General features: G+C 73.8%; 63 protein-coding genes and 2 pseudogenes (2 of these 65 running past the window's edge). 36 read left to right on the top strand and 29 right to left on the bottom strand.

Going from position 1 to position 52,634, the window contains the following annotated elements:
• On the bottom strand, nt 1-334 hold the start of the coding sequence (locus IF30_RS0109975) for a HigA family addiction module antitoxin (protein ID WP_030235004.1). 821 nt of this gene lie to the left of the window's left edge; the window shows 334 of its 1,155 coding nt (coding positions 1-334); its start codon is at nt 332-334; its stop codon lies beyond the left edge, outside the window.
• Between the two features lie 34 nt (nt 335-368).
• Nucleotides 369-698, bottom strand: coding sequence for a hypothetical protein (locus tag IF30_RS46485; RefSeq protein WP_030235001.1), 330 nt, complete (start codon nt 696-698; stop codon nt 369-371).
• A gap of 184 nt (nt 699-882) precedes the next feature.
• Here IF30_RS46485 and IF30_RS0109965 point away from each other — a divergent pair, with 184 nt between their 5' ends.
• The 4 genes and pseudogenes from IF30_RS0109965 to IF30_RS46480 all read left to right on the top strand — a co-directional run.
• Nucleotides 883-1,131: a hypothetical protein gene (locus IF30_RS0109965; RefSeq protein WP_030234998.1), complete on the top strand. Its 249-nt coding sequence runs from the start codon at nt 883-885 to the stop codon at nt 1,129-1,131.
• Nucleotides 1,128-1,514, top strand: a complete 387-nt coding sequence (locus tag IF30_RS0109960) for a hypothetical protein (RefSeq protein WP_030234994.1) — start codon at nt 1,128-1,130, stop codon at nt 1,512-1,514. Before IF30_RS0109965 ends, IF30_RS0109960 begins: the two co-directional genes overlap by 4 nt.
• On the top strand, nt 1,511-2,974 hold the full coding sequence (locus IF30_RS0109955; RefSeq protein ID WP_030234991.1) for a HesA/MoeB/ThiF family protein: 1,464 nt from the start codon (nt 1,511-1,513) through the stop codon (nt 2,972-2,974). The genes IF30_RS0109960 and IF30_RS0109955 overlap by 4 nt, the downstream gene beginning before the upstream one ends.
• A 36-nt stretch (nt 2,975-3,010) precedes the next feature.
• A pseudogene (locus tag IF30_RS46480) lies at nt 3,011-3,187 on the top strand (IS5/IS1182 family transposase); the annotation flags it as partial.
• A 77-nt stretch (nt 3,188-3,264) separates the two neighbouring features.
• Here IF30_RS46480 and IF30_RS0109950 read toward each other — a convergent pair.
• The 4 genes and pseudogenes from IF30_RS0109950 to IF30_RS0109935 form a co-directional block, all read right to left on the bottom strand.
• A pseudogene (locus IF30_RS0109950) lies at nt 3,265-4,557 on the bottom strand (NAD(P)/FAD-dependent oxidoreductase); the annotation flags it as partial.
• A 135-nt stretch (nt 4,558-4,692) separates the two neighbouring features.
• Entirely contained in the window at nt 4,693-5,124 is a 432-nt protein-coding gene (locus IF30_RS0109945) for a nuclear transport factor 2 family protein (RefSeq protein WP_420791132.1), read from the bottom strand.
• 7 nt (nt 5,125-5,131) lie between these two features.
• A complete protein-coding gene (locus tag IF30_RS0109940; RefSeq protein WP_030234983.1) occupies nt 5,132-5,935 on the bottom strand; it encodes an MBL fold metallo-hydrolase in 804 nt (267 codons plus the stop codon).
• Nucleotides 5,936-6,068: 133 nt separating this feature from the next.
• Nucleotides 6,069-6,635, bottom strand: a complete 567-nt coding sequence (locus IF30_RS0109935) for a hypothetical protein (protein WP_030234980.1) — start codon at nt 6,633-6,635, stop codon at nt 6,069-6,071.
• A gap of 242 nt (nt 6,636-6,877) precedes the next feature.
• Between IF30_RS0109935 and IF30_RS0109930 the strand changes: the two genes are divergently transcribed.
• Nucleotides 6,878-7,759, top strand: coding sequence for a PhzF family phenazine biosynthesis protein (locus IF30_RS0109930; RefSeq protein WP_030234977.1), 882 nt, complete (start codon nt 6,878-6,880; stop codon nt 7,757-7,759).
• A gap of 61 nt (nt 7,760-7,820) precedes the next feature.
• On the opposite strand, the gene IF30_RS46475 is transcribed toward IF30_RS0109930, so the two are convergent.
• The 3 genes from IF30_RS46475 to IF30_RS0109915 are packed head-to-tail and all read right to left on the bottom strand — an operon-like array spanning nt 7,821 to nt 9,459.
• The gene (locus tag IF30_RS46475) at nt 7,821-8,000 is read right to left on the bottom strand and encodes a hypothetical protein (protein ID WP_199807844.1); all 180 of its coding nucleotides are present in this window, start codon (nt 7,998-8,000) and stop codon (nt 7,821-7,823) included.
• Nucleotides 7,997-8,254 (bottom strand): ferredoxin, encoded by a 258-nt coding sequence (locus IF30_RS0109920; protein WP_234322652.1) that lies wholly within the window; start codon nt 8,252-8,254, stop codon nt 7,997-7,999. The genes IF30_RS46475 and IF30_RS0109920 overlap by 4 nt, the downstream gene beginning before the upstream one ends.
• A complete protein-coding gene (locus IF30_RS0109915) occupies nt 8,251-9,459 on the bottom strand; it encodes a cytochrome P450 (RefSeq protein ID WP_030234971.1) in 1,209 nt (402 codons plus the stop codon). The genes IF30_RS0109920 and IF30_RS0109915 overlap by 4 nt, the downstream gene beginning before the upstream one ends.
• Nucleotides 9,460-10,073: 614 nt before the next feature.
• Between IF30_RS0109915 and IF30_RS0109910 the strand changes: the two genes are divergently transcribed.
• From IF30_RS0109910 to IF30_RS0109900, 3 genes are all read left to right on the top strand, one after another.
• Complete coding sequence (locus IF30_RS0109910; protein ID WP_030234968.1) at nt 10,074-11,159, top strand: S-(hydroxymethyl)mycothiol dehydrogenase; 1,086 nt, start codon at nt 10,074-10,076, stop codon at nt 11,157-11,159.
• Between the two features lie 73 nt (nt 11,160-11,232).
• Nucleotides 11,233-11,868 carry an MBL fold metallo-hydrolase gene (locus IF30_RS0109905; RefSeq protein WP_030234966.1) on the top strand — a complete coding sequence of 212 codons (636 nt, stop codon included), beginning with the start codon at nt 11,233-11,235 and terminating at the stop codon, nt 11,866-11,868.
• 123 nt (nt 11,869-11,991) lie between these two features.
• Nucleotides 11,992-12,393, top strand: a complete 402-nt coding sequence (locus IF30_RS0109900) for a TIGR03618 family F420-dependent PPOX class oxidoreductase (RefSeq protein ID WP_030234963.1) — start codon at nt 11,992-11,994, stop codon at nt 12,391-12,393.
• 152 nt (nt 12,394-12,545) lie between these two features.
• On the opposite strand, the gene IF30_RS0109895 is transcribed toward IF30_RS0109900, so the two are convergent.
• Together IF30_RS0109895 and IF30_RS0109890 are read right to left on the bottom strand one after the other, a co-directional pair.
• Nucleotides 12,546-13,298 (bottom strand): maleylpyruvate isomerase family mycothiol-dependent enzyme, encoded by a 753-nt coding sequence (locus tag IF30_RS0109895; protein WP_030234960.1) that lies wholly within the window; start codon nt 13,296-13,298, stop codon nt 12,546-12,548.
• Between the two features lie 55 nt (nt 13,299-13,353).
• A complete protein-coding gene (locus tag IF30_RS0109890; RefSeq protein ID WP_030234957.1) occupies nt 13,354-14,661 on the bottom strand; it encodes an aldehyde dehydrogenase family protein in 1,308 nt (435 codons plus the stop codon).
• A gap of 272 nt (nt 14,662-14,933) precedes the next feature.
• Here IF30_RS0109890 and IF30_RS43390 point away from each other — a divergent pair, with 272 nt between their 5' ends.
• From IF30_RS43390 to IF30_RS0109865, 5 genes are all read left to right on the top strand, one after another.
• Complete coding sequence (locus tag IF30_RS43390) at nt 14,934-15,338, top strand: STAS domain-containing protein (RefSeq protein WP_051709649.1); 405 nt, start codon at nt 14,934-14,936, stop codon at nt 15,336-15,338.
• 97 nt (nt 15,339-15,435) lie between these two features.
• A complete protein-coding gene (locus IF30_RS0109880) occupies nt 15,436-16,902 on the top strand; it encodes an aminotransferase class I/II-fold pyridoxal phosphate-dependent enzyme (protein ID WP_030234951.1) in 1,467 nt (488 codons plus the stop codon).
• Between the two features lie 13 nt (nt 16,903-16,915).
• Nucleotides 16,916-17,530 (top strand): CinA family protein, encoded by a 615-nt coding sequence (locus tag IF30_RS0109875; protein ID WP_078891265.1) that lies wholly within the window; start codon nt 16,916-16,918, stop codon nt 17,528-17,530.
• Nucleotides 17,531-17,650: 120 nt separating this feature from the next.
• A complete protein-coding gene (locus tag IF30_RS0109870) occupies nt 17,651-18,193 on the top strand; it encodes a DUF6328 family protein (protein ID WP_051709646.1) in 543 nt (180 codons plus the stop codon).
• 165 nt (nt 18,194-18,358) lie between these two features.
• Nucleotides 18,359-19,252, top strand: coding sequence for an SDR family oxidoreductase (locus IF30_RS0109865; protein WP_030234943.1), 894 nt, complete (start codon nt 18,359-18,361; stop codon nt 19,250-19,252).
• A gap of 74 nt (nt 19,253-19,326) precedes the next feature.
• On the opposite strand, the gene IF30_RS0109860 is transcribed toward IF30_RS0109865, so the two are convergent.
• Nucleotides 19,327-20,058 (bottom strand): phosphatase PAP2 family protein, encoded by a 732-nt coding sequence (locus IF30_RS0109860; protein WP_051709643.1) that lies wholly within the window; start codon nt 20,056-20,058, stop codon nt 19,327-19,329.
• Between the two features lie 477 nt (nt 20,059-20,535).
• On the opposite strand from IF30_RS0109860, the gene IF30_RS0109850 reads away from it, so the two are divergent.
• Both IF30_RS0109850 and IF30_RS0109845 read left to right on the top strand, forming a co-directional pair.
• On the top strand, nt 20,536-22,323 hold the full coding sequence (locus IF30_RS0109850; protein WP_030234938.1) for a thiamine pyrophosphate-requiring protein: 1,788 nt from the start codon (nt 20,536-20,538) through the stop codon (nt 22,321-22,323).
• Between the two features lie 81 nt (nt 22,324-22,404).
• Nucleotides 22,405-22,923: a DUF1360 domain-containing protein gene (locus IF30_RS0109845; protein ID WP_037899446.1), complete on the top strand. Its 519-nt coding sequence runs from the start codon at nt 22,405-22,407 to the stop codon at nt 22,921-22,923.
• Nucleotides 22,924-23,019: 96 nt separating this feature from the next.
• On the opposite strand, the gene IF30_RS0109840 is transcribed toward IF30_RS0109845, so the two are convergent.
• The 4 genes from IF30_RS0109840 to IF30_RS0109825 all read right to left on the bottom strand — a co-directional run bounded on the left by IF30_RS0109840 (nt 23,020) and on the right by IF30_RS0109825 (nt 25,157).
• Entirely contained in the window at nt 23,020-23,394 is a 375-nt protein-coding gene (locus IF30_RS0109840; protein WP_158834894.1) for a hypothetical protein, read from the bottom strand.
• Nucleotides 23,395-23,589: 195 nt separating this feature from the next.
• Nucleotides 23,590-23,772 (bottom strand): 4-oxalocrotonate tautomerase DmpI, encoded by a 183-nt coding sequence (gene dmpI, locus IF30_RS0109835; RefSeq protein WP_030234927.1) that lies wholly within the window; start codon nt 23,770-23,772, stop codon nt 23,590-23,592.
• A gap of 98 nt (nt 23,773-23,870) precedes the next feature.
• Nucleotides 23,871-24,779, bottom strand: coding sequence for a LysR family transcriptional regulator (locus tag IF30_RS0109830; RefSeq protein ID WP_051709640.1), 909 nt, complete (start codon nt 24,777-24,779; stop codon nt 23,871-23,873).
• A gap of 78 nt (nt 24,780-24,857) precedes the next feature.
• Nucleotides 24,858-25,157 carry a WhiB family transcriptional regulator gene (locus IF30_RS0109825; RefSeq protein ID WP_030234922.1) on the bottom strand — a complete coding sequence of 100 codons (300 nt, stop codon included), beginning with the start codon at nt 25,155-25,157 and terminating at the stop codon, nt 24,858-24,860.
• A 227-nt stretch (nt 25,158-25,384) separates the two neighbouring features.
• Here IF30_RS0109825 and IF30_RS0109820 point away from each other — a divergent pair, with 227 nt between their 5' ends.
• Nucleotides 25,385-25,804, top strand: coding sequence for an ATP-binding protein (locus IF30_RS0109820; RefSeq protein WP_030234919.1), 420 nt, complete (start codon nt 25,385-25,387; stop codon nt 25,802-25,804).
• A gap of 82 nt (nt 25,805-25,886) precedes the next feature.
• Here IF30_RS0109820 and IF30_RS0109815 read toward each other — a convergent pair whose 3' ends face one another.
• Nucleotides 25,887-26,228 carry a hypothetical protein gene (locus IF30_RS0109815; protein ID WP_030234917.1) on the bottom strand — a complete coding sequence of 114 codons (342 nt, stop codon included), beginning with the start codon at nt 26,226-26,228 and terminating at the stop codon, nt 25,887-25,889.
• Between the two features lie 344 nt (nt 26,229-26,572).
• On the opposite strand from IF30_RS0109815, the gene IF30_RS0109810 reads away from it, so the two are divergent.
• Entirely contained in the window at nt 26,573-26,806 is a 234-nt protein-coding gene (locus IF30_RS0109810) for a DUF6296 family protein (RefSeq protein WP_030234913.1), read from the top strand.
• Nucleotides 26,807-26,864: 58 nt separating this feature from the next.
• Here the strand turns inward: IF30_RS0109810 and IF30_RS0109805 are convergent, their stop codons facing one another.
• Nucleotides 26,865-27,158, bottom strand: coding sequence for a helix-turn-helix transcriptional regulator (locus tag IF30_RS0109805; protein WP_030234910.1), 294 nt, complete (start codon nt 27,156-27,158; stop codon nt 26,865-26,867).
• Between the two features lie 169 nt (nt 27,159-27,327).
• Between IF30_RS0109805 and IF30_RS0109800 the strand changes: the two genes are divergently transcribed.
• The 3 genes from IF30_RS0109800 (at nt 27,328) to IF30_RS41225 (ending at nt 28,557) form a co-directional block, all read left to right on the top strand.
• Nucleotides 27,328-27,633, top strand: coding sequence for a hypothetical protein (locus IF30_RS0109800; protein ID WP_158834891.1), 306 nt, complete (start codon nt 27,328-27,330; stop codon nt 27,631-27,633).
• A 48-nt stretch (nt 27,634-27,681) separates the two neighbouring features.
• Complete coding sequence (locus IF30_RS43385; protein ID WP_051709637.1) at nt 27,682-28,053, top strand: STAS domain-containing protein; 372 nt, start codon at nt 27,682-27,684, stop codon at nt 28,051-28,053.
• Nucleotides 28,054-28,128: 75 nt separating this feature from the next.
• On the top strand, nt 28,129-28,557 hold the full coding sequence (locus tag IF30_RS41225) for an ATP-binding protein (protein ID WP_051709634.1): 429 nt from the start codon (nt 28,129-28,131) through the stop codon (nt 28,555-28,557).
• Nucleotides 28,558-28,594: 37 nt separating this feature from the next.
• Here the strand turns inward: IF30_RS41225 and IF30_RS0109785 are convergent, their stop codons facing one another.
• Entirely contained in the window at nt 28,595-28,954 is a 360-nt protein-coding gene (locus IF30_RS0109785) for a DoxX family protein (RefSeq protein WP_030234896.1), read from the bottom strand.
• A 99-nt stretch (nt 28,955-29,053) separates the two neighbouring features.
• Complete coding sequence (locus IF30_RS0109780) at nt 29,054-29,554, bottom strand: dimethylsulfonioproprionate lyase family protein (RefSeq protein WP_030234894.1); 501 nt, start codon at nt 29,552-29,554, stop codon at nt 29,054-29,056.
• Nucleotides 29,555-29,635: 81 nt separating this feature from the next.
• On the opposite strand from IF30_RS0109780, the gene IF30_RS0109775 reads away from it, so the two are divergent.
• From IF30_RS0109775 to IF30_RS49175, 11 genes are all read left to right on the top strand, one after another.
• Nucleotides 29,636-30,490 (top strand): LysR family transcriptional regulator, encoded by an 855-nt coding sequence (locus tag IF30_RS0109775; RefSeq protein ID WP_234322651.1) that lies wholly within the window; start codon nt 29,636-29,638, stop codon nt 30,488-30,490.
• Nucleotides 30,491-30,769: 279 nt separating this feature from the next.
• Entirely contained in the window at nt 30,770-31,780 is a 1,011-nt protein-coding gene (locus IF30_RS48590) for a hypothetical protein (protein ID WP_063752562.1), read from the top strand.
• Between the two features lie 5 nt (nt 31,781-31,785).
• Entirely contained in the window at nt 31,786-33,090 is a 1,305-nt protein-coding gene (locus IF30_RS0109765; protein ID WP_030234888.1) for an SRPBCC family protein, read from the top strand.
• Nucleotides 33,091-33,095: 5 nt separating this feature from the next.
• On the top strand, nt 33,096-33,536 hold the full coding sequence (gene gvpJ, locus IF30_RS0109760) for a gas vesicle protein GvpJ (RefSeq protein WP_030234885.1): 441 nt from the start codon (nt 33,096-33,098) through the stop codon (nt 33,534-33,536).
• Nucleotides 33,536-34,327, top strand: coding sequence for a GvpL/GvpF family gas vesicle protein (locus IF30_RS0109755; protein ID WP_030234883.1), 792 nt, complete (start codon nt 33,536-33,538; stop codon nt 34,325-34,327). The genes gvpJ and IF30_RS0109755 overlap by 1 nt, the downstream gene beginning before the upstream one ends.
• Nucleotides 34,318-34,569 carry a gas vesicle protein GvpG gene (locus IF30_RS0109750; RefSeq protein ID WP_030234880.1) on the top strand — a complete coding sequence of 84 codons (252 nt, stop codon included), beginning with the start codon at nt 34,318-34,320 and terminating at the stop codon, nt 34,567-34,569. The genes IF30_RS0109755 and IF30_RS0109750 overlap by 10 nt, the downstream gene beginning before the upstream one ends.
• Nucleotides 34,570-34,572: 3 nt before the next feature.
• Nucleotides 34,573-35,187 carry a gas vesicle protein GvpO gene (gvpO, locus tag IF30_RS45025; RefSeq protein WP_234322650.1) on the top strand — a complete coding sequence of 205 codons (615 nt, stop codon included), beginning with the start codon at nt 34,573-34,575 and terminating at the stop codon, nt 35,185-35,187.
• Nucleotides 35,184-35,681 carry a gas vesicle protein gene (locus IF30_RS0109740; protein ID WP_030234875.1) on the top strand — a complete coding sequence of 166 codons (498 nt, stop codon included), beginning with the start codon at nt 35,184-35,186 and terminating at the stop codon, nt 35,679-35,681. Before gvpO ends, IF30_RS0109740 begins: the two co-directional genes overlap by 4 nt.
• Nucleotides 35,678-36,532 carry a GvpL/GvpF family gas vesicle protein gene (locus IF30_RS0109735; protein ID WP_030234872.1) on the top strand — a complete coding sequence of 285 codons (855 nt, stop codon included), beginning with the start codon at nt 35,678-35,680 and terminating at the stop codon, nt 36,530-36,532. Before IF30_RS0109740 ends, IF30_RS0109735 begins: the two co-directional genes overlap by 4 nt.
• A gap of 9 nt (nt 36,533-36,541) precedes the next feature.
• On the top strand, nt 36,542-36,769 hold the full coding sequence (locus IF30_RS41215) for a gas vesicle protein (RefSeq protein WP_051709687.1): 228 nt from the start codon (nt 36,542-36,544) through the stop codon (nt 36,767-36,769).
• A gap of 110 nt (nt 36,770-36,879) precedes the next feature.
• The gene (locus tag IF30_RS49175) at nt 36,880-37,185 is read left to right on the top strand and encodes a gas vesicle protein K (protein ID WP_030234868.1); all 306 of its coding nucleotides are present in this window, start codon (nt 36,880-36,882) and stop codon (nt 37,183-37,185) included.
• 57 nt (nt 37,186-37,242) lie between these two features.
• On the opposite strand, the gene IF30_RS0109720 is transcribed toward IF30_RS49175, so the two are convergent.
• Entirely contained in the window at nt 37,243-37,719 is a 477-nt protein-coding gene (locus IF30_RS0109720; RefSeq protein WP_030234867.1) for a hypothetical protein, read from the bottom strand.
• Between the two features lie 206 nt (nt 37,720-37,925).
• Between IF30_RS0109720 and IF30_RS0109715 the strand changes: the two genes are divergently transcribed.
• Entirely contained in the window at nt 37,926-38,099 is a 174-nt protein-coding gene (locus IF30_RS0109715; protein WP_030234864.1) for a CsbD family protein, read from the top strand.
• A 64-nt stretch (nt 38,100-38,163) separates the two neighbouring features.
• On the opposite strand, the gene IF30_RS0109710 is transcribed toward IF30_RS0109715, so the two are convergent.
• Together IF30_RS0109710 and IF30_RS47625 are read right to left on the bottom strand one after the other, a co-directional pair.
• Entirely contained in the window at nt 38,164-38,694 is a 531-nt protein-coding gene (locus IF30_RS0109710; RefSeq protein WP_037899439.1) for a hypothetical protein, read from the bottom strand.
• Between the two features lie 120 nt (nt 38,695-38,814).
• Nucleotides 38,815-39,162: a hypothetical protein gene (locus tag IF30_RS47625; protein WP_030234859.1), complete on the bottom strand. Its 348-nt coding sequence runs from the start codon at nt 39,160-39,162 to the stop codon at nt 38,815-38,817.
• Nucleotides 39,163-39,379: 217 nt separating this feature from the next.
• Here IF30_RS47625 and IF30_RS0109700 point away from each other — a divergent pair, with 217 nt between their 5' ends.
• The 3 genes from IF30_RS0109700 (at nt 39,380) to IF30_RS0109690 (ending at nt 40,569) form a co-directional block, all read left to right on the top strand.
• A complete protein-coding gene (locus IF30_RS0109700; protein ID WP_030234855.1) occupies nt 39,380-39,931 on the top strand; it encodes a hemerythrin domain-containing protein in 552 nt (183 codons plus the stop codon).
• Nucleotides 39,932-39,996: 65 nt separating this feature from the next.
• Nucleotides 39,997-40,173 (top strand): hypothetical protein, encoded by a 177-nt coding sequence (locus IF30_RS0109695; RefSeq protein WP_158834888.1) that lies wholly within the window; start codon nt 39,997-39,999, stop codon nt 40,171-40,173.
• A gap of 225 nt (nt 40,174-40,398) precedes the next feature.
• A complete protein-coding gene (locus IF30_RS0109690) occupies nt 40,399-40,569 on the top strand; it encodes a hypothetical protein (protein WP_030234850.1) in 171 nt (56 codons plus the stop codon).
• 71 nt (nt 40,570-40,640) lie between these two features.
• Here IF30_RS0109690 and IF30_RS0109685 read toward each other — a convergent pair whose 3' ends face one another.
• The 6 genes from IF30_RS0109685 to IF30_RS0109660 form a co-directional block, all read right to left on the bottom strand.
• Nucleotides 40,641-41,126, bottom strand: coding sequence for an ATP-binding protein (locus IF30_RS0109685; protein WP_078891262.1), 486 nt, complete (start codon nt 41,124-41,126; stop codon nt 40,641-40,643).
• Nucleotides 41,127-41,253: 127 nt separating this feature from the next.
• A complete protein-coding gene (locus IF30_RS0109680; protein ID WP_051709623.1) occupies nt 41,254-41,649 on the bottom strand; it encodes an STAS domain-containing protein in 396 nt (131 codons plus the stop codon).
• Between the two features lie 252 nt (nt 41,650-41,901).
• Nucleotides 41,902-44,541 (bottom strand): SpoIIE family protein phosphatase, encoded by a 2,640-nt coding sequence (locus tag IF30_RS0109675; RefSeq protein ID WP_234322649.1) that lies wholly within the window; start codon nt 44,539-44,541, stop codon nt 41,902-41,904.
• 10 nt (nt 44,542-44,551) lie between these two features.
• Complete coding sequence (locus IF30_RS0109670; RefSeq protein WP_051709620.1) at nt 44,552-48,865, bottom strand: HAMP domain-containing protein; 4,314 nt, start codon at nt 48,863-48,865, stop codon at nt 44,552-44,554.
• A 175-nt stretch (nt 48,866-49,040) separates the two neighbouring features.
• Nucleotides 49,041-49,442 (bottom strand): SsgA family sporulation/cell division regulator, encoded by a 402-nt coding sequence (locus IF30_RS0109665; protein WP_030234835.1) that lies wholly within the window; start codon nt 49,440-49,442, stop codon nt 49,041-49,043.
• A 183-nt stretch (nt 49,443-49,625) separates the two neighbouring features.
• Nucleotides 49,626-51,293, bottom strand: coding sequence for an FAD-binding dehydrogenase (locus IF30_RS0109660; RefSeq protein ID WP_030234833.1), 1,668 nt, complete (start codon nt 51,291-51,293; stop codon nt 49,626-49,628).
• A 247-nt stretch (nt 51,294-51,540) separates the two neighbouring features.
• On the opposite strand from IF30_RS0109660, the gene IF30_RS0109655 reads away from it, so the two are divergent.
• Nucleotides 51,541-52,634: the 5' portion of a helix-turn-helix domain-containing protein gene (locus tag IF30_RS0109655; RefSeq protein WP_158834882.1), read on the top strand. The gene runs 70 nt beyond the window's last position; the window shows 1,094 of its 1,164 coding nt (coding positions 1-1,094); its start codon is at nt 51,541-51,543; its stop codon lies beyond the right edge, outside the window.

Here is a 52,634-nt window from a genome sequence, read left to right as displayed (position 1 = left end):
CGAGCTCGGCGAGGGGGAAGTGGCTGAGCCAGTCCACTCGTGAGGCGAGCGATTTGCTCTCCTCCTCGCGGGCCTGCTGGGTTCGGTAGGCGGCTTCCAGCGCGTTCCACATGGAGGCGGGCACGCCGGTGGTGCGCTCCAGCAGGAGTGCGGTGTCGGGGCTGAGCGGTGCGGTGCCCTTGATGACCTGGTTGATGTGCTTGGTGGACAGGCCGGTGCGGCGGGCGAGGTCGGCCTGCGGGATGCCGAGTGCGTCCAGGGTGTCCTGGAGGGTCTCCCCAGGGTGGGGGACGGAGTCGGGCGCGTACGCGAGCGGGTCGGCGCCGGGGGTCATCGAGGTGCCTCTCTGCTGTTGACGGATGGGTGGCTCAGGCGGCGGGGGAGAGCTGGACGGCGGTGACGAGCAGCGAGCGGACGGCCCACTCGACGAGGCGGCCGTCGGTCATGGGCGGTGGGTCGTCGTGAGGGCGCATGTGCAGGTCGGCGGTCGGGCCCAGGGCGACCAGCAGCCGGCCGTCGGCGTGCCCGCGCAGCCGCACCTGCGGCAGACATCGCAGCTCCGCGAGGTGGGCGGCCGAGGCGATCTCCGCCAGGCGCCGCCGCAGTACCGGTGCGACGACCGTGCCGAAGCAGCGCTCGCGTATTGCGTCGTCGTTGCAGGACCGGGCCAGCTCGCCGTCGACGAAGAAGATCTCCACCTACCGCCCCAGGAATCACTTGCGTTTACCCAACAGGTGCATGCTAGCATCTGGCCAAGATCAAGGAATTGTATGGACCGATCTGGTGCATGCAATTTGTTCCGCGCTGGTGGCGGGCTCGTACCGCACAGGGCCAGCACGAGACCGAGTCCGGCCGAAGCGCCGGGAGAACGGAGAGAACGCCATGACGGCGACCGCCCACCCCCACACCGTCACCATCGAGCTCGACAACGAGCCGCTCGCTGGTGTCCCGCAGCACACGACCCCGAACGAGATCATGAGCTTGGGCGGCATCGATCCGGCCCAGCACTACCTCGAACGCGTTACCGGTCATCATCACGAGTCCTTCAAGGACCGGGGCGACGAGAAGATCACCGTCCACAACGGCGAGAAGTTCGTGTCCCTCTACACCGGCCCGACCACCACCTCGTGACCGGCGACCAGCCGCTCTGGGGGACCGCCGCGCTGCACGCGGGCCTCCTCGCCGCCGGCTACACACCGCAGCTCACCACCACCTCCGACGGCGCGGAGTACGTCGTCTTCGACTACACCGTCGAGATCGGTCCCAGGGCTGGCACCGCGCTGCGGATCGGCCTGCAGGCCACGGCGGACTTCCCCGTCACCCCGCCGGGCGGCCCCCAGGTCAGCCCCCAGATCGGCCACCCCCAGGGCGCCGTCCACCCCTCGCCTCTCGGTAGCGAGTGGGAGTACTGGAGCCGTCCGGCTGCCAACTGGCCCGCCGACCGAAGCGTCCGCGGATACCTGCGCCACCTGCGGACTCTGTTCGCCCAGCTCGACTCCGGAGGAACCACGTGATCAGCCGATTCGGCGCGGCGATGCCCACCGGCATCGCCCGCCGCCTCGCCGACCACCTGACCCGCGCCGACGGACAGGAGGACTGCTGCTTCGTGCTGTGGCGGCCCTCCACCGGAGCGCACCGCACCAGCGCGCTCCTCGTAGAGGTCGTCCTGCCTGTCGACGGCGAGCGCATCGTCCGCGGCACCGCCTCCTTCACCAGCGACTATTTCAGCCGAGCCGCTCAGCTCGCCGCCGCCCGGGGATGCGGCGTCGGACTGATCCACTCCCATCCCCACCGCCGCGGCTGGCAGGGCCTCAACCCGACCGACCACACGGCCGAGGAACGTTTCGCCGCCCAAGCCCTGGCCATCACCGGCCTGCCGCTGCTCGGCATGACCTTCAGCGGGGCCGACCAGGGCCACAGTGCCCGGATCTGGCAGCGCCACGGCCGGCGCCACTATGAGCCGCTGCACGCGGAGAGCGTCCGCGTGGCCGGCGAGCAGTTCACCGCAACCTTCCACCCGCAGCTCATGCCGGCCCCGCCCGCGCAGGCCACGCAGCTGCGGACGGTCTCCGCCTGGGGGACTGCTGTTCAGGACACCCTGGCCCGCCTCAACGTCGGGGTCGTCGGTACGGGCTCCGTCGGCATGCAGATCGTCGAGGCGCTCGCCCGCACCGGGATCGGCCAGCTCACCCTGCTCGACTTCGACTCCGTCGAGCACGTCAACCTCGACCGCCTACTTCACGCCACCCACCGCGACGCCGACCTCCACCGGCCCAAGGTGGACCTGGCGGCCGAGACCGCCCGGCGCGCTGCCACCAACCCGGACTTCCGCGTCGTCCCCCTCGAGGCCAGCCTGGTCGAGCCCGAAGGCTTCGCCGCCGCGGCCGACTGCGACGTGCTCTTCTCCTGCGTCGATCGGCCCTGGCCGCGCCAGGTCCTCAACCTGCTCGCCTACGCCCACCTCATCCCCGTCGTCGACGGCGGCGTCCGCGTCGCCACCCGCAACGGACGCATGCGCGGCGCCGAGTGGCGCGCCCTGACCGCCGCGCCCGGGCGCGCCTGCCTCGAATGCCACGGCCAGTACGACCCGGCGCACGTCGCCCTCGAGCGAAGCGGACTCCTCGACGACCCCGCCTACATCGTCGGCCTCGCCACCGACCACGAACTGCGCCGCAAGGAGAACGTCTACGTGTTTTCCCACGCCGCCGCAGCAGCACAGCTGATCCAGTTCATCACCATGGTCAGCGCGCCCGCCGGCATTGCGAACACCGGCGCCCATCTTCACCACCTGGCCACCGGTACCATCGACCGCGACGTCAAGCACTGTAGTGCGAAGTGCCCCTACGGCGGCGAACTCCACCTTCTCGGCGACGCCGCGCCACGTGTCACCGGATCCCACCCGGCGGCCGAGAAAGCCTGTACGGCCCGACACTCTGCGCCAGTGCCAGTGGACTCTCCACCGCCAGAACGCTGAGCCCGGCAGCCTTCGCTGCCACACACCGACATCCCCTGGCGATACCTCCCGCACGACTACCCGCAGACCGTCTACGCCTACTTCGCGCGCTGGCGACGCGACGGCGTGTTCGAGCATCTCAACGGCCTCCTACGGCGCCTCGTCCGCACAGCTGAGGGTCGCGATCCGGCTCCGAGCGCCTGCATCCTCGACTCCCAGAGCGTCAAGACCTCCATCAACGTGCCCGCCGCGACCCGGCGATCGACGGGTCCGTCGCGAGACCCATCCGGCCACTTAACTTCCGGCCCGGCCATAGCGCGGATCGGGTCGGTGACGTCCCAGATGTTCATGTTCATGCCGGCGAGGACCCGGCCGTCCTTGAGCCAGAACGCGATGAACTCGTTGGCCTTCACGTCCCCTCGGAACACGACCCGGTCGTAGCCCTCGGGCTCGACGTAGCCGAGATATTCCATGCTCAGCTTGTCCCGTGAGGCCACCGGCTCGTTAGGATGCCGGGGTGTCCACTCGGCATCGGTGAAGAAGTACGGGATCCGGTCGTACACCGCGTCCGGCTGACCGAGCATCGCGCGGGCCGCGGTCTGCGGCTGGTTGAGGGCGTTGGCCCAGTGCTCGACCCGGATGTGCTTGCCGAACAGCGGGTGGTAGGCGTTGGCGACGTCGCCGGCCGCGTAGACGTCCGGGTCGGAGGTGCGCAGGTGGCGGTCGGTCTTGATGCCGTTGTCGACCTCCAGCCCGGCCGCCTCGGCGAGTCCGACGGCGGGGGAGATGCCGATGCCGACCACGACCGCGTCGGCGGCCACCGTCGTGCCGTCGCCGAGCTTCACGCCGGTCACCGTGCCGCCGTCGCCGACCAGTTCGGTCACCTGGACGCCGAAGCGCAGGTCCACGCCGTGGTCCCGGTGCAGGTCGGCGAAGACCTGGGCGACTTCCCGGCCGAGCACCCGCAGCAGCGGCAGTTCAAGGGCCTCCAGCACCGTCACCTCGGCTCCCGCCTCCCGGGCCGCGGCCGCCACCTCCAGGCCGATCCAGCCCGCGCCGATCACCGCGATCCGGGCGCCCGGTCGCAGTGCCGCCTTGATCCGGTCGCTGTCCTCGACCCGGCGCAGGGAGAGCACGCCCTCCTGGTCGGCGCCGGGCACCGGCAGTCGGCGCGGCACCGAGCCGGTGGTCAGCAGCAGCTTGTCGTACGCCACCCGGCCGTCGTCGGCGAGCGTCACGGTGTGCCCGGCAGGGTCGATCGAGACCACCGCCGTGCCCAGGCGCAGCGTGACGTCGTTCTGGCCGTACCACTGCGGCGGGTGGACGTGGATCTTCTCCCGGGGCGTCTTGTCCTGGAGGTAGCCCTTGGACAGCGGCGGCCGCTCGTACGGGCGCTCGTGCTCCTCGCCGATCAGGACGATGCCGCCCCGGTACCCGGCCTCCCGCAGGGCCTCGGCCGCCTTCGCGCCGCCCAGGGACGCGCCGACGATGACGATCGGGCGGTCCTGGCCGTTGCCCGTCGCGCCCGTCGCGCCCGTCGCGCCCTGGCCACCCGCTCCCGTCGTGCCGTCCGCCCCGGTCGTGCCGTTGTCCGTGCCCGCCATGCTCGACTCCTCGTTCTCCGGCCGTGGATCGGGGCCAGCCTGCCGCCGTCCGGGTGGCGTGTCGAGACCTGGGCGGGCGCGCCGCGCCACGCTCGCCCGTACGGGTGAACGGGAGGTGCGGCGGGGCTGGCCGTCCTACGCCGTCATGGCCTCCCTGACCAGCGCGGTGTCGGTGAACTGCTCGAAGCGGACGATCCGGCCGCCGCGCACGGTGAAGTGGTGGGCGACCCGGACCGCGAGCGGCTTTCCGGTGGTCTTGTGGACGGCCGTGTAGCGGGCCAGCACCACGACGTCCTCGCCGTCCACCACGTAGGTGTCGTCGTGCGCCGTCCAGTCGTCCCACTCGGCGGCCAGCCGCTCCATCACGTGGGTGGTGACGCCCTTCGGCGTGCGGTAGGTGCCGGCCAGCGGGAAGCCGGCCATCTCGGTCCACTCCACGTCCTCGGCGAGGGTGGCGCGCAGCGCGGCCAGGTCGCCCCGTGCGGAGGCCAGGTACTGGCGGCGCACCACGTCGGCGGGGGCGGTGGACTCGGCGAAGGAGGCGACGTCTCTCGGGATCTCGATCACCGCCCGCTCACCCCCACGCCATCTCGCCCATGACGACCTTGGTGCCGATGTCGACGGCGATCCGCAGCCCCAGGTCGGGGAAGCGCTGCTCCAGGGCCTCCCGGGCGGCGGCGGCGTCCGCCGCCCGGCCGATCTCGGTCTCGAAGGCCCGCAGGTAGGCGCGGGTGTGGTCGACGGCGTTCAGGTCGGTGGGCGCGCCGGCGACCCGGTGGCCGGCCGCGACCCAGGTCGGGTGGAGCGCCTCGATGCCGTCCAACAGGTCGATCCAGGCGGCCCGTTGGGCGGCGTCCGGGGTGTCGGCCGTCCACACGTGCAGGCCCTCGAACAGCAGCACCCCGCCGAGAACGGCGCGGTGGTGGTGCTGCCAGAGGTAGTGCCGGTCGGGCAGGTGGAAGTCGGCGCCGCGCAACTCGAAGCGGTGCCCCTCGAAGACGATCTCGTCGCCGGGCAGCACCTCCGGCCGGACCAGCCGGGTGGGCAGTTCGGGGCCCAGGTGGGCCCAGGCGCGCAACTTGCCCTCGAACGTCTCCTGGATGTGCTCGACGGTCGTCGCGGTGGCCAGGAACCGGGCCTGCGGGAAGGCGTCCTGGACCTCCTGCGCGCCGAAGTAGAAGTCCGGGTCGCCGTGACTGACGAAGACGGTGGTCAAGCGCTTGCCGCTCGCCCGGATCCGCTCGACGAGGCGGCGCCCGTCGGAGCGGGTGAACCCGGCGTCCACCAGCAGGGCGTCCTGCGGGCCGGTGACCAGCACGGACGTCTTGTTGAGCGAGCTGTCCGGGCTGTCGATGATCTCGAAGTCGAGTGCGCTCATGCTGCGGAGTCCTTCCTCGGGCCGGGCACGCCTCGCCGCCAGGATCGGCGCTGGGCGTCCCGTGCGCATCCGGAGGGGGCAGGGCCGCCCCGGGGTGCTGGGGGAGTGCGCCGAGGGTGCTGCGCCCCCGGTGCTACGCGCGGGTCCAGAGCGTGAGGTCGCTGCTGGTGGCCACCGCGAGGGTCCGGCCGGTGGGGGAGAAGCCGGCGGCGCGGAAGGTGGACCAGCAGACGTCGAACACCTGCCACCAGGTCTCCCCGTGCTCGCCCTGCCACGGCCCCCGGCCGGTCGCGAGCAGCACCCGGTGGTGCGGCCACTCCGGGGCGGCGACCTCGACGTGCCAGCCGCCCTCGGCGCCGGTGTGCAGGCCGCCGCCCCACAGGCCGGCCACCGGGATCCGCACGTCCGAGACCTGGCCGAGGCCGGGGCAGCGGAGGTCCGGGCCGTCCGGGTCCTCCGCCGGCTCGTAGTCGCGCGCCACCTTGAGGCCCGTCACGGCGTCGAACAGGCCGTGCCCGCCGGCCGAGACCGTGAGCACCAGGTCGTGGCCGCTCTCCGGGTGGACGGCGAAGCCGATGCCGAGCAGCCCGCCGACCGCGATCGGCCCCCGGCCGACGGGCCGCCAGGGCTCCGGTGGGGCGGTCACCGCGACGGCCAGGATCCGGTCGCGAAGCTGCTGCTGGTACGGGGTCAGGGCCATGACCCGATGATCCCACCGGGTCGACGGGCCTACCGTGCCAGGCCTTGGTCGGCGGCCGAGCACCACGGCGTTGGTCGGCGGCCGAGCACCATGGCGACCGGCGCCTGTCCCCGCACCTCGGTCCCCGCCCGGCCGCTCAGTCCCCGCCCGGCAGCTCGGCGCCTGTCCGGCAGCTCGGCGCCTCGAAGCCTCGCCGTCCGCTCGCCGGGAACAGCAGCCGAGCGGAGCACGTTCCTCCGGGCATGACCGACGACACCTCCGCCGCTGCCGTCACGCCCGGCATCCTCCGTTACACCGCGTTCGCCGACCGCCCCGAGGGCGGCAACCCGGCGGGCGTCGTGCTCGACGCCGGCGGGCTGACCGACCAGCGGATGCTTGCCCTCGCCGCCGAACTGGGCTACTCCGAGACCGCGTTCCTGACCACCGACCGGGTCGGCCGGGCCGAAGGCGCCTACCGGGTCCGGTACTTCAGCCCGCTCGCCGAGGTCCCGTTCTGCGGCCACGCGACGGTCGCCGCCGCCGTCGCCCTCGCCGAGCGCACCGGCCCCGGGCGGTACGTGTTCACGACGGCCGCGGGGGAGGTCCCGGTCGAGGTCGAGCGCGGTGCCGACGGGCTGCTGCGGGCCACCCTCACCAGCGTCGAGCCGAAGGTCGAGGAGGTCCCCGCGGCCGACGTCGAGGAAGCCCTCGCGCTGCTCGGCTGGTCCGCCGCCGACCTCGACCCGGCCCTGCCGCCGCGCGTCGCGTACGCGGGTGCCCGCCACCTCGTCCTCGTTGTCGGTACCCGGGAACGGCTGGCCCGGCTCGACTACGACTTCGACGGCCTGGCCGCCCACATGCGGGCCCGCGACCTCACCACCCTGCAACTCGCCTGGCGCGCGGGCCCCGAGGTCTTCCACGTCCGCGACCCGTTCCCCGTCGGCGGCGTGGTCGAGGACCCGGCCACCGGGGCCGCCGCGGCCGCCTTCGGCGCCTATCTGCGGGAGCTGGGTGCGGTGACGGCCCCGACGGTGCTGACGCTGCACCAGGGCGAGGACCTGGGCCGGCCGGGCGTGCTGCGGGTCGAACTGCGGCCGGAGGACGCCCGGGTGCGTGTCTCGGGCACGGCGGTGGCGATCCACTGAGGCCGGGCGCCGTCAGGGCGTGGGTTGCGGCAGCGCCCGCCCGACCTCGCTGGCGGCGCGCTCAACCGTCGGCAGAGCTGCCCTGCGCGTTGCTGTTCGCGCTGTCCGTCGCAGGGCCCTCCGCACGGCCGTCCGCGTTGCTGTTCGCGCCGCCGTCCGCGCCGCCGTCCGCGCCGCCGTCCGCGCCGCCGTCGGTGTCCGCTGCAGCAGTCGCGGCGGACACCGACGGCGCAGGGGTCACTCCGCCGGGTCGATCCGGTAGCCCCCGCGGGCCGCGTGGAGGGTGAGCGCCTCGACCGGGCAGAAGTCCACCGCCTCGGCCAGCTCCTCCGTCAACTCCGCGCCACGGTCGCCGTATTCGGCCAGCGGAGCGGCGAGGCCGTCGGCGCCGAGGGCCAGCGAGTCGGGGGCGCTGCGGGCGCACATCCCGGAGCCGATGCAGCGGTCGCGGTCGACCCGGACGATCACCGGCCCGGTGCCGGCCCCGCCCGTCACCAGGCCACCTGCAGGGAGTTCGGGCTGCGGGTGAGCAGGCCCAGCCGCCAGTCGATCCGCTCGGCCGCGCCGGCCAGGTGCAGGGCGGGCAGCCGGCGGGCGAGCCGGTGCAGGGCCAGCTCCAGCTCCATCCGGGCCAGCCAGGCACCCAGGCAGTGGTGCGGGCCGGCGCCGAAGGTCAGCATCGGTGCGGCCAGCGGGGCGAACAGTTCGGTGCCCAGGTCCCCGGTGAAGACGTCCGGGTCCTGGTTGGCGGCGGCGGTGTCGGCGGCGACCACGCTGCCGGCCGGGATGGCCACCCCGCCGATCTCGACGTCCTCGACGGTGCGGCGCATCAGCCCGGGCATGTGCTCGTGGGCGTCGCCGAGGGGGACGGCGCGCAGCAGCTGCTCGGTCGCGGCGGCGGCGCTGGTCTCGTCGGAGGCGAGCTGCTGCCAGGCTGCGCGGCCGTCGCCGAGCAGGTAGACGAGGGCGTTGCCGAGGCTGGTCATGGTGGTCTCGTGGCCGGCCACCACCAGGCCGATGACCAGCGAGACCAGCTGCGGCTCGGTGATCGAGCCGTCGTCGTCGGCGGCCGCGAGCAGGCTGCTGACCAGGTCGTCGCCGGGTCGGGCGCGGCGCTGGGCGATCACTTCGGCGCCGAAGGCGGCGAATTCGGACATGGCGGCGCCGATCGCCTCGGCGCTGAAGGCCGTGGTCGAGAGCGCGTGGTCGCTCCAGTGCGCGAGCCGCTTGGTGTCCAGGTTGTCCAGGCCCATCAGCCGGCTGATCACCGCGACCGGCAGCGGCCTGGTGTAGGCGGCGACGATGTCGGCGGGGGAGCCGTGATCCATCAGCTCGTCGATGAGGGATTCGACGACCGAGGCCACCCACGGCTTCCAGCGGGCGATCGCCCGCGGGGTGAAGGCCCGTTGCACGGTGCGGCGCAGTCGCTGGTGCTCGGTGCCGTCGATGTTCAGCATGCTCTGCGGGTCGTCCAGGATGTTGGGCGTGACGGTGACCGGCGGAGCGTCCGGCGCGTAGAGCGGGGCGCGGCCCAGACGCGGGTCCGTCAGCACCTGCCGCACGTCGGCGTGCCGGCTGACCAGCCACACCGGCGTGCCCGTGGGCAGCGCGGCGAGCCGGGGCGGGCCGGGTTCGAGGTGGCGCAGGCAGTGCAGCGGGGGGAGCGGGGCGGTGCCGGTCGCACTGTTCTCGGTGGACATCCGTACTCCAGACTCCAGGGCTGTGGGCCGCGGTGCGGTCCGACGGGGGGTGGATCCGGGATTGGCGCGGGGACGGGTGGCGCGTCCGGCCGGCGGCTCGACCCGGGCCGGGGCGGGGTCGGGTGCGGGCCGGCGGTGGCGTGAAACGTGCGGGGCCGTACGGTCGGTACGGGCCGAGCACGGGCGGTGCGCGGTGGCGCGCCGTCAGGTGGGGCGGGTGTGCTGAGCGTGGTCGCGTGGACCGTCTCTGCTACGACCGTACGTGGGCCGCGGGGCGCCCGTCAGCGGCACTTTGAGCCAACACCGGTGCTTTCCGGGCGGTTCGGGGCGTGCTGACAGGCGCTCAGCGCCGCGCCTGCGCCCCTGCTCCCGGGGCCGCTCGGGGCGTCCGGGCCCGGCCCGCCGTCAACTGCCCTGTGAGGCGCGGTGAGGTGCGGCGGCGGCCGCGGATATGCCTCCGGCACGTGCGGTGAGCCGGATCACGCCGGAAGGTCCGCCCGGTCCGGCGGAGGCCGGGGGAGCGGGCGCTACGCTTCGTGGGCAGTGCTTCTGCAGTCGTTTTGTCGCAGGTCACGCCGGTGCAGAGCCGCACCGGCCGACGGAGGTGGAATCGGATGCCCCAGCAGGTCAAGGCAGTGATCGCGCGCGCCAAGGGCGCGCCCGTGGAGGTGACCACGATCGTGGTGCCGGATCCTGGCCCGGGCGAGGCGGTGGTCCGGATCCAGGCTTGCGGGGTCTGCCACACCGACCTCCACTACCGCGAGGGCGGCATCAACGACGAGTTCCCGTTCCTGCTCGGCCACGAGGCGGCGGGGATCGTGGAGTCGGTCGGCGAGGGCGTCACCGAGGTCGTGCCCGGCGACTTCGTCGTCCTCAACTGGCGTGCGGTGTGCGGCCAGTGCCGTGCCTGTCGGCGCGGACGCCCGCAGTACTGCTTCGACACCCACAACGCCGAGCAGAAGATGACGCTGCTCGACGGCACCGAGCTGTCCCCGGCGCTGGGCATCGGCGCGTTCGCCGAGAAGACCCTCGTCGCGGCCGGCCAGTGCACCAAGGTCGACCCGGCGGCCGATCCGGCCGTCGCCGGACTTCTGGGCTGCGGCGTCATGGCGGGCCTGGGCGCCGCGATCAACACCGGCAACGTCGGCCGCGGCGACTCGGTCGCGGTCATCGGCTGCGGTGGAGTGGGCGGCGCGGCCGTGCTGGGCTCCCGGCTGGCGGGCGCGGCGAAGATCATCGCCGTCGACATCGACGACCGCAAGCTGGAGACCGCCCTTACGCTCGGCGCCACCCACACCGTCAACTCCCGCACCACCGACCCGGTCGAGGCCATCCGTGAGCTGACCGGCGGCAACGGCGCGGACGTGGTGGTGGAGGCGGTCGGCCGGCCCGAGACCTACAAGCAGGCGTTCTACGCCCGCGACCTGGCCGGCACCGTCGTCCTGGTCGGCGTCCCCACCCCCGAGATGACGCTGGAGCTGCCGCTGCTCGACGTCTTCGGCCGCGGCGGCGCGCTCAAGTCCTCCTGGTACGGCGACTGCCTGCCCTCGCGGGACTTCCCGATGCTCATCGACCTCCACCTCCAGGGCCGCCTGGACCTGGGCGCCTTCGTCACCGAGACCATCGGACTCGACGCGGTGGAGCAGGCCTTCGAGCGCATGCACCAGGGTGACGTCCTCCGCTCGGTGGTGGTCCTGTGAGCGGGTGCGGCGAGCGGGCCGTCCAGCGGAGCGGATCGTGCGGAGCGTCCGCCGGGCACAGCGGGGTGGACGCATGAGCGCCGCCGCCCGTGTCGACCGGTTGGTGACCGCCGGGACCTTCGAACTCGACGGCGGCAGCTGGGAGGTGGAGAACAACGTCTGGATCGTCGGTGACGACGAGGAGGCGGTGGTGATCGACGCCGCGCACGACGCGGAGGCCATCGAGGCGGCGCTCGGCGGGCGCCGGCTGCTGGCGATCGTCTCCACCCACGCCCACAACGACCACATCGACGCCGCCCCGGCCCTCGCCGCCCGGACCGGCGCGCCGATCCTGCTGCACCCGGACGACCTCCCGCTGTGGAAGCTCACCCACCCCGACCGCCTGCCGGACGGCGAACTCGCCGAGGGGCAGCGGATCGAGGTGGCCGGCACCGAGCTGACCGTCCTCCACACCCCCGGCCACGCGCCGGGCGCGGTCTGCCTGTACGCGCCCGGCCTGGGCACCGTCTTCACCGGCGACACCCTGTTCCAGGGCGGACCGGGCGCGACGGGCCGGTCGTTCTCGCACTTCCCGACGATCATCGACTCGATCCGCGAGCGGCTGCTGACGCTGCCGGCCGAGACGGTGGTCCGCACCGGCCACGGCGATCCGACGACCATCGGCGCCGAGGCGCCCGCGCTGCCGGAGTGGATCGCCCGCGGCCACTGACGCGACCCCTGCGGCGGCGGACGCCGTTCCCGCGCCCACCGGCGCGGTACCCGCGGCCACTGACGCCGTACCCGTACGGCCCCCGGAGCTCGGCCTTCCCCCGGGGGCCGTACGATCGCGATCATGGCCCATGACCCGCGTGACCTCGACGACGCCATGCTCGCCTTCTGGCGCGAGCGGCACATCTCCACCCTCACCACCCTCCGCCCGGACGGCACGCCGCACGTGGTGCCGGTCGGTGTGACGTTCGAGCCGGAGACCGGCATCGCCCGGGTGATCACCAGCCGCACCAGCCTCAAGGCGCGCAACGTGGCGGCGGCCGGCCCGGAGGGCCTGCGGGTCGCCGTCTGCCAGGTCGACCGGGCGCGCTGGGCGACCCTGGAGGGTGTCGCCGTCCTCCGGGACGAACCCGAACAGGTCGCGGACGCCGAGCGGCGCTATGCCGAGCGCTACCGCCAGCCGCGGGTCAACCCGGACCGGGTGGTCATCGAGATCGCCGTGGACCGCGTCCTCGGCCGCGGCTGAGGGCGGGGGCCGCCGCCTGGTTGCCGGAGCGGGCGTTCTCCTGTCGAGAACGGGTGTTCTCCTGGCAGAAACGGCCGTTCTCGCACCGAGAACGGCCGTTCTATGAGGAGCCCGCACGCGAGCGGCGCCCCTGGGAGACCTTCGAAACCTTCCTAGAAGGCCGAGTTGGCGAACCAGAGCTGCAGCAGGTCCTCGTCGCCGGCCGTGGTGACCTCGGGCGCCGTACGGTCGATGCGGCCGTAGAGGAGCAACAGGAGGTCGGCGGCGGTGGCGGAGACCGTGGCGTCGGCCGTCCCGTCACCGGACTCCAGGCCGAAGCCGTCGGGGCGCAGGCGCACCAGCCAGTCGCCGTCCCCGTCGGTGCGGGCGAAGCGGATGGTGCGGTCCTCGCCCCGCAGTCGGGCCGTCCCCGGGGCGAAGAAGGCCGCGTACGGCAGGTTCGTCAGGAATTCGTCGACGCCGTCCGCCGCGAGCGCCGGGTCGAGTTCGGCCTTGACGCCCAGGGCGAGTTCGGCGTCGACGCGGTGGACGAGGGTCTCGAAGAGCATCCGGCGCACCCAGAAGCGGGCGTGCTGGTCGGCGCCCCACGCCCACATCGGTGCGTCGAGGTCGGTGTCAGCGAACACCTCGGCGGCTTCTTCCGCCGCCTCGGCGAGCCAGGCGGGATAGTCCTCGGCCCGCTCGGGGAGCTTCAGGTCGACGTCCCGGCTGGTGGGCGGCTCCTGGATGCGCCGGCGCAGCAGGGCGGCGAACCAGCGCTGGACGCTGCCCGTGTGGCGGACGAGGTCGGCGAGGGTCCAGTCCGGACAGCCGGGGACGGGGGTGGCCGGGTCGGCGGACCGTACGGCGGCGACGAACCGGGCGGTCTCGGCGGAGACGGCGGCGACGTGCTCGTTCGGGGTCATGGACGGGGCGCTCCAAGGAGGGACGGAAGAGGGGAGGGGGATCAGGCGAGGGGGATCAGGCGAGGGGCTTGTCGACGACGGCCTTGACGTGGCTGAACGTGTCGATCGAGTACTCGCCGTGGTAGCGGCCCATGCCGCTCTCGCCGACGCCACCGAACGGCAGCTCGGGCATCGCCAGGTGGGAGACCGGCAGGCCGAAGCTGAGCGCGCCGGAGGAGGTCTCCTCGGTCAGCCGCCGCTTGGTGTCCGCGGATTCGGTGAAGGCGTACAGCGCGAGCGGCTTGTCCCGCTCGTTGATGAACGCGATCGCCGCGTCGAGGTCGGGGACGGCCAGGACGGGCAGGATCGGGCCGAAGATCTCGGCCAGCATCACCTCGGCGGTCGCGGGGACGTCGGCGAGGACGGTCGGCGCGAGGTACCGGGCGTCGCGGTCGTGCTCGCCGCCGATGACGGTGCGGCCGTCGCCGAGCAGTGCCGTGAGCCGGTCGAAGTGGCGCTCGTTGACGATCCGCCCGTAGTCGGCGCTCCGGGCCGGGTCCGGGCCGAACAGTTCCGTCACGGCGGAGGCCAGTTCCGCCTCCAGGCCGGCTGCGGTGTCGCCGATGGCGAGGACGTAGTCGGGGGCGACGCAGGTCTGGCCGGCGTTGAGGAACTTGCCGCGGGCGATCCGCTGCGCGGTGACGGCGAGGTCGGCGCCGGGCTCGACCACGACCGGGCTCTTGCCGCCGAGTTCCAGGGTGACGGGCGTCAGGTGTTTGGCGGCGGCGGTCATGACGATCCGCCCGACCGCGCCGTTGCCGGTGTAGAAGATGTGGTCGAAGCGCTGCTCCAGCAGGGCGGTGGTCTCGGGGACGGCGCCCTCGACGACCGCGACCGTCTCCTCGCCGAGGTAGCGCGGCAGCAGCTCGGCGATGGCCGCCGAGGTCGCGGGGGCGAGCTCGCTGGGCTTGACGAGCGCGGTGTTGCCGGCGGCCAGGGCGCCGACCAGCGGGGCCAGGGCGAGCTGGAGGGGGTAGTTCCAGGGCGCGATGATCAGCACCACGCCCAGCGGGTCGCGGACGACCCGGGCCTCGGCCGGGCGGAAGACCTCCGGCACCGCGGCGGGCCGCGGACGCAGCCATTCCTCCAGGTGCGCCACGGTGTGGTCGAGTTCGTGGATGGTGAAGCCGATCTCGGTGCGGTACGCCTCGGTGGCGCCCTTGCCGAGGTCGGCGTGCAGGGCCTGCTGGAACACCTCGGCCTGTTCGGCGAGGAGGGCGCGCAGGGCGGCCAGCTTGTCCAGGCGCCAGGCGAGCGGCCTGGTCCGGCCGGTGTCGAACTCCGCCCGCAGTCGGGCGACCACCGAGGGGATGCTGTCAGTCATGAGGGTCTCGCGGTCTTGAGGCGTGGTCTTGAGGCGTGGGGTGCGCGGTTGCGCTTGCGCCCATGGAAGTTTCAGTAGGTGAAGCAATAGCGACACTAGGGATGAAAGGTTGAGTTTGTCAAGCATCGGCAAGCCGCGGCGCCGGGGCGGGCCGTGACGCCCCGGAGCGGTCGCGACGCCCTGGGTGCGCTGCGACGCCCGGGGTGGGCGGGAGCCGGTCCGCGAGGCACCATGGGAGCGGACAGCTTCCCGGACCGGGAGGAGGCCTGCTGATGTCCACCTGGCACGACGATTCCCCGCGGGACCCGGGAGGCGACGCGGAGGTCCTCCGGATCACCACCCTGGCGCTCCCGGGGACGGCCGTGGTCTGCCGTCTCGAAGGGGAAGCGGACCAGGAGCAGCGACAGAAGCTGGAGAACGCCCTCACCGAGGCGGTGAAGGCCGGCCAGCCGCGGCTCGTCGTCGACCTGGCGGGCCTGTCCTTCTGCGACTCCTCCGGCCTCAACGCCCTCCTGCAGGCCCGTCAGGACGCCGGGGCGGCCGGCATCCGGCTGGTCCTCGCCGCCCCCGCGCCACTCGTGAGGCGGCTGCTGGAGATCACCGGCACGGACCAGGTGTTCACCGTCCGGGACAGCGTCCACGCCGCCCTCGCCTCCACCGGCCCGGACACCGGCTGAAGCGGCCGTGAGCCCACCCCTGGGGCGGGGCGGGCGGCGCCGCCGGCCGGCGCCGCCCGGCCGTTTCCGGCCGCGAACGCGGGGCAGACGCGCGACCATGGACCAGTCCCAGGCACCGGTACTCGAAGCCCTCGCGGCCTTCCACGCCAATCCGCTCACCGCGTTCACCCCACCCGGCCACAAGCAGGGCCGCGGCGCCGACCCCCGAGTCCTGCAGGCGCTCGGCCCGGACGTCTTCCGGGCGGACGTGCTGGCCACCGGAGGCCTGGACGACCGCCTGGACTCGCGCGGCATCCTCCAGCACGCCCAGGAACTGCTGGCCGAAGCCGTCGGCGCCGACCACACGTTCTTCTCCACCTGCGGCAGCTCCCTGTCCGTGAAGGCCGCGATGCTGTCCGTCGCGGGCCCGCACGAGGAGCTCCTGGTCGGCCGGGACGCGCACAAGTCGGTCGTCGCCGGGCTCATCCTCGCCGGGATCCGCCCCATCTGGGTCGACCCGCAGTGGGATCCCGACCTGCACCTGGCGCACCCGCCGTCCGCCGACTCGTTCCGGGCCGCCCTGGCCCGGCACCCGGACGTCCGGGGCGCGCTGGTCACCTCGCCCACCCCGTACGGGACGTGCGCCGATCTGGCGGCGATCGCCGAGGCGTGCCACGAGCACGGCAAACCGCTGATCGTGGACGAGGCCTGGGGCGCGCACCTGCCCTTCCACCCGCGGCTGCCGCGCTGGGCGATGGACGCCGGCGCCGACGTGTGCGTCACCTCCGTCCACAAGATGGGCTCGGCCCTGGAACAGAGCTCCGTCTTCCACCTGCAGGGCGACCTCATCGACCCGGCCGTCCTCTCCCAGCGCGAGGACCTGCTCGGCACCACCAGCCCCTCCACGCTGGTCTACGCCGCGCTGGACGGCTGGCGCCGCCAGATGGTGCAGCACGGCCGCACCCTCTACGACCACGCACTCGACCTCGCCGACACCGTCCGCGGCCGCATCGACGCCCTGGAGGGCATGCACGTGCACGGGCGCGAGGACTTCTGCGGGCCCGGACGCGCCGCCGAGTTCGACCCGCTCCAGGTCATCATCGACATCTCCGCCCTGGGCACCAGCGGCTACCGGGCGGGCGACTGGCTGCGCTCCCACCACCAGGTCACCCTCCACGTCTGCGACCACCGCCGGATCAGCGCCCAGCTGACCCACGCCGACGACACCACGACCACCGACGTCCTGCTGCGAGGCCTGGCCGAACTCGTCGAGGTAGCCCCCGACTTGCGGCCCGCGCCCGCCGTCCGCATCCCGGACCCCGAGCAACTGCGCCTGGAACAGGTCCTGTTGCCGCGCGACGCCTTCTTCGGCCCCACCGAGCAGGTGCCCGTCGAAAAGGCGGCAGGGCGGATCGCCGCCGAGATGCTCACCCCGTACCCGCCCGGCATCCCGGCGGCCCTGCCCGGCGAGCGCCTCAACGACGACGTCGTCGACTACCTGCGCAGCGGAGTCGAAGCGGGCATGCTCGTCCCGGACAGCGCCGACCCCCGGCTGGCCTCCGTACGCGTCGCCGTCGAGAGCTGACGGCCGAAAACCCATGCCGCCCCACCCGGACCCCGCCCGCAACCCGGACCCCGACCAGGGCCCCGCCCCGGCACGGCACCACGGGGCACGCCGCGCGGACGAGGCCGGGCCCGCCCGGGCGGGGCTCGATCGGACCGGGGTCCTGGCCCGGCAGATCACCGCCGCTCTGACGGCCGCCGACCACACCGTCGCCGTCGCCGAATCACTGACCGGAGGCCGACTGGCCACCGTCCTCGCGGACGCCCCCGGCGCGGGGCGGGCGTTCCTCGGCGGTGTCGTCGCCTACGCCACCGACCTGAAGAGCACCCTCCTGCACGTCGACGCGACGCTGCTCGCCGAAGAGGGGCCCGTCCACCCGGAGGTCGCCGCCCAGATGGCCCAAGGGATCCGCAGCATCACCGGCGCCACCTACGCCCTCGCCACGACCGGTGTCGCCGGCCCCGCCCCGCAGGACGGCCGGCCGGTGGGCACCGTCTACATCGCCCTCGCCGGCCCGCACACCACGGCGACAGCCGAACCGCGCCCGCGCACCGACCGGCGCGAAACCATCCAGGACGACACCGTCGTCGCAGCCCTGCAACTCCTCCACGACCTCCTCCGGCCCGGCAACGCGGCCCGCCCCCCGTGACGGCGTCGGTGGCGCACCCCCTCCGGCGGTGCCCACACTGGTATCCGGCCCCGCGCCCGAGCCGTCGCCACCCGAACCACCGGCGGTGCCCGGGCCTTCGACCCCAGGAGCAGCCGACGCATGCCCCCACAGCCAGACCGCCCCGCCCCCGGCCGCGACGAAACCCCGGAGGAACGCGCCGACCGGCTGTGGAACGAGATGCTGCAGGAAGTCCGCGTCTGCCAGACCGGCGCCCAGATCCTCTTCGGGTTCCTGCTCAGCGTCGTCTTCACCCCCCGGTACCGCGGCCTCCCCACCTTCGACCAGCACCTCTACGTCGCGACCGTCTTCCTCGGCGCCCTCGCCACCGGCACCCTCATCGCACCCGTCGCCTTCCACCGCCTCCTGTCCGGCCACGGCATGAAGCCCGAACTCATCCACGTGGCCGGCCGCCTCATCGCCGCCGGACTCGTCCTGCTCGCCCTCACCATCACCGCCGCCCTGCTGCTCCTGCTGCGCACCGCCACCGACCTGTCCGCCGCCGCCTGGGTCCTGACCGGGGCGGCCGCGCTGTGGTTCGCCGTCGGCTGGCTGGTCCTTCCCCGGTACGTCCTGAGGCGCGGCTCCCGTACGGGCAGCGGATCCGGCCCCCAGGGCCCGCGGGCCGGAGGCGGCACGCGCTGACGCGGCGCGGCCACGGCCCCGTGTCCGGCCCGGCGCGGGTCGACCACCCGCGTGCAGCAGCCCGCGCGGCGGACGGCGGCGACCCGCACCAGACTCGCCCCGGGAACCCGGCCGCCGCACCGGTCGCCCCGGCCCCGGAACCCGAAAGGAGCACCACCCGCCGTGATGAGTGACCAGCACACCCCGCAGGACCCGACAAACCAGCACCCCCAGCCGCCGTTCCCCGAGCAGTCCCAGCCGCACCCCGGCAGCGACGCGGCCATGCGGCCGGAACCCGACCACGGCGAGACCGGCTACCGCGGCACCGGCCGCCTGACCGGGCGCGTCGCGCTGATCACCGGCGGCGACTCCGGCATCGGACGGGCCGTCGCCCTCGCCTTCGCCCGCGAGGGCGCGGACGTCGCCTTCTGCCACCTGCCCGAGGAGCAGGCCGACGCCGACGAGACCGCCCGCCTGGTCGTCGGCGCAGGCCGGCGTGCCGTCGCCGTCGCCGGCGACCTGCGCGACGAGGACTTCTGCACCGATCTCGTCGCCCGCTGCACCGGGACGTTCGGCCGCCTCGACATCCTCGTCAACAACGCCGCCTACCAGATGTCCCGACCCGACGGCCTCGCCGCGATCAGCACCGAGCAGTTCGACCGGGTCATGAGGACCAACCTGTACGGCATGTTCTGGACCACCCGCGCCGCCCTGCCCCACCTGCGCCCCGGTGCCTCGATCATCAACACCGCCTCCGTCCAGGCCTACAAGCCCAGCCCCCACCTGCTGGACTACGCGATGACCAAGGCCGCGATCGTCGCCTTCACCCAGGGGCTCGCGCTGCAGCTCGCGCCCGACGGCATCCGCGTCAACGCCGTCGCGCCGGGGCCGGTGTGGACACCGCTGATCCCGGCCACCATGGACGACGAGAAGGTCGCGCACTTCGGTGAGCAGTCCCCGCTGGGCCGCGCCGCCCAGCCCGCCGAGATGGCGCCCGCCTACGTGTTCCTCGCCTCCCAGGAGTCCTCCTACATCACCGCCGAGATCCTCAACGCGACCGGCGGCACCCCCCTGCCCTGACCTGCCCACCTCCCGGGCGCCGCGCCTCCGCACGCGCCGGCCCGTGCGGGCGGCGGCCGCGGAGACCCCGGTGGCTACGCACCGGGCGGTTTCACGGGCGGCCGTGCGCCCCGCCGTGCGGCCGTACGGCCGGGCAGGCGAAGGACCGCCGTGCCGATGGCCAGCCACATCGCGGCGAGCAGCCAGCCCCCGAGGACGTCCAGCGGCCAGTGCACGCCGAGGTAGACCCGGCTGAGGCCGACCGAGACCGCGAACACGGCGGCGACCGTGACGGCGCCGGTGGTGACGGCGCCGCCGGTGACCCGGCCCACCGACGGGCGGGCGCGGGCGACGCAGACGGCGAGCAGGCCGGCGCAGACCGCCGAGGTGAAGGCGTGCCCGGACGGGAAGGAGAATCCGGCGGCGGTCGTCCCCCATGACGCCCGCGGCGGCCTGGGGCGCGCGAAGGCGTGCACCAGCCCCAGGCGCAGGAGCTGGCCCGCGACGAGCCAGAGCACGGGGGCCAGCAGCACCGGGACGGCCCGGCCCGGTGGGCGCGCGGCGGGCCGGGCCCGCACGGTGACGTAGCCGGCGGCCAGGGCCAGGAGGTAGGGCGCCACGCCGGAGCCCAGCGACGTGACGGCCACGGCGGCCGTCCGGGCGGCCGGCGGCCGGTGGGCCGCGCTCCAGTCGACCGCCGCCCGCTCGAAGCCGAACGGTGCCCAGCCGCGGGTGCCCAGCAGCACGGCGAGGGCGGTGAACAGCAACCCGGCCGCGACGGCGGCGGCCGGCCACCCGCGCGCCGGGCCGGCTACGCCGCGAGCCACTGGTGCCACGGGCCGGCCGCCGGGCCGGAGGCGGTGGTCGGGGTGCGGAGCGCGCCCGGTCGCGGCCGCGGGCCGGACGGATCGACGGCCCGGTTCGACGGGTGGCCCATGGCGTTCGGCGCCTTTCTCGGGGGACTGGTTCCGGCCGAGCCCCTCGACGGGTCGCGGGGGCGTGCCGCTCCCATGCTCGGACGGCGGGCCGCCCGGTGGCCCGCAGCCACGCCACGGCCGCCACGACGGCCGCCACGACGGCCGCCACGACGGCCGCCACGACGGCCGCCACCACGGCCGCGGGGACGACCGCGGGGACGACCCCTTCCACGACCGCGGGGACGACTACAGGACGTGCGCACGGTGGCACGCGGCGGACGGCGACGCGTTTGATCGGGCCCGCAGCGGTTAGCCGCGCCTGTGGCCCGGATCAGTGTCCGGGGCCGTCAGGACGCTTGTCAGTGCCGCGTGGTGGAGGAGCTGGTAATGAAGGTTTCCGACTATGTGCTCGAACGACTGCGTGACTGGGAGGTCGAGCACGTCTTCGCCTACCCCGGCGACGGCATCAACGGGCTGCTCGCGGCCTGGGGCCGGGCCGAAAACCGCCCGGTCTTCGTCCAGGCCAGGCACGAGGAGATGGCCGCGTTCGAAGCGGTCGGCTACGCCAAGTTCTCCGGCCGCACCGGGGTGTGCGCGGCGACCTCCGGACCGGGCGCGATCCACCTGCTCAACGGCCTGTACGACGCCAAGCTCGACCACGTCCCGGTGGTGGCGATCGTCGGCCAGACCGACCGCACCGCCATGGGCGGCTCCTACCAGCAGGAAGTCGACCTCCTCAGCCTCTACAAGGACGTGGCCTCGGAGTACTGCGAGATGGTCACCGTCCCCGCGCAGCTGCCCAACGTGCTGGACCGCGCCATGCGCATCGCCGCCACCCGTCGGACGGTGACGGCGGTGATCATCCCGGCGGACGTCCAGGAACTCGACTACGAGCCGCCGGCGCACGCGTTCAAGCAGGTCCCCTCCAGCCTCGGCGTCCCGCACTACGCGCCCGTGCCGGCCCAGGACGACCTGGCCCGGGCGGCGGAGGTCCTGAACGCGGGCGAGAAGGTGGCCATCCTGGTGGGCCAGGGCGCCCGGCACGCCCGGGCCGAGGTGGAGCGGGTCGCCGACCTGCTCGGGGCCGGTGTGGCGAAGGCGCTGCTGGGCAAGGACGCGCTGCCGGACACCCTGCCGTACGTCACCGGCGCGATCGGCCTGCTCGGCACCCGCGCCTCGTACGAGCTGATGCGCGACTGCGACACCCTCCTGGTGGTGGGATCCAGCTTCCCGTACACCCAGTTCCTGCCCGAGTTCGGCAAGGCCAGGGCGGTGCAGATCGACCTCGACCCCGCCATGATCGGGCTGCGCTACCCGTTCGAGGTCAACCTCGTCGGCGACGCCGGCGAGGCGCTGCGGCGGCTGATCCCGCTGCTGGAGCAGAAGACGGACGGCGCCTGGCGCAAGACGGTGGAGGACAACGCCGCCCGCTGGTGGGAGGTCATGCGGCGGCGCGCCGAGGTGAGCGCCGATCCGATCAACCCCGAGTACGTGGTCCACACCCTGGACGCGCTGCTGCCCGACAACGCGATCCTCGCCGCGGACTCCGGCTCCGCCGCCAACTGGTACGCCCGCCACCTGCGCTTCCGCGGCGCGATCCGCGGCTCGCTGTCCGGCACCCTGGCCACCATGGGCCCCGGCGTGCCGTACGCGATCGGCGCCAAGTTCGCCCACCCCGACCGGCCCGCGATCGCCATCGTCGGCGACGGCGCGATGCAGATGAACGGCCTCGCCGAGCTGATCACCGCCGCCAAGTACCACCACGAGTGGTCCGACCCCCGCCTGATCGTCGCGGTGCTGAACAACCACGACCTGAACCAGGTCACCTGGGAGATGCGCGCGATGCAGGGGGCCCCGCAGTTCGAGCCCTCGCAGAGCCTGCCCGACATCCGCTACGCCGACGTCGCGACCCTGTTCGGCCTGTACGGCGCCCGGGTCGAGCGCCCCGAGGACGTGGAACCGGTGTGGCGTCAGGCGCTGGCGGCGGACCGGCCGTTCGTCATCGACTTCCGGACCGATCCGGCAGTGCCGCCGATCCCGCCGCACGCCTCGTGGGACCAGATCAAGGCGGCCGCGCTGTCCGTGCTGAAGGGCGACAGCGACCGCGGCTCGGTGGTGCGCCAGGGCGTCAAGGCCAAGGTGCAGGAGTTCCTGCCCGGCCACGGCGGGAACTGAGCGAGGTCCGGCGACCGCCCCGCGGCCGGGCCCGGGCCCGCTCGCGGGGCGGCCGCCGGTGCCGCACCCGGAGGAGGAGACATGATCACACCCCTGCGCGAACTGCTGCGCCGCGAAGCCCGTACCTACAGCGGCGACGACGACCGTCCGCTCGCCGGCTACACCGGCCTGATGGCCGCCTACTCCGGTGCCGTCCTCGGCGCGGCCGCGCTCGCCCGGGCCGCCCGCCGGGAGTTGCCGCGCCCGGGCCCGTGGGACGTCACGCTGACGGCGCTGGCCACCCATCAGCTTTCCCGCCTGATCACCAAGGACCCCGTCACCAGCCCCCTGCGGGCCCCGTTCACCCGGTTCAAGGGCACCTCCGGCCCCGCCGAACTGGACGAGGAGGTCCGCGGCACGGGCGCGCGCAAGGCCATCGGCGAACTGGTCACCTGCCCGTTCTGCACCAGCCTGTGGATCGCCACCGCCTGCACCGTCGGCTCCGTGTTCGCGCCGCGCGCCACCAGGCTCGCCACCGCCACCCTGGCCGCCCTGAGCGTCGCCGACTTCCTGCAGTACGCCCACGCGGCCGCCCAGGACGCCGCGGAGGGGACGTCCTGACGGACGCTGTGCCCCCGGCGGCCCCGGAACGCGAGTGACGGGCTCGAACGCGGCACCTTCACCGGTTCGAGCCCGTCACCCTGGGCGGCCCCGCGATCAGCTGCGTCGCCGGCGCCACAGGACCGTCGCGAGCGTGCCTCCCGCCAGGGCCACCACCGCGACCCCGGCACCGACCCGCAGGCCCCGCTCCGCGCCGGGCCGCGTCGCCACGACCAGCGTGGTGCCGTGGCCCCCCGCCTCGTGCCGAACCGAACCGACCGCCGAGCGCGCGCTCTTCACGGCCCCGGCCAGCCCCCTCCGCGCCAAGGCCTCGGTCCGGCCGCCGGCGCGCCGTGCCTGGGTGGCGGCGGCCGTCGCGCACGCACGGACCCGGCTGCGGGCCTCGCCCGCGTGGGCGTCACCGAGCTGCGCGCCGATGGCCTGAGCGGTCCTGCGCAGCCCGGCCTTGGCGTCGAGCAAGGGGATTCCCACCGCCTCGTGGGCCTGGGACCGGCCGGCTCCGGCACGAGTGGACGTCCCGGTGGAACCGTCGGGGAGAGTCATGATGACCTGCCTTCCGTTCGTCGACGAGTGCCAACCTCGTTTTTCCGCTCCGGGCCGGACCAAACCGGTGTCCCGGTGGGGCGTCTGCCGGCGGGCGGCAGGACCGGTCGGCTCCGGGGTCGGCTACCGGTCGGCGGTGAGCTTGCCGGCGGCGCCCCAGTTCTCCGCCGGGTACTCCTGGATCCACACGAACACGCTCTCCGCGGGCACCTCCAGCGCCTCCACGAAGGCCTCGGTGACCTTCTTGACGAGTTCGCGCTTCTGCTCGACCCCGCGCGGGCCCTGCTGAATGGTGACGATCGGCATCTTCGGCTCCTGACCGGTTCTTCCGCCGGGCTTTCCGGCTGGGACCAGTCCACCCGATCCGGCCGCGCGCACCCAGACCCGATTCGCTCTCCCAGCGATCACGAATCCTGATCGTTCCAGGCCGGGGGCGTCCGGCGGCAGGCTGCCAGGAGCAGCCGGGGGAGCGGGGCGGAGCGCCGCACGGCGATCGAGGTCGGCAGGGCCAGCGCGGTGCGGCAGGGGCGGAACGCGACCCGCGGGGTGTGCGTCATCCGGGCGTTGGCGGCGTACACCACCGTCCACATGGGGGCTCCGGTGCCGATCGAGGCGAGGGTGTCCTGCAGGGTGCCGAGCGCCGGGCTGAGGATCGGCTGGAAGCCGGCCTGCGCGCAGGCTTCCGTCACCAGGTCCACCAGCGCCGGGTGGTTGCGGCGTTCGGTCAGCCGCAGCGGCAGGCCGGCGAGGTCGGCGAGGTCGACCTCGGGCTGGTCGGCGAGGGCGTGCCGGGCGGGCAGTGCGAGGACCAACTCGTCCTGCCGGACGGGCAGGAAGCGGAGTTCGGCGCCGCTGCCGACGACGGCGCCGCGCACGAACGCGGCGTCGAGGCGCCCGTCCGTCAGCCGGGCGAGCCGTTCCCGGACCGGGGCGGAGTGGAGTTCGACGCGTACGCCGGGGGCGCGCCGCTGGTACGTGTCCAGGATCAGGTCGAGCCTCTCGCCGAGCCCGGTGATGGTGCCGAGCCGGAGCACGGCGGCCGCGGCCGGCTCGGCAGCCAGGTCGGCGGCGAGGGCGCGGGCCGCGTCCTCCGCCGCCAGGACGTCCCCGGCGGCGGTGAGGAAGCGCCGGCCGGCCGGCGTCAACCGGACGTGCCGGGGCGAGCGGTCGAACAGCTGGACCTTCAACTCCCTCTCCAGCCGCCGCACTTGCTGACTCACGGCGGGCTGGCCGAGCAGCAGCTTCTCGGCGGCCCGGCCGAAGTGCAGTTCCTCGGCGACGGCCACGAAGCAGCGCAGCTGCCGAAGTTCCATCCGATCCACCCCCTGCTCGACAGGCCGACGGGTCCATGATCGCAGGCCATGGGGTGCGCCGGGCCGCCGGTGGGAGTCCTAAGCGGCCGACAGGGACCGGGCCGGCGAGGGGGTGAGCAGGGCCCGGCGGTCATCCTCGCTGAGACCGCCCCACACGCCGTACGGCTCCCGGGTGGTGAGGGCGTGGCTGCGGCACTCCCGGCGGACGGGGCAGCGGGCGCAGACGGACTTCGCCGCCTCCTCGCGTGCCTTCGCGGCGCTGCCGCGCTCGTTGGAGGGGTGGAAGAAGATGCTGCTGTCGACGGTGCGGCAGGCTCCCTCCAACTGCCAGTTCCAGTGGTGCGTCTGGGCTCCGGGGAGGCGGGATATGTCGGTCACGGCGACGCCTTCCGAACGAGGTGGTCGATTCCGTGCCTTCGTCTAACCGTGATGGGCCGGGTTCATGCCGCCCCGCCGCCGCCCCCTTCGGCCCCGGCCACCAGGGCGGATGCGGCCCGTCGGGGGCCCGGTGCGGTCCGGGGGCGAGCCCGTGCGGGCGGCGGGTGCCGCATGCGGGCTCAGGATGCGGGCAGGCGACCGCTGCTCGTACCTGAAGGGAGGGCTGCATGTCGAAGATCCGCGGAGTGGGATGGGCCCGGCGACTTCCGGTCGGCGCGGGGATCCGCGCCGGACGGAAGTGGGCCAAGGAGCACCTCGAGACCCTGGGCTGGAACCGCGACGCACCGGCGGCTGCGGACGCGGTGGTCCTGGCGGTGTCCGAACTGATCACCAACGCCCACGTCCACGCCCGCAGCGACGCCGAGTTGGTGCTCACGTGGGACGGAAGCTGTCTCCACCTGAGCGTCCACGACCACAGCCCCCGGCTCCCGCAGCCCCGCGCTGCCGGGCCCGACGCGGTCGGCGGGCGGGGCCTGGCGCTGGTCGACGCGCTGGCCGACCACTGGCACACCCGGCTGCAGGGGGACGGCAAGACCGTCACCGCTTGCTTCCACCCGCCGGTGGACGGGCCCGAGCCGACGGCCTGACCCGGCGGCCCGGACCAGCGGCCCGACCTGACGGCCCGGACCAGCGGCCCGGCCCCGTAGGGCCGCGCCGCAGGTCGGTGCGTCAGGAGGCGGAGTGCCCTGCGGGGGCGGTGTCGTCCTCGGTGCTGTCCGCGGCCGCCGGTTCGGGGGCGCGAGGCGCGGCACGCTGTTCGGCGGTGCGGCAGGTGCTGCACGTCTGCCAGGGGGGCCGCGGGTGGCCGGGGTCGGTGGACCGGTGCGGCGCGAGGGTCATGTCGGAGGTGTCCAACCCGCACAGGGTGAGGGGGCCGCAGGCGCCGGAGGGCTCCGCGGGCGCGGTGTGTGCGCGGCGCACCGGGTTCTCGGGGTCTGCCGGTGTGCGGTCGGGGCCGAGCAGCCGGACGTTGGTCGGCGTATCCGGTTCGAGCACGATGACGGTGTCCATCTCTTCAACGTGGCCCCGGGAGCGCGCCGCTGCACCCGCACGGTGCCATCCGGACCAGCGGGGCCCCCGGCCGCAGCGCCCGCGTCGGAGTGCGCGTCGGCCGCCGGTGCCGCAGGGTGGGCGGATCAGCCTGTTCGCCGGAGGCCCTAGTGGGCCCCTGGCCGTCTGCCGTGATGAGGTGACTCCGTGCCTGGTCGGTCGACACCGGCGTTCACCGCCGTCCGTCCTCGGGGGCAGGCCGCTGCCGGCGCCCCCGCGCCCGCCCGCCGCCGTCAGGGGCCCGCAGCCGTCGGGGCACGGGGCGACGGCCGGTTGTCCGGCTTCACCCGGATGGGGCACTGACCATGACCACGACCTCCCGTCCCGTCGCTTCGGGCTACCTGCTGTGGCTGCGCGGCCCGTCGGGGGCGCTCAGCGCCTCGCCGGTCGCCCCGACCGGCCGCCTCGGCCCGGCTGGGCACCCGCTCTACACCGGCTGCGACGGGCGCCTCCTGGTGGAGATCACCGAGGAGGGCCGTCACCGCGCCCTCGCCCGCCCCACGCACACCCGCATCCTGACCGTCGCGCGCGTGGGGTGAACGCTGCCGACCGCTGCCGGACCCGAGGCCCGGCAGCGGTCGGCGGCGTGTCGGCGCGTCAGCGCAGGAGGGTGGCGAGGAGTTCGGCGATGGTGGGGCCGGCGTCGGCGGGGTGGCGCAGGGGTTTGCTGGTGGCGACGCTGTAGTGGTTGGTGCGGCCCAGGCGCTCGTGGCTGAGGTACCCGGCCAGTTCGAGGTCGGCGATGATGCGTTGGACCGCCCGTTCGGTGAGGAGGCACCGGGTGGCGATGTCACGTACGCGGATGCCAGGGTCGCGGGCTATCTGGACCAGCACCCGGGCGTGGTTGGTCAGGAAGGTCCACTGCCGTTCACTCGCCGTACCGTTCTCCATCCCTCTACGATAGAACCCCTGTTTCACGACTGCTGAAACACGACATGTGATTCGTGCAATGGTTGACACGTTCGGCAACCGGGTGAAAAGTGGAGCAACCCCGGCTCACGCCGACTCCGCACCGGATCCGTGCGGCGGCCCGCTGTCTGGAGATGGTTCCGTGGACCCGATGAACAGGCAAGCCCTGGAACGGCTCACGTCCCTGCTCGCCGAACGGATCGGCGCATCCGGTGAGAGCGCCGAGGACCGCAGCCGGATCGAGCTGCTGCGCCGGCAGGTGAGCCACGCCGTCACCGGCATGGACGCCTACCTCAGCGCGGTCGAGGCGGGCAGCAGCACCGTCGTCGGGCTGCGCGAGCAGGCCCTCGACCTGTGGCAGGGCCTGGAACGCATCGCGTCCGCGTGGCCGGAGCCGGGCACCGGGGCAGCGGCCTCCGCCGCCGAGGTGCGGGTGCCCGCGCAGGCCGGCCCGTGAGGCGAGGGGAAACCCGGGAGGAGACGCCGGGGAGACGGTGAGGAGGAGATGACGGTGCTTCCCTGCCTGAAGTCGGAAACCGTCCGCTGCGGCGACGCTCTCGTGTGCTCCTTCGCCGGGGACATGATCATCGACGGCGGCCCGCTCGCCGCCGAGGCCCTGGGCGCCGCTCTGGACCAGCGGCCGGCCCTGCTCGCGGTCGACCTGGCCGGAGTGGACCTGTTCACCTCCACCGGCCTCAACCTGCTCCTCGAAGCCCGCCGCCGCGCCCTCGACGACCGCATCCGGTTCGTGCTGGTCGCCCCCTCCCCGAGGACGGTGCGCGTGCTGGAACTCACCGGGACCGCCCCGCTGTTCCCCGTGCACGCCACCGCCGAGGACGCCGTCCGGCACCGTCCGCCGGGTACGGCACCCGGCTGAGCGCATGGCCCCGGTCCGACCGGGTATCCGTCCCGGTCCAGAGACGAGATCCAACCGAAGCAGTTCGGGGCCGCCATGGACACCGACACCCATCCCGCACCGGCGCGCCGCCATCGGCAGCTGCCCTTCGCCGAGGACGCGATGCCCGTCAGCGAAGGCCTGGCGTTCATCCGCCGTGCCCTCGCCGACTGGCACCTCGTGGCCGAGCAGGCCGGGCAGGACGCCCAGCTCGTCGCGGCGGAACTGCTCACCAACGCCGTCCGGCACGGGGGCGGCGCCCTCGCCCTGGACGTCGTCCAGCGCCGCACCCGGCTGCGGATCTCCGTCACCGACCCCGGCCCGGCCACCGACCTGCCCCTCCCGGAGGGGCACCGGCCGGGTCAGATCGGCGGGTACGGCCTGGTGATCATCGACCGCCTGGCGCTGCGCTGGGGCGTGTTCCCCGAGGGCCCCGGCAAGACCGTGTGGGCCGATCTCCTCCTGGCCCCCGAAGGGCCCGTCTGACGGGGGCCGCCCGGCCGGGTCGACAGCCGTCGCCCGGTCACGTCGCGGTGGCCAGCCAGGCGGTCACGGCCGCGGCCGCGAAGAGCCCGGCGTTGAGCGTGATCCGTCGGTCCTCGCCGGTCAGGTGCACGGCGACCGCACCGAGCTGCAGGAGGACGAACCCGATGGCCGCGGCCGGCGCCGGCGCGGGGGCGACGCCGGTCAGCGGCGGCAGGAGCAGCCCGGTGGCGCCGACTGCCTCGACCGTCCCCAGCGCCCGGACCGCGGGCAGGGGCACGCGGTCGACCCAGGCCATCATCGGTCGGAGCCGGTCCCGGCTGCGGAGCACCTTCATCGCACCCGCGTAGGCGTAGAAGAGGGCGAGGGGCGCCGCGACGATCCAGTAGGCGATGTTCATGGTTCCCGTCCGTGGTGTCCCGCTCGTGGTGCCGGTCGGCGGTTCTCGTCCTCGGTTCTCGTGCGGTTCCCGTGCGTGGTTCTCGTGCGCGGTCCTCGTTCACGTGGCCGGTTCGGTCGCGTAGCGGCCCATCGCGTCGAGGTTGGCCCGGGGCGACAGCGGCCGGCCGTCGGCCAGCGCGTCCCGGAGATCCCGGAAGTACTGGACGTACAGGTCGGGGGTGAACACGCTGAGCATGACGGCGGGCTGGTCCGTCAGGTTGGCGAAGGTGTGCGGGGCGCCGGGCGGAACCACCACCAACGTGCCGGCGGGGGCGGCGTAGTGCTCCTCCCCGACGGTGAACTCCACGGCGCCGGACAGGACGTAGAACGCCTCGTCGTGCCGGGCGTGGCGGTGCTGCGGCGGCCCCTGGGTGTGCGGGGCGAGGAGGGACTCGGTGATCGCGAGGCGGTGGCCGGTGTGGCTGCCGTCCTCCAGGACGCGCATGCGCGTGGGGCCCAGGAGGATCGTCTCGCCGTCGCCGGGGCCCACCACTGATACGGCGGGGGCGGCCTGCGCTCCGTTGGTCCGCGACTCGTCGGACTTCGCTTCTTCGGTCATGCCCACGAGTGCACCGCCGTAGCCCGGCCGCTGTCCAAGACCTGTTCCGTGAGGCCGATACCCCCTGGGTATCGTTGCGGCGTGGAGCTACGCACCTTGCGCTACTTCGTGGCCGTCGCCGAGGAACTCCACTTCGGCCGGGCCGCCACCCGACTGCACATCAGCCAGCCGCCGCTGAGCCGGGCGATCAAGCAGTTGGAGGCCGACATCGGTGCCCTGCTGTTCACCCGCTCGCCCACCGGCGTCACGCTCACGCCGGTGGGCTCGGTCCTGCTCGACGAGGCGCGGGCCCTCCTCGACCACGCCGACCGCCTCCGCGCACGGGTCGGCACCGCGGCCGGCACCGCGGCCATCACCGTCGGCCTCCTGGGCGACGGCACCGACCCCGACACCACCAGGCTGGCCGCCGCCTACCGCCGGCACCACCCCGGCGTCGACATCCGCATCCGCGACACCGACCTGACCGACCCCACCTGCGGACTGCGCGCCGGGCTGGTCGACGTCGCCCTGACCCGGGCGCCCTTCGACGAGACCGCCCTGACGGTACGTGCGCTGCGGACCGACCCGGTCGGCGCGGTCCTGCGCGCCGACGATCCGCTGGCCCGCCGCGACCGGCTGCACCTGGCCGACCTGGACGGCCGCCGCTGGTTCCGGTTTCCGCCGGGCACCGACCCCGCGTGGCAGTCCTACTGGAACGGCGGCAGGCCACGCGAGGGCCCGGTGGTGCGCGCCGTCCAGGAGTGCCTGCAGGCCGTGCTGTGGAACGGCACGGTCGGCCTGGCCCCGCTCGGGCCGGACCTGCCGGGGGAGTTGACCGTGGTGCCGCTGGTCGACATGGCGCCGAGCCGCGTGGTGGCGGTGTGGAACGACGGCGACGCCAACCCGTTGATCCGGTCCTTCGTCGAGATCGCGACGGCCGCGTACCGCCGCCCTTGAATCGATGCGGCGGACGGAATTCCTTCCGACCGACGGCCGGTCTATTTGTCTACGGACGAACCGAATTCGGTACGGAACCGGACGGGGAGGAAGTTCCTCCGCGGCGCCCCCGCCATCGGTTACGTAGCGCAGCCAAGATGTGTCCCTCTGATGGTGAAATGTCCGGATTTGGGATCGCCCGTCAATGCGGTGTGTGGGTCGGGAGTGTGGGGGTAGGCGGGCATGTCGAACGGATCGGTAACGAGAATGCCGGTCGGCCGCCTTTCCAGGGAAATTGTCATGAAGAATGCGAAGCTTGCCGCTGCAGTGGCCGCGGGCTACGTTCTCGGGCGCTGGCACAAGGCTCGGTGGGCGCTGGCTCTGGCCGGTATGGCAGCGGGGAAGAAACTGAGCGCCAATCCTGGCGTGCTCCTCGGGGAGCTGATGGAGTCGTCGCCGCAACTGCGCCGCCTGGCGGACGACGTCCAGGGGGAGCTGAAGGAAGCGGGGAAGAAGGCGGCTGTCGCAGCCGCGAGCAACCGGGTGGAGGCGCTGACCGATCGCCTGCAGCAGCACGTCGAGTCCCTGCGCGCGGAATCGGCCGACGACGGCAAGGAGGGCAAGGAGGGGGACGAGCGCGAGGAGGAGTACGAGGGCGGGAACGACGGCGAGGACGAGCAGGAGGACCAGGGCGACAGCGATCACGAGGACCAGGAGGACCAGGAGGAGCCGGAGGGCCAGGAGGACGAGGAGGACCAGGAAGAGGAGCCCGAGGACGAGCAGGAGCAGGAGCAGGAGTCGGAGCCCGAGAAGCCGTCGGCGCGTCGCTCCTCACGGAGTGGGACGAGCCGTACGAGCAGCGCCCCCAAGCGGGATTCGGCGCCTTCCGGGCGCTCCACCCGCCCGGCGGCGAGGGCGGCCTCCTCCGGCTCGAAGGCGGCCACGGGCACGCGGAAGGCGGCTTCGGGCGGGACTTCCCGGACCGCGCGGGCGGCCCCGGCCGCGAAGGACACCGAGCGGAAGGCCCCGGCGCGGAAGGCCGCGGAGCGGACGGCTCCCGCGCGGAAGGCGCCGGCAGGAAAGGCCGCCCCGGCAGGAAAGGCCGCCCCGGCAGGGAAGGCTCCGGCAGGGAAGGCTCCGGCGCGAAAGGCCGCAGCGAAGAAAGCTCCGGCGAAGAAGGCGGCAGCACCGCGCAAGAGCACGGCGGCCGCGAAGAAGACGGCGTCCTCGTCGTCCACGCGGAAGGCGGCGGGTACGGCGACGGCCCGTAAGAGCGCCACCGGGCGGACGTCGGCAGCCAAGCGCGGGTGAGGCAGATGGCCAGGCAGTCTGATGATCAGGTCACCGGGCTGGGCGGTGTGCTGGACGCACTGCCCACCGACCGGTTGATGGAGCAGGCGCGCGAGTTGGCGTCCGCGCTGGGCGAACGGGCGGTCGCGATGGCGACCGACAAGATCGGCGACGTCACCGAGAAGCTCGTCGACTACGCGGCGAACGGCGGTGGAGGTGACGGCGACGGAAGCTCCGGTGACGGAGGTTCCGGCGGACCATCGCCGATGAAGGCCATGTTGAGCGTGGGCGCCGCCGGGGTGAAGCAGGCCGTGGCCGGCAAGTTCGGTGGCGGAAAGGGCGGCGGGAAGGGCGGCGGTGGCAAGAAGATCAAGCTCACCAACATCGTCGAGAGCATAGAGGTCGGGGTTCCCGTCCGGGTCGCGTACAACCAGTGGACCCAGTTCCAGGACTTCCCGAAGTACACCAAGCGCCTCGAGCAGGTCGAGCAGAACTCCGAGGAGAAGCTCACCTGGAAGGCCGGGATCTTCCTGTCGCACCGTACCTGGGAGGCGACGATCGTCGAACAGGTCCCGGACGAGCACATCGTGTGGCGCTCGAAGGGGGAGAAGGGACACGTGGACGGCTCGGTGACCTTCCACGAGATCGCCCCGAACCTCACCAAGATCCTCCTCGTGCTGGAGTACCACCCGCAGGGCCTGTTCGAGCGGACCGGCAACCTGTGGCGGGCCCAGGGGCGGCGCGTGCGGCTGGAGCTCAAGCACTTCCGCCGGCACGTGATGACGCAGACGATCCTCGACCCCGACGGCGTGGAGGGTTGGCGCGGTGAGATCCGCGACGGGGAGGTCGTGCGGTCCCACGAGGAGGCCCTGGAAGCGGAGGACGAGGAGAGCGACCAGCCGGAGGAGTCCGACGACGAGTACGGCGAGGAAGAGGGAGCGCCGGACGAGGCCGAGGACGCCGAGGACACCGAGGACTACGGGGAGGACGAGGAAGCGGACGCGGAGGAGGGCGAAGAGCCCGAGGCCGAGGACGACGGAGACGAAGCGGACGAAGGGGACGACGAGTACGAGGACGACGACGAGTACGAGGACACGGAGGAGGGCGAGGAGCCCGAGGGCGACGAGGAGTACGAGGAGGACCTCGACGAGGACGAGGAGGAGGAAGGCGACGGGCAGGACCGCCAGGAGGACGAGTACGAGCCCGAGGACGACGACGAGGCCGAGGAGGACGCCGAGCCCGAGGACGAGTACGACGACGAGTACGAGAGCGAGAGCGACGACGAACCCGCCCGGCGCGGCTCCCGGCGTGCGCTCGCCCGGAGCAGGTGAGAACAGTGACCGTTGCCCCGCGTCCCAGCCACTACCTGGACCGTCCCTCGTCCAGCGGCCTGGTGGACGTCATCGACCTCATCCTGGACAAGGGCCTGGTCATCGACATCTACCTGCGGGTCTCCCTCGTGGGGATCGAACTGCTGACCGTCGACGCGCGCATCGTCGTGGCCAGCGTGGACACCTATCTGCGGTTCGCCGAAGCCGTCAACCGGTTGGACCTCGCGAACGACAAGAGCGAGGGGCTGCCGGAGCTGATGCAGGACATGCGTGAGGGCGGGGCCCGTCACAAGACGCGCGGCGCACTGGAGGGCGTGAAGGAGACGGTCGGCGACGTGGTCGACCGGGTCCGCGGCGGCGGGGACGAGGAGGAGCCCGAGGAAGAGCCGGAGGAACGGCCCAGGAGGCGGCCGCGGCCCGCCGCGAAGCGCAGGGAGCGTGACTGATGAACGCCACCCCGCCGGCACCGGCCACGGCCTGCTACGTGTACGGCGTCGTCCCGGCCGGTACGCCCGCGCCGGGGGACGTCGAAGGCGTCGGTGACCCGCCCTCGCCCGTCACCCTGGTCGGGTACGGCCGGCTCGCCGCCGTGGTCAGCGAGATCGACCCCGACCGGCCGCTCGGCACCCCCCGGGACCTGCGCGGTCACGCCCGCGTCCTGGACGTCCTGGCGGCCGCGCGCACCGCGGTCCTCCCGTTCCGGTTCGGTTCCGTGGTGCGCGACGCGGCGGCGGTCGCCGACGAACTGCTCGCCCCGCACGAACAGCGGTTCCTGGCAGCGCTCCAGGATCTCGACGGCCTCGCCCAGTTCACCGTCCGCGGAACCTACCGGCAGGACGAGGTGCTGCGGGAGATCGTCGACGAGCGCGCGGACATCGCCCGCCTGCGGGAGCAGATCGCCGCGCTGCCCGAGGACGCCGCCCGCTACCGCCGCATCCAACTCGGCGAACTGGTCTCCCAGGAACTCACCGTCAGGGGGCAGTCCGACACCGAACACCTCGTCCGGTCGCTCGCGCCGCTGGCCGCCGAGACCTCGCACTCCGACGCCTCCCCCGACGAGGCGGTCCGGGCCGCCTTCCTCGTCCGGCACGACCGCCGGAAGGAGTTCGAACGCGTGGTCGAGGACCTGGCGGCCGCCTGGAGCGAGCGGATCGAACTCCGCCTGCTCGGCCCCCTGGCGCCCTACGACTTCGCCTCACAGATCGTCGACGCGCGGGGGCAGGAGCCATGGGACTGATCACCGGCCTCCTCACCCTGCCGCTCGCACCCGTGCGGGGCGTCGTGTGGGTGGCCGAGAAGCTGCACGAACAGGCACTGCGCGAGCTGAACGACCCGGCCCTCATCCGCCGCCGCCTCATGGACGTCCAGGCCGCCAGGGAGGCCGGCGCCATCAGCGAGGAGGACGCGGACGCCCAGGAGGCGGAACTGGTGCAGCGCCTGTGGACCGCGCCACCGACCCCGGGAGGCGGGGAGGTGTGAACCGTGCCCGAACCTGAACCCCGACCCCGCCGCCCGGCGGAGCGCCCGGCCCGCCGCCGCCCGCGCGACGCGGAACGGCCCCGGTCCGAGCCGCCCGAACCCGACCAGCCGGACCCGGAAGAGCCGGACTTGGAAGAGCCGGACCCGGAGCCGACCGACAGCGAGCCGCCCGAACCGGACCGGCCCCCACGGCGACGGACCCGAGCCCCGTCCGCCGACCGCGAGCCCGCCGGACGGACCCCACGCCGCAGGGCCGACACCGACGAGGCCGAACCCCGCCCCCGGCGGCCCACCGCCCGCAGCCGTACCGGCGAAGCCGAGACCACACCCCCGCCCGCGAGAACGGCCGCCCGGCTCGGCGCCGCCCAGGCCGCCGCCCACGCCGCCGCCCACGTCCAGGCCCTCACCGGGCGCACACCGGAGGGCGTCACCGCCCTGGAGCGGACCGACGACGGCTGGCGGGTCGGCATCGAAGTGCTGGAGAGCCGCCGCGTCCCCGACTCCACCGACATCCTCGCCCTCTACGAGGTCGTCCTCGACCCGGGCGGAGACCTGGTCTCCTACCGCAGAGAAGACCGCTACCACCGCGGTCGCGTCCAACGGGAGGCGCAGTCATGAGCGACCTGGCCCCCTGGCGCGGCGCAGGCGCCCTGCCGGCGGCACCCCGGACCGCCGCCGCACCGCAGCCGGCCAACCTCGCCGACCTCCTCGAACGCGTCCTGGACAAGGGCATCGTCATCGCCGGGGACATCCGCATCAACCTCCTGGACATCGAACTGCTCACGATCAAGATCAGGCTGCTGATCGCCTCGGTCGACCGGGCCAGGGAGATGGGCATCGACTGGTGGGAGCACGACCCGACGCTGTCCTCCGGCCGACGCGACCTGGCCGCGGAGAACCGGCGCCTGCGCGAGCGCCTGGGCGAACTCGAAGCCGGCCGCGGCGAACCGGCCGCCCGGGCCGGGCCGCCCGCCCGCGCCGAACCGGAGGACGAGAGCGACGCGGACGCCGAGGCCGACGCCGCCTCTGCGCCGCGCCCCGCCCGACGCGCGGTCTCCGCAAGGCCGTCCGGCGGATCCGGGACCCGCCGCAGAGGCGGCAACCCGCCATGACCGCGGACCGCTACACCTGGCTCTACGCGGTGGCACCCGGCGGCGCCGACCCCGCCGTCCTGCACGGCCTCAGCGGTGTGGCCGGCGAGCACCCCCGGCTGCTCCTCGCCGAAGACCTCGCCGCAGCCGTCGGCTCGGTGCCGAGCGCGGACTTCGCCGCCCCCGCCCTGCACCGCCACCTGGAGGACACCGCCTGGCTGGAGCGCGCGGTGCGCGCCCACCACCACGTCATCGACACCCTGGCCCGGGCCCACCGGACCCTGCCGCTGCGTTTCGCCACCCTCTACCGCGACGACCGCCGCGTCCTCGACCTGCTCGGCGCCCACCACCGGGAGTTCCACGCCATCCTCGAACGCATCGCCGACCGCACCGAGTGGGGCATCAAGGCCTACCTCGACGCCACCACCCTGCGCGACCGGCCGGACCCGGGCACCGGGGAGCACACCGACGGCCCGGAGAGCGGCGGCTCCGCTGAGAACGGCGACACCCAGGGGAACCCCGTGGACGACCGGCCGGGGACCGCCTACCTGCTGCGCCGCCGGGCGGCGCGCGACCGCAGCGCGCGGTCACTGGCCGAGGCGAGCGCACACGCCCGGCAGCTCCACGACGTGCTGACCGCCTTCGCCGCCGAAGCCGCCGAGCACCCCCCACAGGCCCCGGAGGCGACGGGAATTCGTGAGGCGATGCTCCTCAACGGCGCCTACCTGGTGGACCGTTCCCGCACCGACGAGTTCGCCCGCGTCGTCGACGACCTCCGGCACGCCCACGCCCGGGTCCTGCGGGTGGAGCTCACCGGGCCGTGGCCGCCCTACTCCTTCGTGGACCTGCCACAGGCCGCCGGTGGGGAGTGAGTGAGCACCGTGTCCCAGCCCCTCCGGCCTCTCCAGCCCCTCCGACCGCTCGACGCCCCGCCGGCGCGCAACGTCGCCCTGGTCGACCTGCTCGACCGGGTGCTGGCCGGCGGCGTCGTGATCGAGGGCGAGATCACGCTGTCCATCGCCGACGTCGACCTGGTGCGCATCAGCCTGCGGGCGCTGATCGCCTCCATCCGCTCCCTCGCCGCCGACGCCGACCGGGCCCTGCCATGACCTCCCGCCCGAACCCCGACGCCGTGCCCCCCGGCCCCGCCGAGCCGGACACCCGGAGCACGGACGCGTGGAGCACGGGCGGCCCGAGCGCGGGCACCCGGAGCGCGGACATACGGAGCGCGAACGAGCGCCCGCGCCCGGCGGCACACCGAGTCGCCCTGGACCCGGAGACGGTCGGCCGCGACCTCGCCTCCCTGGTGCTGGCCGTCGTGGAACTGCTCAGGCAGCTGATGGAACGCCAAGCCCTGCGCCGCGTCGACCAGGGCGACCTCAGCGACGACCAGGTGGAGCGGATCGGCCTGACCCTGATGGCCCTCGAGGACCGCATGGCGGAACTGCGGGAACGCTTCGACCTCACCCCCGAGGACCTCAACATCGACCTCGGCCCGCTCGGCCCGCTGCTCTCGTCCGATTAGGGGCCGGGCCGCACCGCCGATCCCGGCCTCGGACGGTGGCGCCCGGCTGCGCGGCGTTCACGCCGTGCCCTGCACCAGGACGGTGCCGTGCAGCACCCGGCCCGCCGTCCGTTCGCGTTCGAGTGACCTGGTGAAGGCGTCGAGACGGGCGCCGGTCGCCAGCTCGACCAGTCCGGGTGGCCAGGTCTGCGGCGGCAGGATGACCACCACGGCGATGCCCCGGGCCTCGGCCGCCGCCAGCCAGCCGGGGGTCGCCTCGACCCGTGAGCCCGGCTCCCACCGCTGGCGGCCGCCGACCAGTGTCAGCCGCGCCACCCGGTCGTCGGTGACCTCGATGGTGCCGGTGGTCTGCGGGGGCTCCCCGGCGGCGACCGTGAAGCCGCTGTCGACCGCGGCCTCCACCAGTTCGGTGTGGAGCTCCGCGCCGACCTCCACGATCAGTTCCGCGACCGGCGGGCCCTGCTCCGCCTCGCGTACGGCCAGCGCCCACACCATCGGCGCCTGGTTCCGGTCGTCGTCCGTCTCGTCTGCCATGCCCGTTCAACGAGCCACTTCCACCGGCCGTGCGGACTTCACACGACCGGGCGACTGCTGCGGGAGCGGTGGGCGGCTCAGCGGGCGGGTCAGCGGGCCGGACGAGCAGGCCGGAGCAGCCGGTCGGCGCGGCGGCCCGACGCATGAAAGTCCCAGGTCGGGGCAGACGCGACAAGGGGAATGTCGAGCTCGTGCAGGAGGACACCATGAGCGCGGGCAAGAAGATCGCACACACCGCGGAGACCGCGAAGGGCAAGGCGAAGGAGGCTGCCGGCAAGGCCGTCGGCAACGAGAGTCTCACCGTCAAGGGCAAGGCCGAACAGACCAAGGGCGATGCGCTCCAGGCCGGCCAGAAGGCCAAGGACGCCTTCAAGCACTGAGGACCTGGCCCGAAGACGGGGCCGCTCCCTGACCGGCACCGGCTGCCGATCAGGGAGCGGCCTCTCACGCGTGGGTTGCGGCGCTGTCGCGGGACCGGTCGCGGGCGAGGGCCGACTCCAGCACCTGGGCGGCTTCGGCCTGCCGGGTGTCGAGGAGGTCGGCCTGCTGTTCGGCCCGGGCCTGCAGGGCGCGCAGGCGCGGGCCGAGCGGGCCGTCGCCCGCCGCTGCCCGCAGAGCCCGCCAGAGCGCGAGTTTGCCCTGGACGCCCGCGCGCATGGCCTCCACCTCCAGGAGGTCGCTGAGCGGGGAGCGGCGCACCAGCCGCCCGTTGAGCTTCAGCCGCCCCGCCTTTTCGGCGGCGGCGCCGAGCAGCATCCGGTGCCAACGGGGCCGGACGCCCAATTCCCGCATCAGGGCGACGAGTTCGTCCCGGTCCTCGGCGATCTCCCGGGCCAGTCGGCGCAGGTCCGGCGCGTCCGAGCCGGCTCGGTGCTCGCGGGCGATCCGGCGGGCGAGCGCCGCGCCCGCGTAGGAGCCGGCGAGGTGGTCGTTGAGGTAGATCGCGAGCAGGTGCTCGCCGTCGAGGCCCGTCATGGTGTCACCCCTGTCGATCCGTCGTCACGGCTCGCGGGTGCCCGCCGGGAGGGGACGGAAACCGCGCGGCGGGGCGCGCCCGGGCGGCGGCGTCAGCGGCGGACGTCCAGAGCGGGCGGCTCAAGGCGGCGGGGCCGCCGCGGTGACGGTGCGGGCCCCGAGCCGGTCGGGGGTGAGCGGCCCGGGCGCGCCGGGTGCGGGGCTGCCGCCGGCGGTCCGGCAGGTGCCGCAGGTGCGCCAGTCGAGGCGGGGTCGGGGTCTGCCGACACCGGCGTACCCGTGCGGGGCCAGGGTCATCTCGGAGGTGTCCAGCCCGCACAGGGTGAGGGGGCCGCAGACGCCGGAGGCCTCCGCGGGGGCGGTGTGCGCGCGCCTCAGGGGGTTCTCGGGGTCCGTCGGGGCGCGGTCGGGCCCCGGGAGCCGAAGATCGGTCCGCGTATCAGCTTCCAGCACGACGACGATGTCCATTTCCCCACGGTGGCCCCGGGAGCGGCCCGGTGCACGCGCGCGGTGGCATCCGGCCCAGCCGGGCGACCGTCGCCCACCGGTCCGCCGGCGGACCGACCGGGTGGCTCCCGGGGCCGGTGGCATACCTCGTCCGAAGGCGGGGATACGAGTGGCCTGCGGGGCCGGCCTCCGGGCCGGACGCAGCAACCGACCACCGCCAGGAGAAGGAGCACAGGACATGGGACACGGCGGCAACGTGATCAACGAGCTGATGACGGACCACCGCGAGGTGGAGGAGATGTTCGCCCGGATCCAGGCGCTGCCGGTGGGCGACGAACGGCGTCGCGACGTGGCCGACGAGTTCACCATCGAGCTGGTCCGGCATTCGGTGGCCGAGGAGCAGTACCTGTACCCGGCGGTGCGCGAGCACGTACCCGGGGGTGACGCCCTCGCGGACAAGGAGGAGGCCGACCACGCGACCGTGGAGAAGCTCCTCAAGGAACTCGAAGGCGTGGACTGCGGCGACGCGCGTTTCGCCGTCCTGGTCGACCGTCTGGTCTCCGAGGTCACGTCCCACATCCAGGACGAGGAACAGCACCTCTTCCCGGCGTTGGCCGAGGTCTGCTCGTCCGAGCAGCTGGACGAACTGGGGGAGCAGATCCGCCGCGCGAAGAAGCTCGCGCCGACCCGCCCGCACCCGGACGCCCCCGACAACAAGCTGCTCGCCGCCGGCACGGGCCTGGTCGACCGCGCCCGCGACCTCGTCACCGGGCGCGGCAAGTCCTCCTGAGACCGGCATCGACACTGCGGGCCCCGGTCGGGAACCCGCCCCTTGCAGACGAGAGGATGATCACCATGAGCGTGCCCGAGGAGAGCGACCGCCCGCAGGTCGACGAGGAGACCCTGGAGCGGTCCTCGGAGCAGCGGAACATCACCGCGCCCACCCCGCCGGACGTCCGGGCCGAGGGCGAGGACGAGGACGAGGCGGACGACCGGCCCGAGCCGCCGGCGGCCGACAGCCAGGCCCCGTGACCGGGGGCCGCCGTCCCGCGGGCGACCGCGCCTCCGGGGCGGCGGCTCCTCCCGGCCGTCCGGGCCGCCGTCCTCGGCACCCTCACCGCCGTGCGGGCAGCGGATCCCTGGCCGGTGGATCTCCGGTCGGTCGATCCGCAGGCGGTGCGGCCCCGGGGGCATGGATTCCGAGAACCGGGACAGCAGTACTGACAACCCCCTGAACGCAAAGGAGATGAGAGTTCCATGGGCGCTCTTCTGCTCGTTCTACTGCTCGCCGTCGTGCTCTTCGGTCTCGGGTTCGCGGTGAAGGTGCTGTGGTGGGTGGCGCTGTTCGTCCTGGCGGTGTGGCTGCTCGGCTTCGTGGTCCGGAGCGTCGACGGGGCGGGAGGCCGCAGTCGCTGGTACCGCTGGTGACGCGTCGACGGGTCGCGCCCCTGCCGGAGCCCTCCGGCAGGGGCGCGACGGCGTCGCCCTGACGGGAGGCCCTACGGCAGGTCGGCGGACTGCCGTGGCGCCTGGTCGGCGGGCCGGCTGTCGATCTCGGCCCAGACGGACTTCCCGTGGCTGTGGGGGGCCGCGCCCCACTGGTCGGCGACCCGCCGGACGATGAACAGCCCGTGGCCGCCGGGCAGGCCGGCGCGGTGCGGCTCCCGGGGTGTCGGCAGGACGGACGAGCTGTCGCTGACTTCGATCCGCAGGCGCGCCGGCGAGGCGTCGAGGACGAGTTCGAGGGGCCCGTCGGCGTGGAGCACGGCGTTGGCGACGAGTTCGGCGACGAGCAGGACGGTGTCGTCGGCCTGTCCCGGGTCGAGCCAGGGCCAGTCGGCCAGTGCGGCGGCGGTGAACGCCCGGGCCCGGGCGACCGGGGAGGGCAGCCCCGCCATCGGCATCCGTCGTCGCTGTCCGACGGTCGGCGGAGCGGCCGGAACGGGAGCCCGGGTGTCACCGAGGACGTTCCGGCTGGGGTTCATGAGCGGGTGTCCCTTCGGTTCGACGCTCTTTCACGTCTTTCACGGCCGCTCTCGCGGTGGCCCCGGGCATGCGCGGCGCGCTCGGCGCGGGGCGGACGGCCCGGCTTCATCCGTGCGGAGGAAGTGGCTACAGGGGCGCCGCGAGCGCGGCGGCGACGGAGGGGTGGAGGGAGAAGACGGTGTCGGCGCCCGTCAGGCTCAGGAGTCTCGCCACTGCGGCCGACGGCGCCGCGAGTCGGAACGGGAGGCCGGCGGCGGACGCGTTCATGCGGGTCTTCAGCAGCATGTTCAGGCCCGAGGAGTCGCAGAACCCCACGTGTTCGAGGTCGACCACCAGGAGCGGGGGGCGCTGGGCGACGGCCTCCTCGAGTGCCGACCTGGCCGGGCCCAGGCTCTCGATGTCGAGATCGCCCGCGAGGCCGCAGACGGTGGCCCCGCCCTCCGTATGCCGGACGCGGACCGTCAGGTCCGCGGCGGTCACGGGTGCCGACAGGGAAGCTGTGGCGTTCTGCTGGGCTGGCATTCGTCGTCCCCTCCAACGAAGTTCCTCACGACCTTACGCACGGTGCGTCGGCGCGCCAAATCGCGGCTGCCGGTCGACGCGTCACCGTGTGTGCCCTCCCCTCGGAGCAGGGTGGGGCCCGTTCCCTGCTGCCCGCGATCGTCCGACTTACACGGCCGTTCCGTGTGCAGATCCGGTGAAGGACCGGGCGCGGAGGTGCGCTCCGCGCCGTGCGCCGCCCCGGGCCGTGCCGTCAGCCGCCGCCCGGAGCCGTCACACACCGTCCGGAGTCGTCCCGGCGGCCGGCCGGGGGCCGCTCACCGAGACGCCCACGAGGCAGGTGTCGTCGTCGGTGTCCGAGGCGCTGTAGCGCAGCAGGTGGTCCAGGTACGCCTCCAGGTCCGGCCGGCCGTCGCCGTGGGCGGGCTGGTGGGCCTTCTCGGTGAGGGCGAGCAGGCCAGCGAGGGAGGCGTGCACCGACTGGTCGCGCCGCTCGATGAGCCCGTCGGTGAACATCACCAGGGTGTCGTCCGCTTCCAGCTGGACTTCGTGCTCCTCGTAGTCGGCGTGGTCGAGCGCGCCGAGCAGGAGGCCGCCGATCTGGGGGAGGGGCTCGGCGCGGCCCTTGCGCAGCAGGACCGGCGGCAGGTGGCCGGCGCGGGCCCAGCGCAGTCGGCAGGTCTCCGGTTCGTAGAGCCCGCAGACCGCCGTGGCGGTGACGTTGTCGGTGAGGTGGTGGGTGACGCTGTTCAGCCAGCTCAGCAGCTGGGCCGGCCCGGCGCCGGTGGCGGCCAAGCCGCGCAGGGCGTTGCGCAGGGCGACCATGCCGGTGGCGGCCTCGATGCCGTGCCCGGCGACATCGCCCACGCACAGCAGGACCTCCCCGGAGGGCAGGGTGAGGGCGTCGTACCAGTCCCCGCCGACCAGGTGGTCCTTCTCCGCCGGGCGGTAGCGGACGGCGACGCGCAGGTCGGGCAGGTCCAGCGGGCCCCGGGCGGGCGGCATGATGGCGTGCTGCAGCTGGAGGGCGAGGCGGCTGCGTTCGGCCGCCTGCTGTTCGCTCTGGGCGAGTTGGTCGCGGGTGGCGGCGAGTGCGACCTCCGTCCAGTGCTGGGCGGAGATGTCCTGGTAGGCGCCGCGGACGATCCGCAGACTGCTGTCGGGATCGGGCACGGGTTCGGCGACGACGCGGATGTGCCGGGTGACGCCGTCCGGGCGCTGGAGGCGGAAGGCGGTCGAGGCCGGGCGCTGGTGGTGCAGGAGGGTCCGCAGGAAGCGGGCGATCGCGTCGCGGTCGTCCGGGTGGGCGTGGTCGGCGAGGTGTTCGAGGGGGATCGGACGGTCGGTCGGCGACAGTCCGTGGAGGTCGAACAGGGTGTCGTTCCAGACGATGTGGTGGCTACGGAGGTTCTCCTCGAAGCCGCCGATCCGGCCGAGGCGCTGGGCGTGCTGGAGCAGCCGGGCGACGCGCGAGGTGCCGTCCTCCAGCCTCCAGATGACCAGCACGTGGTCGCCGTGCCGGCTGATGCTGACCTGCCCCAGAGCGTGCAGGGGGACGCCGTCGACCATGGCGGCGAGCCGCATCCGCCTGGCGCGGAAGGGCTCGCCGGTGGCGAAGACGTGCTCGATCTTCTCGGCGAGGCCTCCGGTCTCGGCCGCGAGCGGATAGGCCTCCAGCAGCCGGGCGCCGAGGACCTCGCTGGTGGGCCGGCCGGCGAAGTCGACGAAGGCGGGGTTGACGTGGCGGATGACGAATTCCAGGGGCATCTCCCCGCTGTCCGGCGCCAGGTGGAGGACCAGGCAGGGGTCGAAGACGCCCGCGGTCATCTGGCGCAGGCTGTCCAGCTCGGCGTCCACCGCGCCGGTGTCCGGTGCCCGGGTGGCCGGTCCGTGGTCGGTCCAGGTCTCCAGGGTGGCGGCGGCCAGTTCCGCGAGGGCCTCGAACTGGCGCTGCAGCGGTCGGCTCTGCTGCGGCAGGGGGCCGGGCCAGCACACCTCCAGGACGCCGATCAGGCGGCCGCCGATCCCGGCCGGCACCGCGAGCCTGCCGCCGGTGAACTGGTGCTGGCCGATGCTGGGGCCCGCCGCTTCGGTCAGGTCGGTGCAGACGACCGCCGCCCGCTCGTCGAGGGCCCGGCGGGCGGGGGTGAACACCCCGGGCGGTACGTGCCGCCAGCGCTGGGCCTCCGCCTCGCCGAAGCCCGCGCTGCCCCGGAGCGACAGCGACTGGTCGGGGTGGGCCGCCCAGATCGCGACGGCGACCGCCCCCAGCGGGCGCAGCGCGTGCTCGAGCATCGACTCGGCCGCCGCCTCGGTGTCGGCCGTGGCCAGGGCGTGGGCCTGGGCGGTGCGCAGGCGCACGGCGGCCGGGTCGGCGCGCTCGACGGAGGTGTCGAGGAAGGTGCGGGCCATGGCGGAGATCCGGTCGGCGGACGCCTGGTTGACGAGGTCGGCGGCGAGGTCGAGGACGGTGACGCCGGCCTGCTCGGCCAGGGAGTTCAGCTGGAGCGAGGCCTCCGTGGGACCGCAGCGCAGCCGTTCGACCAGCACGCCGACCGCGAGCTCGACGAGGGAGCGGCCGGCGGCGTCGGAGTGCGCCTGCGCGAGTTCGCCGCGCAGGCGCTCGACGGTGGCGGCGAGCCGGCTCACCGCGCCGGGCTCCTGGTCGGTGGCGGGGCGGGTGGGGGCCTGCTCCCGGGCCGCGCCGTCGCGCTGCCGCCCGACCCGGTGGGTACCGGCCGCGGGGAGGCCCGGCGCGGTGACCTCGGCCGTGGTGCCGAGGGGGACGGCGACCTCGGCCGCGGTGTCGTGAGGTGCGGCGACCTCGGCGGCGGTGTCGTGCGGTGCGGTGTCGTGCGGTGCGGCGTCCTGCGGTACGGGGCCGTCCGCTGCGGGATCGACGGGGTGGTTCACGGCGACCTCCTCAGGGACGGCTCGGCGAGCTGGGGGCGGGGGCCGTGGACCGGGCGGTGAAGTGGCCCTTTATCCGGCCGATCAGCTCGTCGGCGTCGACCGGCTTGGTGATGTAGTCGCTGGCTCCGGAGGCCAGGCTCTTCTCCCGGTCGCCGATCATGGCCTTGGCGGTGACGGCGATGATCGGAAGGCCCTTGTGCTCCGGCATGGCGCGGATCGCGGCGGTGGCGGTGTACCCGTCCATCTCCGGCATCATCACGTCCATGAGGATCACGTCGATCCCGGGGTGCGCGGTGAGGGTTTCGAGGGCGGCGCGCCCGTTCTCGGCCTGCAGGACCCGCATGCCGTGCAGTTCCAGGATGCCGGTGATCGCGAAGAGGTTGCGGTCGTCGTCGTCGACCACCAGCGCGGTCCGGCCGCTGAGCGAGGAGTCGATGTCCGGGCTCCAGTCGGATTCCGTGCGGCGGCTGAGCTGGGGGAGGTCGCCGGGGCTGTCGGTGCTCATGTGCAGGGCGATGCGCTCGCGCAGTTCGTCCAGGCTGGAGATGACCTCCAGGGTCCGGGTGCCGGTGCCGTCCTGGTCGTCCTGGCCGGGGAGTTCGTCGTCGGTGACGATGCCGCGGCTGCGGTGGGCGAGGATCGGCACCGCCTGCAGGGCCGGGTCGCCGTGCATCTCCCGCAGGAGTTCCAGGGCGGCGCCGTCGGGCAGGTCCAGTTCCAGGACGGCGCAGTGGCAGGGGCTGGCGGCCAGGGTGGCGGCCGCTTCCTGGGCGCCGACCGCCGTGACGATCTCGACGCCGTGCTGCGGGGGCCGGGGCAGCTCCGCGAGGGCGCTCTCGGCGACCAGGCGGAGCAGACCGTGCGGGCGGCCCTCGACGATGAGCAGGCGGCGCGGCTGGGCCGGGATGGCGGCCGGGGCGGTTTCGGCCGGTCCTTCGAGCTGGTCGGGGGCGTCGGGCGACGGTGCGTCGAGCGCCGCGGCGGTGGAGCCCTCGATCGCCTCCGTCTGGTCGACGGGCAGGTAGAGGGTGAAGGTGCTGCCCAGGCCCAGGGTGCTCTTGACGGTGATCGAGCCGCCGAGCAGGTAGGAGATCTCCCGGCTGATCGACAGGCCCAGCCCGGTGCCGCCGTACTTGCGGCTGGTGGTGCCGTCGGCCTGCTGGAAGGCGCCGAAGACGCTCTCCAGGTGCTGCGGGGCGATGCCGATGCCCGTGTCGGTGACGCGGAAGGCGATCACCGGGCCGTCGGGTCGCACGCCGGCGGGCAGTTCGGTGGGGTCGGCGGGCTCGATGCGCAGTTCGACGCGGCCCTGTTCGGTGAACTTGACGGCGTTGGAGAGCAGGTTGCGCAGCACCTGGCGCAGCCGGTAGTCGTCGGTGCGGAGTTCGGCGGGGACGCCGGCGGCCGTCTGCACGGAGAAGGCGAGGTTCTTCTGGCTCGTCATCGGGCGGAAGGTGGCCTCGACGTAGTCGAGCAGCGCGCGCAGCGGGACCGACTCGACGGTGAGGTCCGTCTTCCCGGCCTCGACCTTGGAGAGGTCGAGGATGTCGTTGATGAGCTGGAGCAGGTCGGAGCCGGCGGAGTGGATGATGCCGGCGTACTCGACCTGCTTGGCGGTCAGGTTCCGGGTGGGGTTCTGGGCGAGCAGCTGGGCCAGGATGAGCAGGCTGTTGAGCGGGGTGCGCAGCTCGTGGCTCATGTTGGCCAGGAACTCCGACTTGTACTTCGAGGCGAGGGACAGCTGGTGGGCGCGGTCCTCCAGTTCCTGGCGGGCCTGCTCGATCTCCAGGTTCTTGGTCTCGATGTCGCGGTTCTGGGCGGCGAGGAGTTCCGCCTTCTCCTCCAGCTCGGCGTTGGAGGCCTGCAGTTCTTCCTGGCGGGCCTGCAACTCGGCGGACCGGACCTGGAGTTCGGCGGTGAGGCGCTGGGACTCGCCGAGCAGCTCGTCGGTGCGGGCGTTGGCGATGATGGTGTTGACGTTGACGCCGATGGTCTCCATCAGCTGGTCGAGGAAGTCCAGGTGGGTCGGGGTGAACGGCTGGACGGAGGCCAGTTCGATGACGCCGAGGACCTGGTCCTCCACCACGATGGGCAGCACCACCAGGGACAGCGCCCCGGTGCGGCCGAGACCGGAGGCGGCGGCGAGGTAGTCGGGCGGAAGGGAGTCGACGCTGATGGTGCGGCGGCTGCGGGCGGCCTGCCCGACGAACGACTCGCCCAGGCGGAACCGGGTCGGGCGCTCCCCGTCGGGGAAGGCGTAGGAGCCGATGAGCCGGAGCACCGTCCCGCCGGGGCTCTCCTCGGCGAGGTAGAAGGCGCCGCACTGCGCCGAGACCAGCGGGGCGAGTTCGTCCATGACGGACTCGGCGACGACCGCGAGGTCGCGCCGGCCCTGCATCAGTGCGGAGAAGCGGGCCAGGTTGGTCTTGAGCCAGTCCTGTTCCTCGTTGGCGCGGGTGGTCTCGCGCAGGGACTCCACCATGAAGTTGATGTTGTCCTTGAGGTCGGCGACCTCGCCGGAGGCGTCGACGCTGATCGAGCGGGTCAGGTCGCCGGCCGCGACGGCGCTGGTGACCTCGGCGATCGCCCGGACCTGCCGGGTCAGGTTGCCGGCCAGCTCGTTGACGTTCTCGGTGAGCCGCTTCCAGGTGCCGGAGACGCCCTCGACCTCGGCCTGGCCGCCGAGCCGGCCCTCGGTGCCGACCTCGCGGGCGACGCGGGTGACCTCGTCGGCGAAGGCGGAGAGCTGGTCGACCATGGTGTTGATGGTCGTCTTGAGTTCCAGGATCTCGCCGCGCGCGTCGACGTCGATCTTGCGGGTGAGGTCGCCGTTGGCGACGGCCGTGGTGACCTGGGCGATGTTGCGCACCTGGCTGGTCAGGTTGTGCGCCATGAAGTTGACGTTGTCGGTGAGGTCCTTCCACGTCCCGGCGACGTTGGGCACCCGGGCCTGGCCGCCCAGCGTCCCCTCGGTGCCGACCTCGCGGGCGACGCGGGTGACCTCGTCGGCGAACACCGACAGGGTGTCCACCATGGTGTTGATCGCGTCGGCGAGGGCGGCGACCTCGCCCTTGGCCTCCACGGTGATCTTCCGGGACAGGTCGCCGCGCGCGACGGCGGTCGCCACCTCGGACATCGAGCGGACCTGGCCGGTCAGGTTGGACGCCATCACGTTGACGTTGTCGGTGAGGTCCTTCCAGGTGCCGGAGACACCGCGGACGGTGGCCTGGCCGCCCAGGTTGCCCTCGGTGCCGACCTCGCGGGCGACGCGGGTGACCTCGTCGGCGAAGGCGGAGAGCTGGTCGACCATCGTGTTGATGGTCTCCTTCAGCTCCAGGATCTCTCCGCGGGCGTCGACCCGGATCTTCTGCGACAGGTCGCCCTCGGCCACCGCGGTGGTCACCGAGGCGATCGAGCGGACCTGGGCGGTGAGGTTGTCGGCCATGACGTTGACGGACTCGGTGAGGTCGCGCCAGGTGCCGGAGACGTCCCGGACGTCGGCCTGGCCGCCGAGCCGGCCCTCGGTGCCGACTTCGCGGGCGACGCGGGTGACCTCGCCGGCGAACGAGGACAGCTGGTCGACCATCGTGTTGATGGTCGTCTTCAGCTCCAGGATCTCGCCCCGGGCGGTCACGGTGATCTTCTGCGACAGGTCGCCGCGCGCGACCGCGGTGGCCACCTGGGCGATCGAGCGGACCTGGCCGGTGAGGTTGCCGGCCATGAAGTTCACCGAGTCGGTCAGGTCGCGCCACGTGCCCGAGACGCCCTTCACGTCGGCCTGGCCGCCGAGGATGCCCTCGGTGCCGACCTCCCGGGCGACGCGGGTGACCTCGCCGGCGAACGAGGACAGCTGGTCGACCATCGTGTTGACGGTGTTCTTCAACTCCAGGATCTCGCCGCGCGCATCGACGGTGATCTTCTGCGAGAGGTCGCCCTTGGCCACCGCGGTGGCCACCTGGGCGATGTCCCGCACCTGGGTGGTGAGGTTGCCCGCCATCGCGTTGACCGAGTCGGTGAGGTCCGCCCAGGTGCCCGAGACGCCCGGCACCCGGGCCTGGCCGCCGAGCCGGCCCTCGGTGCCGACCTCCCGGGCCACCCGGGTCACCTCCGAGGTGAAGTGCGACAGCTGGTCGACCATGCCGTTGAACACGGTGGCGATCTCGCCCAGCAGCCCGTCCGAGTCGACCGGGAGCTCGGTGCTGAAGTCGCCGTCCCGCACGGCCGTCAAGCCCGCCAGCAGCAGCCGCAGCTCCGCCTCGCCGGCGGGCGCCGGGGACGGGCCGCCCGCCGTGCGGGCACTGTCGGTCGGTGTCGAGCCAGCCATCGAACGTCGCCTCTCTGGTGCACAGTCCCAGCCCGCTCCCGTCGCGTCGCCGCCCGGACGACCGGGTGAGGACACGGCGGCCCCGGGCACGCACGTACCGGAGCGAGGCTATCGCCATCGGCGCGCGATCAGGAAAACAATCCGGTCGTGAGGCCGTTCGCCCCCGGCCGAACCGTCACGGGAGCAGTCGGGCGAGAGCGGAGTCGAGGTCGAGGTGGGCGGATTCGGTGCCGGCCGGGACGACGGCGTAGGAATCGTAGAGGAACGCCGCCACGGCGTCCGAGGGGATGCTGATCACGGCCCGCCCGGCGGGGGAGCGCAGGGTGACCAGGACCTGGCCGTCCCGCCCGGGGGCGACGGCCACGTCCCCGTGCCCGACGGGGGTGTGGCGGCCCTCGTTCAGCAGTTCGCGCGCGAACACCCACTGCACTTCGCCGCCGTCGTCGAGCGGGGGGAAGGCCAGGCACACCGCGTACGGGAGCGACGCGTCGAAGCGCAGCTCGGCATCGACGGCCACCTGGGGGAACGGGCCTTCGGGGAGGGTGACGGCGGTGGACCGGGAAGCGGTGACGGGCATGCGGCGGGACCTCATTTCCGAGTTCGGCGGTACCGGGAGACGCACCGGCAGCGCTCGGTTACCCGCTCTGAGCCGATTCACCGCATCGAAGGGCCACCGATGCGGGCGGATTCGACCGGCGACCGCGCTCAGGGCCCCGGGCGGCCCCTGAGCGCCGCCCGGGGCCGCTCAGGGGCCGCGTCGTCAGCGGGTGCGGGCCAGGGCCAGGCCCGCCGCGCGGCCCGAGAAGATGCAGCCGCCCAGGAAGGTGCCCTCCAGGGCGTTGTAGCCGTGCACGCCCCCACCGCCGAAGCCGGCGACCTCGCCGGCGGCGTAGAGGCCGGGGACCGGGGCGCCGTCGGGGCCGAGGACCCGGGAGTCCAGATCGGTCTGGAGGCCGCCGAGGGTCTTGCGGGACAGGATGTTGAGGCGGACGCCGATGAGGGGGCCGTGCGCCGGGTCGAGGATCCGGTGCGGCCTGGCGACCCGGGCGATCCGGTCGGTGAGGGACCTGCGGGCGTTGTGGATCGCCATCACCTGCACGTCCTTGCTGAACCTGTTGTCCAGCTCGCGGTCGCGGGCGACGATCTGCCGTTCGATCCCGGCGGGGTCGAGCTTCGGGCCGCGGGAGATCGCGTTCATGGCCGCGACCAGTTCGGGGAGGGTCCGGGCGACGACGAAGTCCTCGCCGTGCTGCTTGAAGCGCTCCACCGGGCCGGGCGCGCCCTTGGCGAGCCGGCTCCTGAGGGCGAACCCGAGGTCCCGGCCGGTCAGGTCGGGGTTCTGCTCCGAGCCGGAGAGCGCGAACTCCTTCTCGATGATCGACTGGGTGAGGATGAACCACGAGTAGTCGTACCCGGTGGCCAGGATCTGCTTCATCGCGCCGATCGAGTCCGCGCCCGGCACGCCGGAGGCACCGGTCAGCCGGCGCCCCTCGGCGTCGAACCAGAGGGAGGACGGGCCGGGCAGGATCCGGATGGCGTGGTCGGGCCAGACCGGATCCCAGTTGTGGACGCCCTCGGTGTAGGCCCACATCCGGTCCCGGTTGACGACGCGCCCGCCCGCCTCCTCGGTGATGGCGAGCATGCGGCCGTCGACGTGGGCGGGCACGCCGGAGATCAGGTGCCGCGGCGCCGGGCCGATCCGCTCGGTGGGCCAGTTCGCGCGCATCAGCGCGTGGTTGTGCCCGATGCCGCCGGAGGTCACCACGACCGCCGCCGCCCGCTCCTCGAACGGGCCGACGACCTCGCGCGAGGACTTCAGCCCGCGCCCGGAGTCGTCGGGCGCCAGCACCGACCCGCGCACGCCGACCACGGCCCCCGCCTCCGTCAGCAGCCCGTCGACCTGGTGGCGGAAGGCGAACCGCACCAGCCCGCTGCGCTCCGCCCGCAGCACCGGACGGGCGAAGGCCTCCACCACCCCGGGCCCGGTGCCCCAGGTGATGTGGAAGCGGGGCACCGAGTTGCCGTGGCCGGTGGCCGAGCCGCTGCCGCGCTCGGCCCACCCCACCAGCGGCACCACCCGGTGGCCGAGCTCGCGCAGGTACCGGCGCTTGCCGCCGGCCGCCCACGCCACGTACGCCTCCGCCCAGCGCCGGCCCCAGACGTCCTCGTCGTCGAGCCGGTCGAAGGCCGCCGAACCGAACCAGTCCTGCCGGGCCAGCTCCAGGGAGTCCTTGATCCCGGCCCGGCGCTGCTCGGGACTGTCGACGAAGAAGAGGCCGCCGAGGGACCAGAACGCCTGCCCGCCCAGGTTCCGGCGGTTCTCCTGCTCGACGACGAGCACCCGCTTGCCGGCCTTCGCCAGCTCGTGGGTCGCCACCAACCCGGCGAGGCCGGCCCCGACCACGATGACCTCTGGCTGGAACGTCATTCGGCTCTCCCGCAGGACTCCGCCGTCGCGCGGTCGCGACGGCTCCGCGCTCCCATGGTCACGCGCCGGGCGGGGAGGCCGGGACTAGGCTTGTCACGTGGTGACAAAGAAGATTGTGGCCCCGGCACAAGGCCCGGAGCCTGCGACCGGTTCCGCCGGTTCCCCCAATGCCGCCGGTTCCGCCGGTTCCGCCGGTCCGGGTGACCGGCGGGGTGCCGTCACCCGGATCCTGAAGGACGAGACGGCCGTGGTCGACTCGTTCATGGCCGCCGTCGCCCGGGAGATCCCGGCCTACGCCAACCTCGACGCCCGCCAGCTCGACGAAGTCCGCTCGATCATCGTGTGGACGCTGCGCAGAGTGCTGGAACTGTGGGCCGTGAACGGCTCCCTGGAGGCCGACGACCTCCGGATGTTCCGTGGCGTCGGCTCGGTGCGGGCGCGCGACGCCCGCCCCCTCGCGGCGGTCCTGCGCGCGTACCGCGTCGCCGCGCTCGCCTTCTTCGAGCGGATCGGCGACGGGTTCGCCGACGGCCTCTCCGCCGGGGACATCGCCGCGCTCGCCCGGGTGTGGCTGACGGTGCTCGACCAGTCGGCCGAGGCGATCTTCGACGGTTACGAGTCGACCGGGCGCATCCTCAGCGAGGACCGCGAGCGGTCGCTGCGCGGGCTGCTCACCGACCTGCTGCTCGGCCGGCAGAGCCACCCCGGCACCCTGCGGGCGCGCCTGCGCGAGCTCGACGCCCAACTGCCGGCGTCGTTCGACCTGGTGGTGGCGGCCCCGGCGGCCCCGGTGCCGCAGGCGGGGCCGGCGGGCCCGTCACCGGCCGAGGCCGCGGCGGCTGTGGCGGGCGCGGCCGCCGCAGCGTCGGCCGGGCGGATCGCGGGCCAGGCCGCGGACCGGGAACTCACGTCGATCCACACCACCCTGGACGGCATCGGGGTCGCCCTGGTGAAGGCCGTCGACCGGGAGGCGCTGGGCCGGCTGATGGCCGGCCACGAGTCGACCGGCGCCCTCCTCACCGGGGTCACCGCCGCGACGGCGCCGCGCGACTACCGCCTCGCCGCCCACGGCGTCCGCCACGCCCCGTCGCTGGTCCGGGCCGAGCGCCGGGTGCTCGACCGGGGCGACCTCGAAGTGGTGGCCCTGGTCACCGGACACCCGGACGCCGATCCCGCGCGGGTGACCGACTCGGTGCTGGGCCGCCTCGCGCAGGACGACGAGACGCTGCGCACGCTCGACGCCGTCCTCTACTCCGACGGCGCCGCCGGCGCGGCCGCCCGCCTCCACGTGCACCCGCAGACCGTCCGCTACCGGATGCGCCGCCTGGCGACGGTGACCGG

It is taken from the genome of Streptomyces sp. NRRL S-350 (assembly GCF_000719705.1).
Lineage (GTDB): Bacteria > Actinomycetota > Actinomycetes > Streptomycetales > Streptomycetaceae > Kitasatospora.
The sequence above is the reverse complement of the archived record's forward strand: the minus strand, read 5'-3'. Positions and strand labels throughout refer to the sequence as shown.

Bases quoted from the DNA above. Each gene is read 5' to 3' on its own strand.
- IF30_RS0109965 (WP_030234998.1), top strand. From the start codon at position 883: ATGACGGCGACCGCCCACCCCCACACCGTCACCATCGAGCTCGACAAC.
- IF30_RS0109940 (WP_030234983.1), bottom strand. From the start codon at position 5,935: ATGAGCGCACTCGACTTCGAGATCATCGACAGCCCGGACAGCTCGCTC.
- IF30_RS0109935 (WP_030234980.1), bottom strand. From the start codon at position 6,635: ATGGCCCTGACCCCGTACCAGCAGCAGCTTCGCGACCGGATCCTGGCC.
- IF30_RS0109930 (WP_030234977.1), top strand. From the start codon at position 6,878: ATGACCGACGACACCTCCGCCGCTGCCGTCACGCCCGGCATCCTCCGT.
- IF30_RS0109915 (WP_030234971.1), bottom strand. From the start codon at position 9,459: ATGTCCACCGAGAACAGTGCGACCGGCACCGCCCCGCTCCCCCCGCTG.
- IF30_RS0109910 (WP_030234968.1), top strand. From the start codon at position 10,074: ATGCCCCAGCAGGTCAAGGCAGTGATCGCGCGCGCCAAGGGCGCGCCC.
- IF30_RS0109905 (WP_030234966.1), top strand. From the start codon at position 11,233: ATGAGCGCCGCCGCCCGTGTCGACCGGTTGGTGACCGCCGGGACCTTC.
- IF30_RS0109900 (WP_030234963.1), top strand. From the start codon at position 11,992: ATGGCCCATGACCCGCGTGACCTCGACGACGCCATGCTCGCCTTCTGG.
- IF30_RS0109895 (WP_030234960.1), bottom strand. From the start codon at position 13,298: ATGACCCCGAACGAGCACGTCGCCGCCGTCTCCGCCGAGACCGCCCGG.
- IF30_RS0109890 (WP_030234957.1), bottom strand. From the start codon at position 14,661: ATGACTGACAGCATCCCCTCGGTGGTCGCCCGACTGCGGGCGGAGTTC.
- IF30_RS43390 (WP_051709649.1), top strand. From the start codon at position 14,934: ATGTCCACCTGGCACGACGATTCCCCGCGGGACCCGGGAGGCGACGCG.
- IF30_RS0109880 (WP_030234951.1), top strand. From the start codon at position 15,436: ATGGACCAGTCCCAGGCACCGGTACTCGAAGCCCTCGCGGCCTTCCAC.
- IF30_RS0109875 (WP_078891265.1), top strand. From the start codon at position 16,916: ATGCCGCCCCACCCGGACCCCGCCCGCAACCCGGACCCCGACCAGGGC.
- IF30_RS0109870 (WP_051709646.1), top strand. From the start codon at position 17,651: ATGCCCCCACAGCCAGACCGCCCCGCCCCCGGCCGCGACGAAACCCCG.
- IF30_RS0109865 (WP_030234943.1), top strand. From the start codon at position 18,359: ATGAGTGACCAGCACACCCCGCAGGACCCGACAAACCAGCACCCCCAG.
- IF30_RS0109850 (WP_030234938.1), top strand. From the start codon at position 20,536: ATGAAGGTTTCCGACTATGTGCTCGAACGACTGCGTGACTGGGAGGTC.
- IF30_RS0109845 (WP_037899446.1), top strand. From the start codon at position 22,405: ATGATCACACCCCTGCGCGAACTGCTGCGCCGCGAAGCCCGTACCTAC.
- dmpI (WP_030234927.1), bottom strand. From the start codon at position 23,772: ATGCCGATCGTCACCATTCAGCAGGGCCCGCGCGGGGTCGAGCAGAAG.
- IF30_RS0109830 (WP_051709640.1), bottom strand. From the start codon at position 24,779: ATGGAACTTCGGCAGCTGCGCTGCTTCGTGGCCGTCGCCGAGGAACTG.
- IF30_RS0109820 (WP_030234919.1), top strand. From the start codon at position 25,385: ATGTCGAAGATCCGCGGAGTGGGATGGGCCCGGCGACTTCCGGTCGGC.
- IF30_RS0109815 (WP_030234917.1), bottom strand. From the start codon at position 26,228: ATGGACACCGTCATCGTGCTCGAACCGGATACGCCGACCAACGTCCGG.
- IF30_RS0109810 (WP_030234913.1), top strand. From the start codon at position 26,573: ATGACCACGACCTCCCGTCCCGTCGCTTCGGGCTACCTGCTGTGGCTG.
- IF30_RS0109805 (WP_030234910.1), bottom strand. From the start codon at position 27,158: ATGGAGAACGGTACGGCGAGTGAACGGCAGTGGACCTTCCTGACCAAC.
- IF30_RS0109800 (WP_158834891.1), top strand. From the start codon at position 27,328: ATGAACAGGCAAGCCCTGGAACGGCTCACGTCCCTGCTCGCCGAACGG.
- IF30_RS43385 (WP_051709637.1), top strand. From the start codon at position 27,682: ATGACGGTGCTTCCCTGCCTGAAGTCGGAAACCGTCCGCTGCGGCGAC.
- IF30_RS41225 (WP_051709634.1), top strand. From the start codon at position 28,129: ATGGACACCGACACCCATCCCGCACCGGCGCGCCGCCATCGGCAGCTG.
- IF30_RS0109785 (WP_030234896.1), bottom strand. From the start codon at position 28,954: ATGAACATCGCCTACTGGATCGTCGCGGCGCCCCTCGCCCTCTTCTAC.
- IF30_RS0109780 (WP_030234894.1), bottom strand. From the start codon at position 29,554: ATGACCGAAGAAGCGAAGTCCGACGAGTCGCGGACCAACGGAGCGCAG.
- IF30_RS48590 (WP_063752562.1), top strand. From the start codon at position 30,770: ATGAAGAATGCGAAGCTTGCCGCTGCAGTGGCCGCGGGCTACGTTCTC.
- IF30_RS0109765 (WP_030234888.1), top strand. From the start codon at position 31,786: ATGGCCAGGCAGTCTGATGATCAGGTCACCGGGCTGGGCGGTGTGCTG.
- IF30_RS0109755 (WP_030234883.1), top strand. From the start codon at position 33,536: ATGAACGCCACCCCGCCGGCACCGGCCACGGCCTGCTACGTGTACGGC.
- IF30_RS0109750 (WP_030234880.1), top strand. From the start codon at position 34,318: ATGGGACTGATCACCGGCCTCCTCACCCTGCCGCTCGCACCCGTGCGG.
- IF30_RS0109740 (WP_030234875.1), top strand. From the start codon at position 35,184: ATGAGCGACCTGGCCCCCTGGCGCGGCGCAGGCGCCCTGCCGGCGGCA.
- IF30_RS0109735 (WP_030234872.1), top strand. From the start codon at position 35,678: ATGACCGCGGACCGCTACACCTGGCTCTACGCGGTGGCACCCGGCGGC.
- IF30_RS0109720 (WP_030234867.1), bottom strand. From the start codon at position 37,719: ATGGCAGACGAGACGGACGACGACCGGAACCAGGCGCCGATGGTGTGG.
- IF30_RS0109715 (WP_030234864.1), top strand. From the start codon at position 37,926: ATGAGCGCGGGCAAGAAGATCGCACACACCGCGGAGACCGCGAAGGGC.
- IF30_RS0109710 (WP_037899439.1), bottom strand. From the start codon at position 38,694: ATGACGGGCCTCGACGGCGAGCACCTGCTCGCGATCTACCTCAACGAC.
- IF30_RS47625 (WP_030234859.1), bottom strand. From the start codon at position 39,162: ATGGACATCGTCGTCGTGCTGGAAGCTGATACGCGGACCGATCTTCGG.
- IF30_RS0109700 (WP_030234855.1), top strand. From the start codon at position 39,380: ATGGGACACGGCGGCAACGTGATCAACGAGCTGATGACGGACCACCGC.
- IF30_RS0109695 (WP_158834888.1), top strand. From the start codon at position 39,997: ATGAGCGTGCCCGAGGAGAGCGACCGCCCGCAGGTCGACGAGGAGACC.
- IF30_RS0109690 (WP_030234850.1), top strand. From the start codon at position 40,399: ATGGGCGCTCTTCTGCTCGTTCTACTGCTCGCCGTCGTGCTCTTCGGT.
- IF30_RS0109685 (WP_078891262.1), bottom strand. From the start codon at position 41,126: ATGAACCCCAGCCGGAACGTCCTCGGTGACACCCGGGCTCCCGTTCCG.
- IF30_RS0109680 (WP_051709623.1), bottom strand. From the start codon at position 41,649: ATGCCAGCCCAGCAGAACGCCACAGCTTCCCTGTCGGCACCCGTGACC.
- IF30_RS0109670 (WP_051709620.1), bottom strand. From the start codon at position 48,865: ATGGCTGGCTCGACACCGACCGACAGTGCCCGCACGGCGGGCGGCCCG.
- IF30_RS0109665 (WP_030234835.1), bottom strand. From the start codon at position 49,442: ATGCCCGTCACCGCTTCCCGGTCCACCGCCGTCACCCTCCCCGAAGGC.
- IF30_RS0109660 (WP_030234833.1), bottom strand. From the start codon at position 51,293: ATGACGTTCCAGCCAGAGGTCATCGTGGTCGGGGCCGGCCTCGCCGGG.